The 55,102-nt window shown below is 60.7% G+C and carries 51 protein-coding genes, 2 tRNA genes, 1 pseudogene and 1 riboswitch (1 of these 55 cut by a window edge); of the genes and pseudogenes, 25 read left to right on the top strand and 29 right to left on the bottom strand.

The window, feature by feature from the left end; genetic code table 11:
• Positions 1-442 carry the final stretch of a LysR family transcriptional regulator gene (locus Q0478_RS10240; protein WP_298678931.1) on the top strand. The gene continues 464 nt to the left of window position 1, outside the view, so only the last 442 of its 906 coding nucleotides appear in the window; its start codon lies beyond the left edge, outside the window; its stop codon occupies positions 440-442.
• A gap of 67 nt (positions 443-509) precedes the next feature.
• Positions 510-1,301 carry an inositol monophosphatase family protein gene (locus tag Q0478_RS10235; protein ID WP_298678929.1) on the top strand — a complete coding sequence of 264 codons (792 nt, stop codon included), beginning with the start codon at positions 510-512 and terminating at the stop codon, positions 1,299-1,301.
• A gap of 3 nt (positions 1,302-1,304) precedes the next feature.
• On the opposite strand, the gene Q0478_RS10230 is transcribed toward Q0478_RS10235, so the two are convergent.
• From Q0478_RS10230 to putA, 3 genes are all read right to left on the bottom strand, one after another.
• Positions 1,305-1,673, bottom strand: a complete 369-nt coding sequence (locus Q0478_RS10230; RefSeq protein WP_298678927.1) for a GFA family protein — start codon at positions 1,671-1,673, stop codon at positions 1,305-1,307.
• Positions 1,670-2,410 (bottom strand): rhomboid family intramembrane serine protease, encoded by a 741-nt coding sequence (locus tag Q0478_RS10225; RefSeq protein WP_298678925.1) that lies wholly within the window; start codon positions 2,408-2,410, stop codon positions 1,670-1,672. The genes Q0478_RS10230 and Q0478_RS10225 overlap by 4 nt, the downstream gene beginning before the upstream one ends.
• Positions 2,411-2,611: 201 nt before the next feature.
• The gene (gene putA / locus Q0478_RS10220) at positions 2,612-6,046 is read right to left on the bottom strand and encodes a bifunctional proline dehydrogenase/L-glutamate gamma-semialdehyde dehydrogenase PutA (RefSeq protein WP_298678923.1); all 3,435 of its coding nucleotides are present in this window, start codon (positions 6,044-6,046) and stop codon (positions 2,612-2,614) included.
• A 79-nt stretch (positions 6,047-6,125) separates the two neighbouring features.
• Here putA and Q0478_RS10215 point away from each other — a divergent pair, with 79 nt between their 5' ends.
• The gene (locus tag Q0478_RS10215; RefSeq protein WP_298678922.1) at positions 6,126-6,617 is read left to right on the top strand and encodes an Lrp/AsnC family transcriptional regulator; all 492 of its coding nucleotides are present in this window, start codon (positions 6,126-6,128) and stop codon (positions 6,615-6,617) included.
• A gap of 30 nt (positions 6,618-6,647) precedes the next feature.
• On the top strand, positions 6,648-7,211 hold the full coding sequence (locus Q0478_RS10210) for a hypothetical protein (RefSeq protein WP_298678921.1): 564 nt from the start codon (positions 6,648-6,650) through the stop codon (positions 7,209-7,211).
• Here Q0478_RS10210 and Q0478_RS10205 read toward each other — a convergent pair.
• Positions 7,208-7,567, bottom strand: a complete 360-nt coding sequence (locus tag Q0478_RS10205) for a VOC family protein (protein ID WP_298678920.1) — start codon at positions 7,565-7,567, stop codon at positions 7,208-7,210. The genes Q0478_RS10210 and Q0478_RS10205 overlap by 4 nt on opposite strands.
• Before the next feature lie 67 nt (positions 7,568-7,634).
• Between Q0478_RS10205 and Q0478_RS10200 the strand changes: the two genes are divergently transcribed.
• Both Q0478_RS10200 and Q0478_RS10195 read left to right on the top strand, forming a co-directional pair.
• A tRNA-Leu gene (locus tag Q0478_RS10200) sits at positions 7,635-7,721 on the top strand.
• 60 nt (positions 7,722-7,781) lie between these two features.
• Positions 7,782-8,015, top strand: a riboswitch (cobalamin riboswitch).
• A 99-nt stretch (positions 8,016-8,114) separates the two neighbouring features.
• Positions 8,115-8,417, top strand: coding sequence for a hypothetical protein (locus Q0478_RS10195; protein WP_298678919.1), 303 nt, complete (start codon positions 8,115-8,117; stop codon positions 8,415-8,417).
• Here the strand turns inward: Q0478_RS10195 and Q0478_RS10190 are convergent.
• The 3 genes from Q0478_RS10190 to Q0478_RS10180 form a co-directional block, all read right to left on the bottom strand.
• Entirely contained in the window at positions 8,414-8,890 is a 477-nt protein-coding gene (locus Q0478_RS10190) for a hypothetical protein (protein WP_298678918.1), read from the bottom strand. The genes Q0478_RS10195 and Q0478_RS10190 overlap by 4 nt on opposite strands.
• 118 nt (positions 8,891-9,008) lie before the next feature.
• Entirely contained in the window at positions 9,009-9,251 is a 243-nt protein-coding gene (locus tag Q0478_RS10185; RefSeq protein ID WP_298678917.1) for a MarR family transcriptional regulator, read from the bottom strand.
• Positions 9,252-10,177: 926 nt separating this feature from the next.
• Positions 10,178-10,251, bottom strand: a tRNA-Cys gene (locus Q0478_RS10180).
• 131 nt (positions 10,252-10,382) lie between these two features.
• On the opposite strand from Q0478_RS10180, the gene Q0478_RS10175 reads away from it, so the two are divergent.
• From Q0478_RS10175 to Q0478_RS10165, 3 genes are all read left to right on the top strand, one after another.
• The gene (locus Q0478_RS10175; RefSeq protein WP_298678915.1) at positions 10,383-11,036 is read left to right on the top strand and encodes a protein-L-isoaspartate O-methyltransferase; all 654 of its coding nucleotides are present in this window, start codon (positions 10,383-10,385) and stop codon (positions 11,034-11,036) included.
• Between the two features lie 44 nt (positions 11,037-11,080).
• Entirely contained in the window at positions 11,081-12,529 is a 1,449-nt protein-coding gene (locus Q0478_RS10170) for a TolC family outer membrane protein (RefSeq protein WP_298678913.1), read from the top strand.
• 71 nt (positions 12,530-12,600) lie between these two features.
• Positions 12,601-13,743 (top strand): hypothetical protein, encoded by a 1,143-nt coding sequence (locus Q0478_RS10165; RefSeq protein WP_298678911.1) that lies wholly within the window; start codon positions 12,601-12,603, stop codon positions 13,741-13,743.
• A gap of 52 nt (positions 13,744-13,795) precedes the next feature.
• Here Q0478_RS10165 and Q0478_RS10160 read toward each other — a convergent pair whose 3' ends face one another.
• Both Q0478_RS10160 and Q0478_RS10155 read right to left on the bottom strand, forming a co-directional pair.
• A complete protein-coding gene (locus Q0478_RS10160) occupies positions 13,796-15,244 on the bottom strand; it encodes a cobyric acid synthase (protein WP_298678909.1) in 1,449 nt (482 codons plus the stop codon).
• 118 nt (positions 15,245-15,362) lie between these two features.
• Complete coding sequence (locus Q0478_RS10155) at positions 15,363-15,947, bottom strand: NAD(P)H-dependent oxidoreductase (protein ID WP_298678907.1); 585 nt, start codon at positions 15,945-15,947, stop codon at positions 15,363-15,365.
• 3 nt (positions 15,948-15,950) lie between these two features.
• On the opposite strand from Q0478_RS10155, the gene Q0478_RS10150 reads away from it, so the two are divergent.
• Positions 15,951-16,640: a TetR/AcrR family transcriptional regulator gene (locus Q0478_RS10150; protein WP_298678905.1), complete on the top strand. Its 690-nt coding sequence runs from the start codon at positions 15,951-15,953 to the stop codon at positions 16,638-16,640.
• 55 nt (positions 16,641-16,695) lie between these two features.
• Here Q0478_RS10150 and Q0478_RS10145 read toward each other — a convergent pair whose 3' ends face one another.
• Entirely contained in the window at positions 16,696-17,016 is a 321-nt protein-coding gene (locus Q0478_RS10145) for a DUF6280 family protein (RefSeq protein ID WP_298678903.1), read from the bottom strand.
• A 217-nt stretch (positions 17,017-17,233) separates the two neighbouring features.
• Here Q0478_RS10145 and efp point away from each other — a divergent pair, with 217 nt between their 5' ends.
• Complete coding sequence (gene efp / locus Q0478_RS10140; RefSeq protein WP_298678902.1) at positions 17,234-17,797, top strand: elongation factor P; 564 nt, start codon at positions 17,234-17,236, stop codon at positions 17,795-17,797.
• 75 nt (positions 17,798-17,872) lie between these two features.
• On the opposite strand, the gene Q0478_RS10135 is transcribed toward efp, so the two are convergent.
• The gene (locus Q0478_RS10135) at positions 17,873-18,610 is read right to left on the bottom strand and encodes a folate-binding protein (protein ID WP_298678900.1); all 738 of its coding nucleotides are present in this window, start codon (positions 18,608-18,610) and stop codon (positions 17,873-17,875) included.
• Positions 18,611-18,677: 67 nt separating this feature from the next.
• Here Q0478_RS10135 and Q0478_RS10130 point away from each other — a divergent pair.
• A pseudogene (locus Q0478_RS10130) lies at positions 18,678-19,292 on the top strand (glycosyltransferase); the annotation flags it as partial.
• Here Q0478_RS10130 and Q0478_RS10125 read toward each other — a convergent pair.
• A complete protein-coding gene (locus Q0478_RS10125; protein ID WP_298678898.1) occupies positions 19,228-21,111 on the bottom strand; it encodes an ABC transporter ATP-binding protein in 1,884 nt (627 codons plus the stop codon). The pseudogene Q0478_RS10130 and the gene Q0478_RS10125 overlap by 65 nt on opposite strands.
• A gap of 128 nt (positions 21,112-21,239) precedes the next feature.
• Between Q0478_RS10125 and Q0478_RS10120 the strand changes: the two genes are divergently transcribed.
• The gene (locus Q0478_RS10120; RefSeq protein ID WP_298678896.1) at positions 21,240-22,430 is read left to right on the top strand and encodes an aminotransferase class V-fold PLP-dependent enzyme; all 1,191 of its coding nucleotides are present in this window, start codon (positions 21,240-21,242) and stop codon (positions 22,428-22,430) included.
• Positions 22,431-22,544: 114 nt separating this feature from the next.
• Here Q0478_RS10120 and dtd read toward each other — a convergent pair whose 3' ends face one another.
• On the bottom strand, positions 22,545-22,982 hold the full coding sequence (dtd, locus tag Q0478_RS10115; protein ID WP_298678894.1) for a D-aminoacyl-tRNA deacylase: 438 nt from the start codon (positions 22,980-22,982) through the stop codon (positions 22,545-22,547).
• 142 nt (positions 22,983-23,124) lie between these two features.
• Here dtd and Q0478_RS10110 point away from each other — a divergent pair, with 142 nt between their 5' ends.
• Together Q0478_RS10110 and Q0478_RS10105 are read left to right on the top strand one after the other, a co-directional pair.
• Positions 23,125-23,748, top strand: a complete 624-nt coding sequence (locus Q0478_RS10110; RefSeq protein ID WP_298678892.1) for a DUF1007 family protein — start codon at positions 23,125-23,127, stop codon at positions 23,746-23,748.
• Positions 23,730-24,608 (top strand): hypothetical protein, encoded by an 879-nt coding sequence (locus tag Q0478_RS10105; protein ID WP_298678891.1) that lies wholly within the window; start codon positions 23,730-23,732, stop codon positions 24,606-24,608. The genes Q0478_RS10110 and Q0478_RS10105 overlap by 19 nt, the downstream gene beginning before the upstream one ends.
• On the opposite strand, the gene Q0478_RS10100 is transcribed toward Q0478_RS10105, so the two are convergent.
• Entirely contained in the window at positions 24,597-24,788 is a 192-nt protein-coding gene (locus tag Q0478_RS10100; RefSeq protein ID WP_298678890.1) for a hypothetical protein, read from the bottom strand. The genes Q0478_RS10105 and Q0478_RS10100 overlap by 12 nt on opposite strands.
• Positions 24,789-24,904: 116 nt before the next feature.
• Positions 24,905-26,014 carry a pyridoxal phosphate-dependent aminotransferase gene (locus Q0478_RS10095; RefSeq protein ID WP_298678889.1) on the bottom strand — a complete coding sequence of 370 codons (1,110 nt, stop codon included), beginning with the start codon at positions 26,012-26,014 and terminating at the stop codon, positions 24,905-24,907.
• Between the two features lie 143 nt (positions 26,015-26,157).
• Between Q0478_RS10095 and Q0478_RS10090 the strand changes: the two genes are divergently transcribed.
• The gene (locus tag Q0478_RS10090; protein WP_298678888.1) at positions 26,158-26,946 is read left to right on the top strand and encodes a crotonase/enoyl-CoA hydratase family protein; all 789 of its coding nucleotides are present in this window, start codon (positions 26,158-26,160) and stop codon (positions 26,944-26,946) included.
• A 247-nt stretch (positions 26,947-27,193) separates the two neighbouring features.
• Positions 27,194-30,085, top strand: a complete 2,892-nt coding sequence (locus Q0478_RS10085) for a valine--tRNA ligase (protein WP_298678887.1) — start codon at positions 27,194-27,196, stop codon at positions 30,083-30,085.
• Between the two features lie 127 nt (positions 30,086-30,212).
• Here the strand turns inward: Q0478_RS10085 and Q0478_RS10080 are convergent, their stop codons facing one another.
• Positions 30,213-30,644, bottom strand: coding sequence for an Lrp/AsnC family transcriptional regulator (locus tag Q0478_RS10080; RefSeq protein WP_298678886.1), 432 nt, complete (start codon positions 30,642-30,644; stop codon positions 30,213-30,215).
• Positions 30,645-30,748: 104 nt separating this feature from the next.
• On the opposite strand from Q0478_RS10080, the gene Q0478_RS10075 reads away from it, so the two are divergent.
• Both Q0478_RS10075 and Q0478_RS10070 read left to right on the top strand, forming a co-directional pair.
• A complete protein-coding gene (locus tag Q0478_RS10075; protein WP_298678884.1) occupies positions 30,749-31,876 on the top strand; it encodes a type III PLP-dependent enzyme in 1,128 nt (375 codons plus the stop codon).
• A gap of 221 nt (positions 31,877-32,097) precedes the next feature.
• Positions 32,098-33,180: a DUF2235 domain-containing protein gene (locus Q0478_RS10070; RefSeq protein ID WP_298678882.1), complete on the top strand. Its 1,083-nt coding sequence runs from the start codon at positions 32,098-32,100 to the stop codon at positions 33,178-33,180.
• Between the two features lie 8 nt (positions 33,181-33,188).
• On the opposite strand, the gene Q0478_RS10065 is transcribed toward Q0478_RS10070, so the two are convergent.
• The 10 genes from Q0478_RS10065 to Q0478_RS10020 all read right to left on the bottom strand — a co-directional run bounded on the left by Q0478_RS10065 (position 33,189) and on the right by Q0478_RS10020 (position 42,899).
• Positions 33,189-33,824, bottom strand: a complete 636-nt coding sequence (locus Q0478_RS10065) for a ferredoxin (RefSeq protein ID WP_298678880.1) — start codon at positions 33,822-33,824, stop codon at positions 33,189-33,191.
• Entirely contained in the window at positions 33,800-34,594 is a 795-nt protein-coding gene (locus Q0478_RS10060; RefSeq protein WP_298678878.1) for a sterol desaturase family protein, read from the bottom strand. The genes Q0478_RS10065 and Q0478_RS10060 overlap by 25 nt, the downstream gene beginning before the upstream one ends.
• A gap of 47 nt (positions 34,595-34,641) precedes the next feature.
• Positions 34,642-35,502, bottom strand: coding sequence for an acetylglutamate kinase (gene argB / locus Q0478_RS10055; RefSeq protein WP_298678876.1), 861 nt, complete (start codon positions 35,500-35,502; stop codon positions 34,642-34,644).
• A gap of 82 nt (positions 35,503-35,584) precedes the next feature.
• Entirely contained in the window at positions 35,585-36,238 is a 654-nt protein-coding gene (yihA, locus tag Q0478_RS10050; protein ID WP_298678874.1) for a ribosome biogenesis GTP-binding protein YihA/YsxC, read from the bottom strand.
• The gene (locus tag Q0478_RS10045) at positions 36,238-36,984 is read right to left on the bottom strand and encodes an MOSC N-terminal beta barrel domain-containing protein (RefSeq protein ID WP_298678872.1); all 747 of its coding nucleotides are present in this window, start codon (positions 36,982-36,984) and stop codon (positions 36,238-36,240) included. The genes yihA and Q0478_RS10045 overlap by 1 nt, the downstream gene beginning before the upstream one ends.
• Positions 36,981-38,768, bottom strand: coding sequence for a membrane protein insertase YidC (yidC, locus tag Q0478_RS10040; protein WP_298678870.1), 1,788 nt, complete (start codon positions 38,766-38,768; stop codon positions 36,981-36,983). The genes Q0478_RS10045 and yidC overlap by 4 nt, the downstream gene beginning before the upstream one ends.
• A gap of 264 nt (positions 38,769-39,032) precedes the next feature.
• A complete protein-coding gene (locus Q0478_RS10035; RefSeq protein ID WP_298678868.1) occupies positions 39,033-40,580 on the bottom strand; it encodes a bifunctional diguanylate cyclase/phosphodiesterase in 1,548 nt (515 codons plus the stop codon).
• A gap of 58 nt (positions 40,581-40,638) precedes the next feature.
• Positions 40,639-41,508 (bottom strand): tRNA 2-thiocytidine(32) synthetase TtcA, encoded by an 870-nt coding sequence (gene ttcA / locus Q0478_RS10030; protein ID WP_298678867.1) that lies wholly within the window; start codon positions 41,506-41,508, stop codon positions 40,639-40,641.
• Positions 41,509-41,544: 36 nt separating this feature from the next.
• A complete protein-coding gene (locus tag Q0478_RS10025; protein WP_298678865.1) occupies positions 41,545-41,754 on the bottom strand; it encodes a hypothetical protein in 210 nt (69 codons plus the stop codon).
• Positions 41,751-42,899: an aromatic ring-hydroxylating dioxygenase subunit alpha gene (locus Q0478_RS10020; RefSeq protein WP_298678863.1), complete on the bottom strand. Its 1,149-nt coding sequence runs from the start codon at positions 42,897-42,899 to the stop codon at positions 41,751-41,753. Before Q0478_RS10020 ends, Q0478_RS10025 begins: the two co-directional genes overlap by 4 nt.
• Positions 42,900-43,038: 139 nt before the next feature.
• Here Q0478_RS10020 and Q0478_RS10015 point away from each other — a divergent pair, with 139 nt between their 5' ends.
• The 3 genes from Q0478_RS10015 to comE all read left to right on the top strand — a co-directional run bounded on the left by Q0478_RS10015 (position 43,039) and on the right by comE (position 44,730).
• Positions 43,039-43,569 (top strand): DUF3833 domain-containing protein, encoded by a 531-nt coding sequence (locus Q0478_RS10015; RefSeq protein ID WP_298678862.1) that lies wholly within the window; start codon positions 43,039-43,041, stop codon positions 43,567-43,569.
• A 103-nt stretch (positions 43,570-43,672) separates the two neighbouring features.
• Positions 43,673-44,179, top strand: a complete 507-nt coding sequence (locus Q0478_RS10010; RefSeq protein WP_298678860.1) for a sulfopyruvate decarboxylase subunit alpha — start codon at positions 43,673-43,675, stop codon at positions 44,177-44,179.
• Entirely contained in the window at positions 44,176-44,730 is a 555-nt protein-coding gene (gene comE, locus Q0478_RS10005; protein WP_298678858.1) for a sulfopyruvate decarboxylase subunit beta, read from the top strand. Before Q0478_RS10010 ends, comE begins: the two co-directional genes overlap by 4 nt.
• A gap of 5 nt (positions 44,731-44,735) precedes the next feature.
• On the opposite strand, the gene Q0478_RS10000 is transcribed toward comE, so the two are convergent.
• Together Q0478_RS10000 and Q0478_RS09995 are read right to left on the bottom strand one after the other, a co-directional pair.
• Positions 44,736-45,092, bottom strand: a complete 357-nt coding sequence (locus Q0478_RS10000) for a DUF5368 domain-containing protein (RefSeq protein ID WP_298678856.1) — start codon at positions 45,090-45,092, stop codon at positions 44,736-44,738.
• A 10-nt stretch (positions 45,093-45,102) separates the two neighbouring features.
• Complete coding sequence (locus tag Q0478_RS09995) at positions 45,103-46,419, bottom strand: FAD/NAD(P)-binding oxidoreductase (protein ID WP_298678854.1); 1,317 nt, start codon at positions 46,417-46,419, stop codon at positions 45,103-45,105.
• 167 nt (positions 46,420-46,586) lie between these two features.
• Between Q0478_RS09995 and Q0478_RS09990 the strand changes: the two genes are divergently transcribed.
• Positions 46,587-47,915, top strand: a complete 1,329-nt coding sequence (locus Q0478_RS09990; protein WP_298678852.1) for an MmgE/PrpD family protein — start codon at positions 46,587-46,589, stop codon at positions 47,913-47,915.
• Here Q0478_RS09990 and Q0478_RS09985 read toward each other — a convergent pair.
• Positions 47,912-49,102, bottom strand: a complete 1,191-nt coding sequence (locus Q0478_RS09985) for an anaerobic sulfatase maturase (RefSeq protein WP_298678850.1) — start codon at positions 49,100-49,102, stop codon at positions 47,912-47,914. The genes Q0478_RS09990 and Q0478_RS09985 overlap by 4 nt on opposite strands.
• A gap of 186 nt (positions 49,103-49,288) precedes the next feature.
• Here Q0478_RS09985 and Q0478_RS09980 point away from each other — a divergent pair, with 186 nt between their 5' ends.
• Both Q0478_RS09980 and Q0478_RS09975 read left to right on the top strand, forming a co-directional pair.
• Positions 49,289-50,617 (top strand): sulfatase-like hydrolase/transferase, encoded by a 1,329-nt coding sequence (locus Q0478_RS09980; protein WP_298678848.1) that lies wholly within the window; start codon positions 49,289-49,291, stop codon positions 50,615-50,617.
• Positions 50,618-50,892: 275 nt separating this feature from the next.
• On the top strand, positions 50,893-55,102 hold a 4,210-nt coding region (locus Q0478_RS09975), incomplete at its 3' end, for a calcium-binding protein (RefSeq protein ID WP_298678846.1).

The following is a 55,102-nucleotide window of genomic DNA, read 5'->3' as shown; positions in this document are numbered from 1 at the left end:
GGGCATTCGCTTTGTCCCGTTGTTTGATTACGCCCCTGTCTTTGTGGCCCCGGCCAAACACAGCCTGGCCGCAAAGCCCTATGTGGAGGCCGAAGATTTTCGCAACGAAACCCTGATCACCTATCCCGTCGAGCGCGCGCGGCTTGATATTTTCTCCGAACTGCTCGGGCCGGCCAAGGTCGAGCCACGGGCGGTGCGCCAGGTCGAGCTCACGGCGGTGATCCTCATGCTGGTCGCGGCGGGGCGGGGCGTTTCGGTGCTGCCGGATTGGGTTCTGCGCGAGGTGCGCGGCTCGGGCGATTATATCACGCGCCCGCTCACCGCCCAGGGGGTGACAAAACGGCTCTATGCGGCGGTGCGCAGCGAAGATGCGCAGATGCCCTTCATGGCCCATTTTCTTAAGCTCGCCCGCGAGATCCCGATCCGCCTGCAAAGAGGCTGAATGGGTTGCGCGCCGCGCACGCAAGGCGTATAGCCGCGCTTTGATACCCCCTCAAGGAGCCTGAGCCATGCAAGGCAGCGCGAATCTGAACGTGATGATCAAAGCCGCCCGGAAAGCGGGCCGCAGCCTAATCAAGGATTTCCGCGAGGTTGAGGCGCTGCAAGTGTCCAAGAAGGGCGCAGGCGATTTTGTCACCAAGGCCGACTTGCGCGCCGAGGCCATCCTCAAGGAAGAGTTGATGGGCGCGCGCCCCAGCTATGGCTGGGTGGCCGAGGAGGGCGGTGCAGAAGCCGGGCAGGACCCGACCCGCCGCTGGATCGTGGATCCGCTGGACGGCACCACCAACTTCTTGCACGGGATGCCCCATTGGGCCGTGTCCATCGCGCTGGAGCATAAGGGCGAGGTGATCTCGGCGGTGATCTATGATCCGGTGAAAGACGAGATGTTTTATTCCGAAAAAGGCTCCGGTGCATGGCAGGATCACGCCCGCCGCCTGCGTGTGTCCGGCCGGCGCAGCATGAACGAATGCGTCTTTGCCACCGGCCTGCCGTTTTCGGGCCATGGGGATCTGCCAGCCACGCTCAAAGACCTCGCACGCGTCTTGCCCGGCTGTGCTGGCGTGCGCCGCTGGGGCGCGGCAGCGCTTGATTTGGCCTATGTCGCCGCCGGCCGGTTTGACGGTTTTTGGGAGCGCGGGTTGAGCGAGTGGGACTTGGCCGCCGGTATGCTCATCGTGCGCGAGGCCGGGGGCTTTGCCGAGGCGATTGACCCTGAGGCCAGCATTCTTGAGAGCGGCGAGATCATCTGCGCCAACGAAGCCATGTTCGAGCCGCTCTGCAAGCTCATCCGCAACAGCTGAGCGTCAGCGGTCCGCAGGGTGGTTGACCCCGTCAGCCCAGCGGATCGGCTCGTGCTCGGCAGGGTTTACCCCCTCAAGCCCGCCCATGTTCACCCCGTATTCATTCGGGTTTGAGCGGCGCTGGTGGTGGGTGTAGATGCCACAGGTTTTGCAAAAATAATGTTTCGCTGTCATCGTGCCCCATTGGTAGAGCGCGAGGTTGTCCGCGCCTTTGACAATCGTGATGCCGTCCAGCGGCGCGCTGACGGCCACAGCCCCGCGGCGGCGGCAGAAAGAACAATCACAGCGCCGCGCGGTGGCAAGCCCATCGCTGAGGCGCACCTCCAGCGCAACAGCGCCACAATGGCAGGTGAGTGTGTGCGTCTGGCTCATTTGCGTCTCCGGATGGTTGGAATGCGGGACGGGGCATAGCGCGTTTCCGGGTGGGGCGGATGAAACCCGGTCCTGCGCCAGAACGCAGACCCGCCCAAGCGTAAAAACACCGGCCAAGTCATCACCAGCCCGGCAACAAACCCGCCCGCATGGGCCCAATAGGCCACCCCGCCAGTGTTCGGATCGGCCGAGAGCCCGCCAAAGAACTGCAAGGCAAACCAAACCAGCAACAGGATCCAGGCAGGCATGGTAAAGACCCTGAAAAACACCACAATGATGATCAGAACATCCACCCGCGCCTTGGGAAACAAAAGCAAATAGCCCCCCATGACCCCGGCAATCGCCCCCGAGGCACCCACCGTGGGCACAGCCGAGCCGGGCGCGAAGGCCACATGCACAAGCCCCGCCAGCACCCCCGCCATGAGATAAAAGCCCAGAAAGCCGATGTGCCCCATCTCGTCTTCCATATTGTCGCCAAAGATCCACAAGAACAGCATATTGCCGCCAAGATGCATCAGCCCGCCGTGCAGAAACATCGCGCTGAAGAGTCCTTCAAAGCCTTGCCCCGCGCTCACAGCGGCGGGAATGAGCGCGTGCTCAGAGTAAAACACAGCCAGGGCACGCGGGTCTGCAAACAAATGCCAATAGCTCAGAAACACGGCGATATTCACCGCGATCAGCGCATAAGTCACATAGGGCGTGCGCCCGCTCGGGTTGTGGTCACGAAATGGAAACATGCCCAAAGGCTAAAAGCAAAGCGCGCCGCCGAAAAGCGGAAACTGCCTTTACGCCTTCTTCTGGTCAAAAATACCTTGGGTCTGCCCCGCGCAACAAGTGCGCTCTGTGAGGTTCGCGTTCGCGTCGCGAACGGCTTAGATCCGGGGGAGCGAAGCGCCCCCGGCGGGTCGGATTTTCGCGCAGCGAAAATTCGAAACCTGTTAGCCTTGCCCCGCCAGCAGCGCTGCGTTGCCGCCGGAAGCGGTTGTGTCCACACAGACATGCCGCTCGCCCATCACCCGCGCCACATCGGGTGCGCCGGTGATCAGCGGCAGGATCGCCCCTCTGCGCTTGGCCAGCGCCTGCTCATAAGTGCGCGCTTCAGTGGCGTCCCCCCAGAACAACACGCCCGCAAAGCCCGTGAGGCTTTCCAGCGCTGAGGCAGGCAGATTGCCGGTGGCTTTCACCGCCCGCCCGCCCAGGGCGGTGACCATCGCCGCTTGCGCGTCAGCCGTTGGGTCACCTGGCCCGAGGCAGAGCATGGGCGCGCGCGGCTCCAGAGTGAGCTTGTTGGACTCCCCCGTCGGGCCGGGCATCACAAGGGTCTGCGCGGCTTTTGCAGCAGGCGCGGCGTTGAGTGCAGATTGCATCGCCTCCGCGCGCATCTCGCTTTGCCACGCGCCGGCGGCGCTTTGTGCGGCAGGCTGCGTAAAGCGCGGCAGATAGTTTGGCCCGCCCGCCTTTGGCCCCGTGCCCGAAAGCCCCTCGCCGCCAAACGGCTGGCTGCCCACGATGGCGCCGATCTGGTTGCGGTTCACATAGATGTTGCCCGCATGGATGCGCTCGCAGATGTGCTGCACGCGGTCGTCAATACGGGTTTGCAGCCCGAAAGTGAGGCCGTAGCCTGTGGCATTGATCGTATCGACAACCTTGTCGATCTCGGTGGATTTGAAGGTGGCAAGGTGCAGCACGGGTCCGAAGATTTCGCGGCCCATATCAGCAATGCTGTTCACCCGGATCAGCGTTGGCGCGATGAATGTGCCCGAGTTCGGGGTGCGCAGCTCGTGCATCAGGCGGCCTTCGGCACGCGCCGTTTCGATATGCGCGGCAATCCCTGCGCGCGCCTCTTCGTCGATGACGGGGCCGACATCGGTGCTCAGAAGCCAAGGCGCACCCATGGAAAGTTCGTCCATGGCACCCATGAGCATATGGGTGAGGCTTTCGGCGATGTCGTCCTGCACATAAAGGCACCGCAGCGCAGAGCAGCGCTGGCCAGCGGACTGAAAAGCGCTTTCGACAATTGCCTGCACGGCCTGTTCGGGCAGCGCGGTTGAATCCACGATCATGGCGTTCAGACCGCCTGTCTCGGCAATCAGCGGCGCGCCGGGGGCGAGGTGTGCGGCCATGGATTTGCGAATGAGCAGCGCGGTTTCGGTGCTGCCTGTGAAGGCGACGCCGCCGATGCGCGCATCAGATGTGAGCGCTGCGCCCACATCACCTGCGCCGGGCAGAAGCTGGAGCGCGCGCGCAGGCACGCCCGCCGCGTGCAGAAGCTGCACCGCGCGATAGGCGATGAGCGAGGTCTGCTCGGCGGGTTTGGCCAGCACGGCGTTGCCTGCGGCGAGGGCGGCGCTGACTTGCCCTGTGAAGATCGCCAGCGGGAAGTTCCACGGGCTGATGCAGGTGAAGGTTCCGACAGGGGCGTCTTGCGGCGCGTTGGCGGCGTAGTAGCGCAGGAAATCCACGGCCTCGCGCAGCTCGCCCACCTGATCAAGCATGATCTTGCCAGCCTCGCGGGCCAGCAGCGCGAAAAGCTCGCCGAAGTGCTTCTCATAGAGGTCTGCGGCCTTGTTGAGCACCTTGGCGCGCTCTTGCGGCGTGGCTGCCCAAGGCGCTGCGGCTTTGAGCGCTGTCTCCACATCTGCCGCCGAGGCAAAGGCCACCTTTCCGACCGTATCAGCAGGGTTGGCAGGGTTGCGCACCGTGTGGGGTTTGGTCGGCTTGGCTTTGCCCGCAAGGAGCGGCGCGGCCTCCCAGACGTGGGCCGCGAAGGGCTCGCGCGCCTTTTTAATGCGCGCGAGCGTTGGCGCGTGGGTGATGTCAAAGCCCTTGGAGTTGGCCCGCTCAGGGGCAAACAAATCGGGGGCGCGGGTGATATTGGGCTGTGCCTTGGCCAGCGCCTCAAACGGGCAGGCAGCGACCTCTTCGGCGGGCACCTCTTCATCGACGATCTGGTTCACAAACGAGCTGTTCGCGCCGTTCTCCAGCAGGCGGCGCACGAGATAGGCGAGCAGGTCGCGGTGCGCGCCCACGGGAGCATAGATGCGGCAATGGGTTGCGCGCTCCTTCAACACGATGTCATGCAGCGCCTCGCCCATGCCATGCAGGCGCTGGAACTCGTAGGCATCCTTGCTCACGCCCATCTCGGCGGCCATGTCGAGCACGGCGGCGACCGTGTGGGCATTGTGGGTGGCAAACTGCGGGTAGATGCGCGCCGTCATGCCCAGAAGCTTCTTCGCGTTGGCGATGTAGCTTACATCGGTGGCAGGCTTGGCTGTGAAGACGGGGAAGCCTTCGACGCCTTCGACCTGTGCGCGCTTCACTTCTGTGTCCCAGTAAGCGCCTTTGACGAGGCGCACCATGATGCGGCGGTCAAGCCTCTCGGCAAGTGCGTTGAGATAGTCGATGGCATCGCCCGCGCGCTGCCCGTAGGCCTGCACGACCACGCCGAAGCCGTCCCAGCCTGCCAACGCTGGCTCGGAGAGCACCTCTGCGATCACATCCATGGAAATCGCGAGGCGGTCGGCCTCTTCGGCATCGACATTGAGGCCCATGCCCGCCGATTTGGCCAGAAGCGCGAGCGAGCGCAGGCGCGGGGCCAGCTCGTCCATCACGCGGGCGCGCTGGGCTTCTTCATAGCGCGGATGCAGCGCCGAGAGCTTCACCGAGATACCCGGATTTTCGCGGATATCGCTGTGCGTGCAGGCCTGCGCTATCGCCGTGATGGCGCGGGAATAGGCGAGGTGATAGCGCTTGGCGTCGCCCTCGGTGCGCGCGGCTTCACCGAGCATGTCGTAGCTGTAGGTATAGCCTTTGGCTTCCATCTTGGCCGCGCGTTCCATCGCGCCCACAATCGTCTCGCCCAAGACAAACTGGCGGCCCATTTCCTTCATGGCGCGGCCCACGGCGGTGCGGATGACAGGCTCGCCCAGCCGTTTCACCGCGCCGCGCAAAGAGCCGATGATGCCGGGGGCTGGCTCGTTCAGCACCTTGCCGGTGAGCATGAGCGCCCATGTGGAAGCATTGACCAGCGGCGAGGTGCTTTCCCCGAGGTGGCTGGCCCAGTTTGACGGGGCGATCTTGTCTTCAATCAGCGCATCAATCGTTTCGGCATCGGGCACGCGCAAGAGCGCCTCGGCGAGGCACATGAGCGCAATGCCCTCATCGGTGGAGAGGCCATATTCAGCGAGGAAAACCTCCATCATCCCCGGATCGGAGCTCTCGCGAATGCCGCGCACGAGGGTGGCGGCGTCTGCGCTGATGCGCTTGCGGGTTTCGGCGCAGAGGCCCGCCTCAGCGATCAACCGCTCAAGCGTGGCGGCTTCATCGGCATACATATTGGCGCTGATTTTGGTCCGACGTGGGGTCTTGGGCATGGCAGGCTCCTCCATTTTGTTCTATATAGCAGGCAAATTGCGGGCGATAATCCCGATCAGGGCAAATATGAGGGCAAAAATGACTGATAAAACCTTCAATCACGGTCAGATAGAGCTGGACGGGTTTGACAGGAGGATTCTCTCCGTGCTCGCCAGCGATGGGCGCATCCCCGTGACAGAGCTGGCGCAGCGCATTGGCCTGTCCAAATCGCCCACACAGGCGCGGCTCAAGCGGCTAGAGCAGAGCGGCGTCATCACCGGCTACAAGGCGCTGTTTGATCCGATCCGCCTTGGGCTGGACCATGTCTCTTTTGTCGAGGTGCGCCTCTCGGACACGCGCGAGAAGGCGCTGGCGGCGTTTAATGCGGCGGTTGCCAAGATCCCGCAGATCGAGCAGGTGCATCTTATGGCGGCGAATTTTGATTACCTTCTCAAGGTGCGCACCCAGAATATGAACGACTACCGTATTGTCATGGCAGAACAAATCTCGACATTGCCTCATGTCTCCTCCACCTCGACCTATGTGGCGATGCAGGCGGTGAAAGAGACAACTCTCGCGGATGTTATTTGAGCCTTAAGGATTTTGTGCCATTATTGGTCCATGCGAGCTTTGCTGTTATATCTTCTGCTGGCCACGCCGCTGCGCGCGGAAAGCTGCCCTGAGGCTCCGGACCATTCGGTCGCGCTGGCCGAGCTTGTGGAGGCTGTGCGCGCCGCGCCCAACGAGATGCACGCAGCTCCGCTCAACACCCAGATGTGGGAGCTGTGGACCGATGCGCCCGACGCGGCGGCGCAGGCTATTCTGGACAGCGGGATGCGCAAGCGCGGCTCTTTTGACCTTTTGGGGGCGCGGGCCGAGTTTGACCGGCTGGTGGCCTATTGCCCCGACTATGCCGAAGGCTATAACCAGCGCGCCTTTGTCAATTTCATCCGGCAGGATTATGAACCGGCCATTGCCGATTTGACCCGCGCGCTGGCGCTGTCGCCCACACATACCGGCGCGCTGACGGGGCGCGCGCTGAGCTATTATGCGCTGGGCCGTCTGGCCGAGGCGCGGGCCGATCTGGAGGTGGCGCTGGGGCTCAACCCCTGGCTGCCCGAGCGCCATATGCTGGCCGACCCCAATATGAAAGGCACAGCCACGCCGAAGGGCGACGACCTTTAGGGCGCGCCCGCCACCACTTCCAAGAGATTTCCTGCCGGATCCAGCAGCATAAAACGGCGCGCGCCCCAACTCTCTGTCTCGGGGCCATACAGAATGTCATGGCCAAGCGCGCGCGCTTTTTCGGCGTAGGCGTCCACATCATCGACCGCGATGCGCAATTCGGGAACAGGCGTGCCCTCGCCACCGGTCGTTGCAAGCATCAGCTGCGCCGCTCTGCTGGTCTGTGGGCCGGCTTGCAATCTTCTGTGCCAGCCCATGTCCTCTGCGAGGCTGAGCCCGAACAGCGCCGCATAAAACTGCTGCAAGGTTTGAAGAGAGGGCGCATTGAGCACCGGAGTAAGGTTGAGCACGGTCATGTTCTGACTTTCTGGGCAAAGAAGCGGATTGTTTTTAGGCGCGGCGCAGTTTAGGCAAGCAGCGCTGGCCTGCGTGGTGGAATGGTAGACACAGGAGACTTAAAATCTCTAGGCCGTATAGGCCGTGCCGGTTCGAGTCCGGCCGCGGGTACCAGCAATTCCTGTCACACACAACACAAGCGCCCCTGCGGTGATTGACAGCGCCGCGCAGGGCTGCGTAACTGGCAAAGATGGTTCTGGCCGCAACGCCAGATGAAAATGGGAACACGGTGCGGCCGCCTGCGCAAAGCATATGCTGAGCACGGCACAGGGCCAAATCCGCGACTGCCCCCGCAACTGTAAGCGGCGAGCGCCCTCCGAACACACCACTGAGCCTGCCGGCTCGGGAAGGTCGGAGACGCGTGACAACCCGCAAGTCAGGAGACCTGCCATCCTATGTCAACCACCGGGCGGGGTGCCTCGGAGCGGGTGATTGCTCTGGGCCTGTGGCCGGCGCTGTCTCTCTGTCTTCGGATGCTTTGCCCGATACACTTGCGCGGAGGGCGCTATGCTATTGGAAAGAACGCTGCATATGTTGCAGACACAAACAGACAGTGAAGCACGGCGAAAGGAGCTGGCGCGGATGGGCTTTATGCAATGGCTCGGCGGGCTTGACGGGCAGGCGGGGTTTGCACCGCAGGCCCGGTGCGCCTTGGCGGCGGCAGAGCGGTTTCGTGGAACCGACCCGGCCGTGGCGCAATTTTGCCTGCTGATAGAAGAGGCGCTTCTGATGCCGCCGCGGCCCCTGAGCCTTGCGTTGCCTGTCAAGCGGCGGCGGGGCGGGGCGCGCTCGCGGCGCCGGGCCCTTTAGCGCGCGTCAGAATCAGGTTTGTTTGCGCGCTTGCGCAGACACCTGAAAAACGCCAAGAGGCAAAGCTTCACCACCACGAAGCCCAGAATATCGCCCACGAAGATCGCGCTTTCAAACCGGAAGGCCTCGCCTGTTCTCAACAAGCTGAGAAACACCGCGTTAAAACCGGCCGCCAGCGCCCCGACGAGCAACAGATCGTGCCACAAAACAGATTGGCCCGGCTTGTAGAAGGCCCCAAGGCGCATTCGCTGTGCCACGAGGAAGGCCGCCATCACAGCAAGGGTGCTGAGGGCCGTGGCCTGCGCGGCCATTTCAAAGTCTTTGGAGTAGAATACGGCGCTGATCAGGCTGGCGGGCAGCAGGTAAAGCGCGCCCCACCACCCGTAGAGCCAGATTGTCAGCACCCGCACGCCATGGGGCAGGTAGACCAAAGACGCAAAAGACAACCCCTGAAGGTTGAAGCTGTTTTGCAAGGGAGAAATGCTAAGATGCACCGCTGAATAACTTAAAAAATAAAACAGGCTCGTTAAACTTAACCCGATAACATGATCTGATAAACGCAGTTGACTGGTATGACTATTCAAATAAGTTTTAATCCTGTTTTTGCAGGATATATCCTGCGCGCTTTTCAGGGCCGGCTTTGGCAATATACCCCAGCTCTACCAACATGTTCATGGCACGGAAAAATGTGCTGCGCGAAATGCCTTTGGTGAGCGCGTGGTCTTGAATGGTGCCCAGGGATATTTCTGTTTCACATTCCGAAGCCTGCGCAACGGCGCATAGGACGCGCCGCTCTGTCTCGCCGAGGTCGCACAAACCCAGGTCTTGCTCCATCCCCAAAAGGACTTGTCTCAGCGCGGCGAATCTTTTAAGCGATTCGTTCAAGGGTGACCTCACATGTTCTATATGTATTATTTATTATTTTTTTGCGCAGAAAACCTGAGCAATCTTAATGTCAAATAAGCATACGCGACCTGCCCTTTTCAGACAAGAAATAGGCGAAAAAAGCAACTAAAGATGGTAGTTGCGCCGCTTCCTGCGCACAGAGCGCTTTGGCGGCAGGGCTGAGCGCGAAGGATTTCACAGGTTCGTGATTGACACTAGGTCCGGATGTGATACTTAGCAGTCAGGCGCACTGAAGCGCGCCTGTGTAGCTTAACCAGTTGTTTTTTTGGTTGTTTAACGAGTGCGAAGGCAATGGTTCCATTGCCTTCTTTCGTGTCTTTTACGCCCAGTTTCACAGCAATTTCTATCATTGCTGCCCTCCAAATTGCGCGATTTTCTCTCCCTCACGAAAGATGCAATTTTCCGGCAAGTTTACGGGTGTAACACGGCGGGCGGGCTCGGCCCCTCCGCCACACTCTCCCCCGCCCCAAACTCCGGAAGTGACATCTATTATATATTCTCAGAAGTTGACTTGTTGGTGCGGCTGAAGGGTTTTGCAATTTGAGGGAAATAGCATTCAGCGTATTGCAGTTTTACTCAACGGGTTCTGTTTAAGCCCTGCAAATCAAAACTGAATAAAGGTGCTATTTTAATCCGCTCCAAATTGATTGCTGTTATGGCGCATATATCGGGTCGGCTTGCCTTTGGCAGCCAGGGCCCCCAACAGGGCCCCCAACAGGCACCACAATTACCAAACAACCGGACCCTGACGGTTCGCGCTGGCGCGTGCAGCGCTTTCCCTCCAGCGGCGCATTTTTAGCGCCGAGAAAGTTGATAACGCCGAGGGCGTTGAGAAACCAGTGAAGCAAAATAATTGGAGGCGAGTACCGGAATCGAACCGGTGTACACGGATTTGCAATCCGCTGCGTCACCACTCCGCCAACTCGCCGTCCGTGGTGTGGTGCTGCGGTTTAGACCGTTCGGGAGGGCCGTGCAAGGGGCCTCTTGCGGCTTTGGATTGATAGGGGCGCGGTTCTGTGTCAGAACCGGCGCAGAGATTCTGAACGGACGGGTTCACTTATGACAGATTTCACTGGCCGCCGCCGCATGATGGTAGACAATCAGGTGCGTCCCTCGGACGTGACCAAATATCCGATTATCGAGGCTTTGCTGAGCGTAGAGCGGGAAAACTTCGTGCCACAAGGGCTGCGCGAGGCGGCCTATCTGGGCGAAAACCTTGCCTTGACGGGGGATCGTGTTTTGCTGGAGCCGCGCACCCTGGCCAAGATGTTGGATGCGGTTGACATCACGGGCGACGAGCTGGTGCTCGATCTGGGCTGCGGCATGGGCTATTCTGCCGCCGTGATTGCCCAGATGGCGCAGGCTGTGATTGCGGTTGAGGAAGATCCGGCGCTGGCTGCGGAGGCCGAGAGCCTTCTGGCAGAGGCCGGGGCCGTGAATGCGGTGGTTGAGCAAGGCCCGGTGGCCGCCGGCGCGCCCCAGCATGGCCCTTATGATGTGATCACCGTGCAGGGCGCGATCGAGACTGTGCCTGCGGCCATTCTGGACCAGCTCAAGGAGGGGGGCCGGATGGTGGCGATCTTTGCGGAGGGCCAGCTTGGAACGGTTTGCCTGGGCCACAAAATAAAAGGACAGATGAACTGGCGTTTTGCGTTTAATGCGGGTGCGCCCGTGCTGGCAGGCTTTGAGCGGGCGACAGAATTTAGCCTCTGAGCGCGGGCAGCTGACCCGTGAAAAATCAACAGGAGTAGGCCTCGATGCGGTTTCAAACAATGTGCAGCTCAGTGGGCAAAACCGCTTGGCAGTCCGCCCTGAAGCGACTGGGCCGGCGCGCTCTGGTGGGGGCGGCGCTGGCGCTCTTGGCCTTGCCGGTGGCCGAGGCGCGGGCCGGGTCGCTGTCAGAGACGATGGCGCAGGCCTATGTGCACAGTGGCTTGCTGGATAAGAACCGCGCCCTGCTGCGGGCCGCTGATGAGGATGTTGCCGTGGCGCTTTCGGCGTTGCGCCCGATTGTTGGCTGGTCGAGCTCGGTTGGCTATGCCTACAGCGACTCTGCGGGGGTGACCCTCTCTGAAAACGTGACAGGGGCTTTGGGGCTGGCGGCCGAGCTTACGCTCTATGATGGCGGCGCGCGCGGGCTTCAGCTGGATGTGGCCAGAGAAACGGTGCTGGCGACTCGTGAGGGGCTCGTTTCTGTTGAGCAGCAGGTGCTGTTGTCGGCGGTCGATGCCTTCTTTGAGGTGCGCCGGGCAAATGAATTTATGCGGCTGCGCCAAAACAACATGCGGGTGATCGGCGAGGCGCTGCGCGCCGCGCGTGACCGCTTTGAAGTGGGCGAAGTCACCCGCACCGATGTGTCCATTGCCGAGGCGCGGCTCGCCGCTGCGCGCGCCCAGCTGGCCGCCGCCGAAGGGGATAAGGCCCGCGCCCTTGAGAGCTATCTGGCTGTCACGGGCCGCAAGCCAACGGGCCTGACAGCGCCCAAAGCGCTCAAGACTCCGGCCAAGACCCTTGATGCCGCCAAAGCGCTGGCGATGGTCACCCATCCGGATATGAAACGTGTCCAGCATCAGGTCAGTGCCAGCGAGCTGGGGGTGCAGATTGCCCAATCGGCCAAATCCATGCGGCTCAAAATCACCAGTGGTCTGAGTGTAAACGAGACGTTTGGCAGCTCAACCAGCGGGCACAGTGCCAGCCTCGGGTTGGAAGCCAGCCAGACCCTTTATCAGGGCGGCCGCCTGAGCGCGCTTGAGCGCCAGGCCCGCGCCCAACGCGATGCACAGCGCGCCGAGCTGCACAGCGCTGGGCTTCAGATTGCGCAGAATGTGGGCAACGCCTGGGCCCAGCTTGCCGTGGCCCGCGCCAGCTCGCGGGCGGGTGCCGAGCAGGTCCGCGCTGCCGAAATCGCCTTTCGCGGGGTGCGCGAGGAAGCCACGCTGGGCGCACGCACCACCCTTGATGTGCTGGATGCGGAACAGGAGCTTCTGGACGCGCGCGCCAGCCTAGTTTCGGCTCGTATTGACGAGGTTCGGGCTGGCTATTTCCTGCGCGCCACAATGGGGCTTCTGACAGCCGAGCGCCTTGATCTGGATGTGCCGCGCTATGATCCGGCTGCTTATTACGAGCTCGTGAAAACCGCGCCGCTGAAATCCTCCAAACAGGGCCGTCAGCTGGACCGTGTGCTCAAGACACTTGGAAAACAGTAAAATCCTTCATATCGGTTGTGAGAATCCCGGCTGGGGGTTAAACTGGGGTGAGGCAAGAGTGGTATATTTGAATGTCAGACCCGGTAACAAACGTGGAAATTGAAGACGTTTTGTCGTCGATCCGCCGGCTTGTGTCTGAGAGTGGCGGGGCTGCCCACCAGCGCGCAGCCGCACATCCACCAAGCCCCACGCCCGGTGAGCTGGCTCATTCGGCCGACAGCGCAGATGCGGGCGCAAGGGCTGAGGTGCCGCAAACAGGATTTTCGCAAGACGCAGAGCCACAAGCGGATCAGGACTCTGGCGCAGACATTCCCGTGAGCGACAAACTGGTGCTCACACCGGCGCAACGGGTGAGCGCGCCAAACCCTGACAGCGCACCAGAGCAGGACACAGCACCAGAGCAGCCAAGCGCAGCTGAGCCTGCCATGCCAGAAAACACGGTTCCAGAAAACATGCCCCCAGAGGATGCGGCGCCAGAAGATACGGCGCCAGAGGATACGGCGCCAGAAGATACTGCGCCCGAAGCTGCCGCGCCCGAAATGGCTGGGTCAGACGCAGCCGAGCAGCAAGAAGAGGCGCGGCAAGAGGATGCGCCAGACGCCGCCGAGAGCGCCTCAGACACGGGCGCAGAGCCGGTCTCTGATGCGGCGACTGAGCAGAGCTTGAAAGCGCGTTTGGAAACGCTGGAAAGCGCGGTTTCCAATCAGGTTGAAAACTGGGAAGACGTCAGCGAAAACGCACTGCCCTGGGAAGACCTTGAGACCCCTGACAGCGCGGTCTTTGGCCTTGCGGGCTATCTTGAAGACGACACGCCCCCCCAAGCCAACCCTGCACCGGACACAGCAGAGCAGAGCGCCCAAGAAGATCCTGCCCAGGATGACCCAGCCCAGGATGAACCTGCCCAGGATGAACCTGCCCCGGAAGACCCTGCCCCGGAAGACCCTGCCCCGAAAGACCCTGCCCTGGCAGATCCTGCACAAACCGGTCCTCACGCGCCCGACAGGGACGCTGCACCTGGCCAGAACGGCGGCACAGGATTTGATTTTCTGGAGGGCGATGAAACCCTGCTGGATGAAGACATGCTGCGCGAAATGGTGGCCGAAATTGTCCGCCAGGAGCTGCAAGGCGCTTTGGGCGAGCGGATCACCCGCAATGTGCGCAAGCTTGTGCGCCGCGAAATTCACCGTGCGCTGATCGCTCAAGACCTTGAGTGAGGCGCAGGGCCGCTGGCCAGCCGCGATGTTTCAGAACGCGTAAAGCGCCAGATCAGCGTGTGGCTGAGAGGGCGAGCAGCTGGTCTATGTCCAGATGCGTTTCCAGATGGGCGGCGAGGGCGTCAAGCGTTGCGTCGACATCGGCATCATAGCTGAGGCAGGCTGTGGCGTCATAAGATTTGAGAAAGGCGGCGCGGTAGCTGTCGTTGCTGAAAAGCCCGTGCAGATAGCAGCCGCGAATGCGCCCGTTGGGGCTGCTGGCCCCATGGGCTGTCCCGGCAACACGCAGCCAGCCGCGCGCGCAATCCGGGCCTGTTGTCTCACCGAGGTGGATTTCATAGCCCTGCACCGGTGCGCCGCTGGCCAAATCTGTGGCCTGCGTCAGCTGAACCCGCTTTTCGGGCTTCATGGTGGTCTGCACCTGTAAATGCCCAAGGCCCGGGGCGGATGTGGCGCAGCCTTCCAGCTCTTCGGGGTCGCTTATGGCGGTGCCCAACATTTGAAAACCGCCGCAGATCCCCAAGACATGGCCACCCCGGCGGATATGGGCCGCAAGGTCGATATCCCAGCCCTGCGCGCGCAAAAAAGCGAGGTCCGCGATGGTCGATTTGCTCCCCGGCAAGATCACCAAAGTGGCATCAGCCGGGAGAGGCTGGCCGGGCGGGACCATCTCAAGGCTCACATCCGGCTCGCTGGCCAGCGGGTCAAAATCGTCAAAATTGGCAATCCGCGAGAGCAGCGGCACGGCGATCTTGAGCTTGCCACCCAGGCTGCGGCCCAGCTCCGGCGCGTCTTCGGCGGGCAGGCGGCAGGCGTTGAAGAACCACGGCACAACGCCCAGCGAGGGCCAGCCCGTAAAGCGCTCAATGGCGCGCAACCCATCGTCAAAAAGAGACACATCGCCCCGGAACTTATTGACAATAAATCCACGGATATGCGCCGCATCTTCGGCGGGGAGCACGGCTTGTGTCCCCACAATCTGCGCAATCACACCGCCCTTGTTGATGTCCCCCGTCAGGATCACCGGCACATGGGCTGCCTCGGCAAAGCCCATATTGGCAATGTCGCCGGCGCGCAGATTGATCTCGGCGGGGCTGCCGGCCCCCTCGACAACGACCAGATCATACTGCGCCTTGAGCCGTTCAAAGCTCTCCAGAACAGGGCCGATCAGGCTTTGTTTGCGCTTGCCAAAGTCGCGCGCCATCTGCGTGCCCACGCGTTTGCCCTGCACGATCACCTGTGCGCCGGTCTCGCTTTCCGGCTTGAGCAGAACGGGGTTCATATCGGTGTGCGCCGGCAGGCGGCAAGCCAACGCCTGAAGCGCCTGTGCGCGGCCGATCTCGCCGCCATCGGCGGTGACGGCGGCATTGTTGGACATGTTCTGCGGCTTGAAAGGGGCCACGCGGATACCACGATTGGCCGCCGCCCGGCACAGCCCCGCCACAAGCAGAGACTTGCCCACATCCGAGCCTGTCCCCTGTATCATCACCGCATTGGCCATAGCTATGCACCTCCCCAGATGGCCTTTTGGCCGTTAAGGGGTGTTTACAGGCTTTAGACCCCACGGCAATGGGTTTCGGCCGCTGCCAGCCCCGTCAACCGGAGCTGGCAAAAGGGCGTCAGGCCGCTTTTATCGCGCTGCGCGCATTGTTGAGTGCCGCAGTTTCATCCGCCATCAACAAGCCTGCATTGATCACTTGCACATCGGTGATCCCGACAAAGTCGAGCACATGCACGAGAAAACCAGTGCCAAAATCTTTCGTGCCACCCACTTCTGTTCCGCCAGAAGTGACAACAATATAGGCCTTTTTGTTTTCGAGAAGTCCGACAGGCCCGTCTTCTGTGTAGCGGAAGGTCACATTGGCTCTTGCGATCTGATCTATCCACGCTTTGAGCGTCGCAGGAACTGAAAAGTTATACATCGGGGTTGCGATCACGAGAATATCCGCAGCTTGAAGGCTTTGAACAAAGCTGTCAGAGGCTTGCAACGTTGCGTTCTGGGCCGCGCTGCGGTCTGCGGCTGCTGTGAAGTTGGCCTCCGTCCAGGCTTCAGTCACAAAGGGAAGTCCTTCCGCAATATCGCAGTTTTCAATACTGGCATTCGGGTGTTTTTTGCTCAAGTGCTCCAGCAATTCGGAGCCGAGTTTGCGTGAATAGGATGACGTGCTGCGCGCGCTTGCGCTGACATAGAGAATACGGGTCATTGGATGTCCTTGCTTTTATATACCAATCGGTATACAATATCGCCAAGCATCGTCAAGGGATTATTACCGATGAGTACAAAAAAGCTCGGCCGCCCAAGAAAATTCGAAGAACATCATGTGCTCGAGGCTGTTGTTCAAGTGTTTTGGGAAAAAGGCTTTGAAGGGGCCAGCATGAGCGACTTTACAGCGATGACCGGACTCAACAAGCCGTCCCTTTATGCAGCTTTCGGAGACAAGAACGCTCTCTATCTGAGGGCGCTCACACATTATGCCGAGACAAAAGGCAGCGCGGGAATGCGAGCATTTCTCGCCGCAGATACTATTGGGCAGGCGGTTGAGGCCTTTTTGCAGCAGGCCCTGATCCTCCAGACCAGCGGTTGCGCCACTGCCAAAGGATGCCTTTTGGGCAACTGTGCTGTTGCCTCCGTGGGGTCAGTGCCCGAGAGCGCGGAGCTGCTGCGCAAGATTGATGACCAAACGGTTTCGGCGCTCACAGCCCGCTTTGAGACAGCAATTCAGATAGGCGAGCTTGCAGAAGGCTTTCCATCCGCACAAAGAGCGCGTTTGCTGGCTGATCTATTGTCCGCCCAAGCCAGTGCTGCGCGCTTGGGCAGCTCCTATGAGGCGCTTTCAGAGGCGATAGGCTGGAAGTGCGCCCTTGTTCTGAGCGACAGCGGTAAAACAGTTTTGTAATACAAAACGGCCCCCCATGTGCGGAGGGCCGGTTTTGTAAAACGTAAAGGGTGCTTCAGGCGGCTTCGGCCTGTGAGGCGGCGTTGCGGCGTTCGCTTTCCTCGCGCGAGAGCGCAACCGAGGTGCGCACGCCTTTGGAGACAAAATCCATCAAGCCCGAAACGACACGCTCGTTGGGGTCAATTCCGGCGCAGGACAACACTTCGCGGCCATCGCGCGAGCGCGCCCAGCGGGCGATCTGCTCGGGGCCGTTGCCATATTTCTTGTCATCGGCGATCGCATCGTCGAGGGCAGCCAGTACGACAGCTGCGAAAAGTTTGCGTGCACGGTTGCCTTGCTCATTATTGAAGGCCGTGCCGTCAACGAAATCTCTCATGATTCGTCCTTTATTTTTGCTCTTGTCTTTTTCGGCGTGAAGCTGGTTATGACGGGTTTCATCCGATTCGGATAGGGCAATATTGCATAGCTCCATTGCAATTTTTGCATATCTTTCTGCAAATGCAGCACGACATTTGGGTTTCTTGCCAAGGGCTCTGCCCCAAGATATAGGTGCAGCCTCAGTCCGATCAACCTTTTGCCACGGTTTTGCCATAATGCCTAAAATCAACGGAAATGAAATTCGCCCCGGGAATGTTCTGGAGCACAATGGCGGCCTTTGGGCCGCTGTGAAGGTCGACCATGTGAAGCCCGGAAAGGGCGGCGCTTTTGCGCAGGTCGAGATGAAGAACCTTCGTAACGGATCAAAGCTTAACGAACGGTTTAGAAGCGCCGATAAAGTTGAGCGTGTCCGCCTTGAGCAGAAAGACATGCAATTTCTTTACGAAGATGCAGGCCAGCTGATCTTCATGGATACGGAGACCTATGATCAGGTGCAGCTGGATGCCGAAATCCTTGGCGAGCGCCGGCCCTTCTTGCAAGACGGGATGACCATCCTCGTTGAGTTTCACGAGAGCGAGGCGCTCAATGCGACCCTGCCACAGAAAGTGACCTGTGTGATTGCCGAGACAGAGCCGGTGGTGAAGGGCCAGACTGCGGCCAACAGCTTCAAACCGGCGATTTTGCAAAACGGTGTGAAAGTTATGGTGCCGCCTTTCGTGGGCCAGGACGAGGCGATCATCGTCAACACCGAAACCATGGAATACTCAGAGCGCGCCTAAGCCGCCCTGACAGCTACAGAACGCCACAGAAAGCCCCCGTAAAGCCCCTGCCAAGCGCGGGGGCTTTTTTTCGTTTCAAAGCCTCTCAAAGCGCAAAGCCTGCCCGCCGGCTTCAATCCCCTTTTCGGCGCGCTCATAGCGCAGATAGGCCAGCGCGGTGTTGCCCGCCACGCTCAGCACCGTGCCCGCAGGCTTGCCGTCTGACAGGATCTCATCGCCCGGGCTGAGCGGGCCATCGGCCTGCACCCGCGCCAACCCCTTGCGCAGCTCTGTCTTGTGCTTCATCCGCGCGGTCACTTCCTGCCCCACATAACAGCCTTTCTTGAAGTCCACGCCATGAAGCCGCTCAAAGCCGACCTCAAGAATAAACGTATCCGGCCCCAGCTCCGCGCCCGTCTCAGGCACGCCCAGAGACACGCGCAGCGCGGTCCAGTCGGTCTCGTCCTCGCCCTGCGGCTCTGTGCGGTAGGCGCGCCAGCCCAGCCCCGCATGGCGCGGGTCGGCAAAGCCGTCATCAGGGTGCGCGCCAAGCCCGCGGTGCATGTGTAGCCCCGCTGCCTCAATCGCCACCTTGGAGCGCAGCTTATACATGGTGAGCCTCTGGCTCAGCATGGCGGCAAGCTGCGCGTCCACATCGAGCAAAATAGCGCCCTCGGCGGGGACAAGGAAGAAATCGGCAATGTATTTGCCCTGCGGCGTCAGCATCGCAGTATAGACAAGCCCGTCTTTCAGCCGCGTGACATCATTGGTCACCAGCCCTTGCAAAAAGTGCTCGCGGTCGTCTCCCGTGATCTTCAGTATCTCGCGGCGCATGCCCGCTCTCCCCATTCGTGCTTCGTCGTAATATAGGGACAGGGCAGGCGAACAAAAGGGGTCATTCATGCGCGCGCCGATCTCGGTGATCATTCCAACGCTCAACGCGGCCGCTGGCCTGCCTGCTTGCCTTGGCGCATTGGGCGAAGGGCTTGAGGCGGGGCTGATACGCGAGCTCATTCTCACAGACGGCGGCTCTGAAGATGCCACCGCCCAGATCGCTGAGGCGGCGGGGGCCATCTGGCTCACCGGCACGGCGGGGCGCGGCAGCCAGATCGCGCGCGGCGTTGCGCAGGCGCGGGGGGCGTGGGTGCTTGTGCTGCACGCCGACACGGTGCTTGAAACAGGCTGGAGCCATGCCGTGCTGGCCCATATCCAAGGCGCGCCTGATAAAGCCGGATACGGCCAGCTCGCCTTTGCGGCCCAAGGCTTTGCGCCACGCTTTGTGGCGGGCTGGGCCAACCTGCGCAGCCGTCTTTTCGGGCTGCCTTATGGCGATCAGTCGTTGCTGGTTTCCTCAGAGCTGCTCGCGGCCAAAGGCGGCTACCCGCCCTTGCCGCTGATGGAAGATGTGGCGCTGGCCCGCGCGCTCAAGGGCTGCCTTGTGCCGCTTGGTTTTAGCGCCCTGACAGACGCGCAAAAATACGAGAGATCAGGCTGGATGCGCCGCGGTGCGCAGAATTTGCTCCTGCTGCTGCGCTACCTTTTTGGCGCAGACCCAGCCGCTCTAGCGCAGCTTTATCGGCGGTCTGACCGCTCGTCTTAAACTGCAACGCATGCAGCCGCGCATAGACACCGTCGCCCGCCAGCAAAGCCTCATGCGTGCCTTCATCCACAACGCGGCCCGCGTCCATCACCACGATCTTGTCGGCGTCGCGCACGGTTGAAAGCCTATGCGCAATCACCAGCGTGGTGCGCCCCTTGGAGAGCCGTTCAAGCGCGGCCTGCACCACCGCTTCGGATTTGGCATCCAGCGCGCTTGTCGCCTCATCGAGCAGCAAAATCGGCGTGTCGCGCAGAAGTGCGCGCGCAATCGCCACGCGCTGACGCTGCCCGCCGGAAAGGTTGGAGCCGCGCGGGCCGACAGGTGTGTCAAGCCCGTCTGAAAGCTGCGGGAGGAAATCAGCCACATGCGCGGCCTCGACCACCTCTTTCAGCCGCGCCGCGCTCACATCGGTTCGGCCCAGCAGGATGTTCTCGCGCAGGGTCTCGTCAAACAGCGCCGCATCCTGGGACACGACAGAAAACAGCCCGCGCAGGTCTTCAAGGCGCATGTCCCGCGTTTCCACGCCGCCGATGGTGACCGCGCCGCTGTCAGGGTCCACCAGCCGCGTGAGCAGGTTGAACACGGTCGACTTTCCCGCCCCCGAAGCCCCCACAAGCGCGGTTGTCTTGCCCGCGCGCGCGGTAAAGCTCGCGCCATCAAGCACAGTCGTGTCGCCATAGGCGAGCCGCACATCTTTCAGCACAATTTCCGGCGTGCCCTTGGGGGCCGGCTTGGGCTTGGCGGGGGAGGTGAGGCTGGGGTGCGTTTCCAGAAGCGCGCGCAGCCGTTCGATCCCGCTCGCCGCAATCTGCCACTGCCCGCTCACAGCTCCCAAACGGCGCAACGGCTCAAAGGCAAAGCCGATCGCGGTGAAGAAAGACATGAATTGCCCCACCGTCTTTTCGCCAGCGATGATTTCGGAGCCGCCGTAAACCAGCACCCCGACAAAGCCGAGGCCCGACATGAGGTCAATCAGCCCCGGCACAACCGCGCTGCCCGCATGGGCGCGCACTTCGGATTTGACCAACGTGTCGGTGAGCGCGCCATAACGCGCGCTCTGGTAGCCTTCCAGCCGGTTGAGCTTCACCGGGACAATGCCATGAAACACCTCGTCAAGCCGCGTGGCCAGCCTTGCGCCAAGGTCGCGCGCCTCACGCGCGCGCGCGCGCACAAACCGCTGCACCAGCCGCGTGGGGGCCAGCACCAGCGGCGCGCCGACAAGGGCCACGAGCGTCCATTTCCAATCCACCGAAATGGCCACGCTCATCAAAACCGCAAGGGTGATAAAATCGCGCCCGGCGCCCATGATCAGCGCCCGCCAGCCATCATTGATGGCAATCACATCGGCCTGCACCCGCTGGATCAGAAAGCCCGGCGGGTGGGTCTGATGAAAGCTGCCATCCTGGCGCATGATATGGGCCAGCAAATCGGTGCGCAGCGCGGCGGCCATCTTCTGCATGATATAGGCCAGCGTGATTTTCTGGCCCACCGAGGCCACGGCACGCCCCGCAAAAATGCTGAAAATCGCCAGCGCCACCCATGTGATCGCGCTCTCGTTGCCCGCAATGAACACTGTGTCAAACATCGGCCGCATGATGTAGCTCAGCGCCCCCAACATGGAGCCTTCAATGATCATGAACAGCAGCGCCAAGAGCAGATAAGGCGTGAAGCGCTTGAGATAATGGCGCCAGAGCCAGCCAAACAGCCTGTCGCTATGGTCGGGAGTATCGCGCATTTTGGGCCGATCTTTGTTGCCGTTCCCCTGCGTTTAGAGAAGCCTGGCCAAGCTGGCAAGGTTTGGCAGCATTGACGCCGCGCCGCGCGCGGCTAAAGTCTGCGGCAAACAGCCAAAGGAGTGAGGCCATGTCAGGCGCAGGTGGACGAGAATATCTGGCCATACCCGGCCCCTCGGTCATGCCCGAAGCGGTTCTGCGCGCCATGCACCGCAGCGCTCCCAACATCTATGCAGGCGAGTTGCCCGATATGATGCCCGCGCTGATTGCCGGGCTCAAAGGCGTGGCGCGCACCCATCAGTTCGCCACAATCTATATCGGCAACGGCCACGCCGCATGGGAGGCCGCGTTGAGCAATATTGTCAGCCCGGGCGATACAGTGCTCGGCGTGATGAACGGCCACTTCGGGCGCGGCTGGGCGCATGTGGCCTCGGGCCTCGGCGTTGATGTGTTGCCGCTTGACTGCGGCCTGAAAGCGCCCGTGACGGGCGAGGCGCTGGAAGCCGCGCTCAGGGCCGACCGCGCAGGCAAGATCAAGGCGGTGCTCTGCACCCATGTTGATACCTCGACCTCGGTGAAAAACGATATCGCCCTTGTGCGCCAAGCGATTGACGCCGCAGGCCATGACGCGCTTTTGGCGGTCGATTGCATCGCCTCGCTCGGGTGCGATGTCTTTGAAATGGACGGCTGGGGCGTAGATGTCATGGTCGCCGCCTCCCAAAAGGGCCTCATGGTTCCGCCCGGGCTGGGCTTTGTGTTTTTTAGCGAAAAAGCCGCGCGCGCGCGGGCGCGCATGGCGCGCGTCAGCCTCTATTGGGATTGGACACCGCGCGCCACCCCCGAGGCCTTCTGGCAGTATTTCGCCGGCACCGCCCCCACCCATCACCTCTACGGGCTGCAAGCCGCCCTTGGGATGCTCCACAGCGAAGGCATGGAGGCCGTCTGGGCGCGCCACGAGAAGCTCGCCCGCGCCATCTGGGCGGCGTGTGAGACATGGGGGCAGGGCGGCCCGCTTACGCTCAATGTGCCAGAGGTGGCGCACCGCTCGACAGCCGTTACCGCGCTGCACATCGGCAAAAATGTGGGCAAACGCCTGCGCATGTGGACAGAGGGCGAGGCGGGTGTGACCCTCGGCATCGGCCTTGGCATGAGCACCGAAGACGACCCTTTGGGCGATGGTTTCTTTCGCATCGGCCATATGGGGCATGTCAACGCCCAGATGGTCATGGGGACGCTCGGCAGCATGGAGGCCGGCTTTGCCGCGCTGAACGTGCCGCGCGGCGCAGGCGCTCTGGATGCGGCGGCGCAGAGGCTGGCTTAGAAACAGCGGCGTCATATCTGCGGGAGATGTGCCCGTCAGCTCAGCGGTCTGCGGCCTTGATCCCGTTCGGGGGCACTTTGGTCTCTAAGCCGCCACGCGCGGCATTGCCGCCCCCTAGCTCTCCACCCAGAGCGTGACAGGCCCGTCATTCACCAGCGCGACCTGCATATCAGCCCCAAAGCGCCCGGTTTGCACAGGCACGCCAAGCGCGGCCAGCGCCTGGGCGAACTGCTCATAGAGCTGCTGGCCCAGCTCGGGCGCGGCGGCAGCGGAGAAGCCGGGGCGGTTGCCGCGGCTTGTGTCAGCCGCCAGGGTGAACTGGCTCACCACCAAGGCCTCGCCCGCACTCTCAAGGACAGAGCGGTTCATCTTGCCCGCCGCATCCTTGAAAATGCGCAGCTTGGAAACCTTGAGCGCCAGCTTTTGCGCCGTGGCCTCACTGTCGCCCTGCATGGCGCAGACCAAGATCAGCAGCCCGGCGCCGCAGCGCCCGATCTCTGCGCCCTCTACGGTGACACGGGCCTCGCTCACTCTTTGCAACAGCGCGCGCATGGTGTTCTCCTTTTTTGTGCCAAAAACCAGCAAAGTCACCCGCAGGTCAAGCCACTTGCCAGCCTCACCCGCGCGGGCGGTTTATTGCCAGCCAGCGCATCAGAGCATTGCGGCAGGGCGCCCAGCCATTTATGGCAGGGTCATGCGTGCTCTTGTGGCTCTTCTTCTGTGTCTGGCAGCGCCGCTTGCGGCGCATCCGCATATATTTGTCCAAACCGGCCTGCGCCTTGTGGAGCATGCCCCCGGCCAGATTGCGGGTGTCGAGGTCACATGGCGCTATGACGCGCTCTATTCCTTGCTTGTGCTGGAAGACATGGGGCTGGACGCTGATCTCGATGGGGTTTTGAGCCCGCGTGAGCAGCAGGCCCTGAGCGGATTTGACTTGAACTGGATCGACGGGTTTGAAGGCGATCTGTATCTGCATACGGCGGCGGGGCCACTGTCTCTGAGCGCGCCGCAGAACCGGGGGGCTGCGCTGGTGGAGGGCCAGATCGTCTCGCGCCACTACCGCGCCCTCGCGGGGGCGGTTTCCGCACTTACCCTCAAGGCCTTTGACCCGACCTATTACACTGCCTATGAGCTCGATCTGGGCATTGATCTTCCGGTAGGCTGTGTGGCGCAGGTGGCCAAGGCCGATGTCTCTGCTGCCAGCCAGATGGTGATGGAGTTGATGGGCGATGCCGGTGATGACCCCGAGGCCGATTTTCCCGAGGTGGGCGAGGCTTTTGCAGATGAGATCGTGGTGACATGCGCCTCTGGCTCCTGATTTTGGCCCTGCTTGCGCTTGCAGGTGGCGCGGTCTGGCTTTGGGGGCTGGGCGGTGCGGTGCAACTCTCGGCATGGGCCGCAGAGGGCCAGCGCGCGGTGCAAAACGCCATGGCGGGGCTGCTGCGCGACCTCAAAACCGGCGCGCCGGGGGCTTTCTGGGGCCTCATGGGGCTGTGCTTTGCCTATGGCTTCTTTCACGCGGCGGGGCCGGGGCACGGCAAGCTTGTCCTCGGCGGCTATGGGGCCGCCCGTCGGGTTGCGGCGCTGCGGCTTGCGGTGTTGGCCGTGCTGGCCAGCCTTGCCCAAGCGCTCTCTGCGGTGGGGCTGGTCTATGGGGGAGTCTTTTTGTTCGACCTGTCCCGCCAGAGCATGACAGGTCTGGCCGACGACTGGCTCGCGCCGGCCTCCTATATCGCGATTGCGCTGGTGGGTGTCTGGCTGGCCAGCCGTGGCGCGCGTCGGCTCTGGCAGGCCTGGCAGCACCGGAGCCACGGCCCGGACGAACCCTGTGGCTGTGGCCACGCCCACGGCCCAAGCGCTGCGGAGGCCGCAAGGGTGCAAAACCTGCGCGACGCGCTGCTGGTGATCGGCGCGGTGGCCATCCGGCCCTGCACCGGTGCGCTGTTTCTGTTGATCTTGAGCTGGCGGCTTGAGATCGACCTGACGGGAATCGCCGGAGCCTTTGTCATGGGGCTGGGCACGGCCAGCGTGACAGTGTTGGTGGCGCTGCTCTCGGTGATGATGCGCGAAACCGCTTTTGGCGCCCTTGCCAGCGCTGGGCAGACCCGCCGCCTTGCCGCCCTGCTCGAGCTGGGGGCGGGCACGCTGATTGCGCTTGTGGCGCTGTCACTGGTCTGAAGAAGGCCTGCCCGCCGCCCAGCGCTCGATCAGCACATGAAGCGCAAACCCCGTCAACAAAAGCGCCTCAAAGCCAAGTGCTGCCAGCACGAAGCCAAGCAGCCCCAACAGGTTGAGAAAGCACAGAACCCATAAAAGCGTTCTGGTGCCTTGGCTGTGAAAAGCTGTGTGATCTTGCATGAACACTCCTGTCTTGAGCGCAGCCTAGCGCGGCTGTGTCAAGATCGGGTTAAAGCCTGCAAACCGTGTGTGCGGCGCTGTGTGGGCGCAGCTTTGGAGCATTTGAGCGGCAATCGTCAGAGTGCGCGCGCGTCCGACAAGGCTCCAGGAAGGGCCGCGCGCAGGGCGGACAGATTGGCCTCTGTGCCACAGCTGACGCGGATACAGCGGTTTTGCGGGGCGACAAAGGGCATCCGCACAAAAATGCCGCGCGCCACCAGCCCGTCGAGCACGGCTTTGGCAAAAACGCCGTCCTTGCCGCAATCAAGGGCGACAAAATTGGCCGCCGAGGGCAGGGTGGTGAGGCCGTTTTCAGCGGCGATGGCGGCGATGGTGGCGCGCGCCGCCTGCACCTTGGCAACCGTTTCGGCGAGATAGGCCTGATCTTGCAAGGCTGCCAGCGCACCGATCTGGCTGGTGCGGTTCATGCCAAAATGATTGCGGATCTTGTTGAACGCGTTGATCAGCTCAGGCGCGCCGAGCGCATAGCCCACCCGCGCGCCCGCCAACCCGTAGGCCTTTGAGAAAGTGCGCATTCTGATCACTCGCGGGTCGTTGATATCGACAGGCGCCGCCGTGCCCTCGGGGGCAAATTCGATATAGGCCTCATCGAGCACCAAAAGACAGCCCTCCGGCAGCGCCTCCAGCGCTTTGAGCACCTCTGCCCCCTTGTGCCATGTGGCCATCGGGTTGTCAGGGTTGGCAAAATAGACAAGCTTGGCATCAACTTCACGCGCCTTGGCGATGAGCGCTGCCAGGTCTTCGTGATCGTCGCGGTAGGGCAATTTGTGCAGCACCCCGCCAAAGCCGGCGACATGGTAGTTGAACGTGGGGTAAGCGCCATCAGAGGTGACAACCGCATCACCCGGCGCAACCAGCAGGCGCACAAGATAGCCCAGAAGCCCGTCGATCCCCTCGCCGACCATGACAGTCTCGGGCGCGCAGCCGTGATGCGCCGCCAAAGCCTGGCGCAGGTCGTGATTCTCCGACTCGCCATACATCCAGATGTCACCAAGGCTCGCCGCCATCGCCGCCACCGCACGGGGCGAGGGGCCAAAGGCGTTTTCATTCGCGCCGATGCGGGCGGTGAAGGCCACACCCGTGGCGCGGCTGTGGGCCTCGGGGCCAACAAAAGGAACGGTTGCGGGCAAGCTCTGGGCGAGCTGTGTGAAGCGAGGCTGTGTCATGGTGCATGGTTAATCCAAACCGGGGCCGCACGGCAAGAGCGCTTGTCTGTCCGCCTCTGTTGGGGCGGGGCCTTTGCCGCTGCGTTAAGCTTTGCGCGCGCGCCGGCTGCGGTTAGGCTCGGGCCAAACAGGAGGAAAAGCCCATGGCCCGCGTTCGCACCGAAATCAAGGATCACATCGCCCATGTCGCGCTCACCCGCGCCGAGAAGATGAACGGCATCGATATCGAAATGGCCGAAGCCCTTGTGGCCGCAGGGCAGGCGCTTGTGGCTGATGAGAGCATCCGCGCCGTTGTGATGTCTGGCGAGGGGCGGGCCTTTTGCGCTGGGCTGGATGTGCAGAGCTTTGCCGTTTTGGCGGCGGGCGACCCTGAGGCACGGGTCATGCCGCGCGAGTATGGCAACACCAACCTCTTTCAAGAGTTGGTCATGGTTTGGCGGCGCGTGCCTGTGCCGGTGATCGCTGCGCTGCATGGGGTGGTCTATGGCGCGGGCTTCCAGCTGGCGCTTGGGGCCGATATCCGCATTTGCCACCCCGAAACCCAGCTGGCGGTGATGGAAATGAAATGGGGCCTTGTGCCCGATATGGGCGGGATGGTTCTCATGCCCCGGCTCACCCGCTCCGATGTGATCCGCCGGATGACTTATACGGCCGAGCCCGTAGCGGCGCAGCAGGCGCTTGATTGGGGCCTCGTGAGCGAGCTGTCCGACACCCCGCTTGAGGCGGCTCAGGCGCTGGCTGGGGTGATTGCGGGCAAAAGCCCCTCCGCCATCCGCACGGCGAAACGGCTGATTGAGCTGGCCGAAAGCGGCGCTGGGGAAGATGCGGTGCTTCTGGCTGAAAGCCGCGAGCAGACCGATCTCATCGGCAAGCCGCATCAGATGGAAGTCATCGCCGCCAATATGCAAAAACGCGCGCCGAAATTTGGCTGACGTAGGGTGCGCATTCACTGCGCACCGTCGCTCCAGCGCACGCTGCGTTAACCGGATTATGTGAACAGAAATTAACCTTTGGGCGGTGCACGCAGGGTGCACGGGGTGTGCACGCTTGTCACCCCCCTGTTTTGGCGGGCCCTGAGAGGCGTTAACCATGGCGCGCGCTCCGCTTTGGGCCTTGGACTTTTGCGCCGCATTCGCTAGACCACAGCGCAAGCGAAAGCCGCAAGAAAGGCAAACGATCATGGCGATGGAAAAGACATTTAACGCAAGCGAAGCCGAGCCGCGCCTCACCGCGATGTGGGAGGCACAAAACGCCTTTGCCGCCGGGGCCAACCGCAGCCGCGACGAGAGCTTCACCATCATGATCCCGCCCCCTAATGTGACGGGCGCTCTGCATGTGGGCCACGCCTTCAACAACACTCTGCAAGACATCCTGATCCGCTGGCACAGAATGCGCGGCTTTGACACGCTCTGGCAGCCGGGCCAGGACCATGCGGGCATCGCCACGCAGATGCAGGTCGAGAAGATGCTCGCCGCCACACAGCAGCCCTCGCGGGCCGAGCTGGGGCGGCAGAAGTTCCTCGAAAAAGTCTGGGAATGGAAGGGGCAATACGGCGGCACAATCGTGGAGCAGCTCAAGCGGCTTGGCTGCTCATGTGATTGGAATCGCAACGCTTTTACCATGGCCGGGGCTGAGGGTGATCCGCGCGTGGGCCATGAGAACTCGCCCAATTTCCATGATGCGGTCATCAAGGTTTTTGTCGAGATGTATGAGCAGGGGCTGATCTATCGCGGCAAGCGTCTGGTCAACTGGGACCCGCATTTTGAGACCGCGATTTCCGATCTTGAGGTCGAGAATATCGAGGTTGCGGGCCACATGTGGCACTTCAAATACCCGCTCGCAGGCGGGGCGACCTACACCTATGTCGAGAAAGACGAAGACGGCAATGTGACCCTCTCAGAAGAGCGCGATTACATCTCCATCGCCACCACGCGGCCCGAGACCATGCTGGGCGACGGGGCCGTGGCTGTGCACCCCGATGATGCCCGCTACGCGCCCATCGTGGGCGCGCTCTGCGAGATCCCCGTGGGGCCGAAAGAGCACCGCCGCCTGATCCCGATCATCACCGACGAATATCCTGACATGAGCTTTGGCTCGGGCGCGGTAAAGATCACCGGCGCGCATGATTTCAACGACTACGAAGTCGCCAAACGGGCGGGCATTCCGCTCTATCGCCTGATGGACACCAAAGGCGCCATGCGTGCCGATGGCGCACCTTATGACGCGGCAGCGACTGTGGCGCTGGAAGTCTCCAAGGGACTGAAAACGCTGACAGTTTCCGAAGCAGACGCGCTCAACCTCGTGCCCGAGGAGCTGCGCGGGCTGGACCGCTTTGAAGCGCGCAAAGCCGTGGTTGAACAGATCACATCCGAAGGCCTCGCCGTGATGGTGAGCGAAGAGTTCAACGACGAGGACGGCGAGACCCAAACCCGCCTTGTGCCCTATGTTGAAAACAAGCCGATCATGCAGCCCTTTGGCGACCGCTCCAAAGTGGTGATCGAGCCGATGCTGACCGACCAATGGTTTGTCGACGCCGAAAAAGTCGTCGACCCCGCGCTCGAGGCCGTGCGCTCTGGCGAGATCAAGATCATGCCGGAGAGCGGCGAGAAAACCTACTATCATTGGCTGGAAAACATCGAGCCCTGGTGCATCTCCCGTCAACTCTGGTGGGGGCATCAGATCCCGGTTTGGTATGATGCTGAGGGCCATTATTATTGCGCCGCAACGGAGGCGGAAGCCATTGAAAAAGCGGGCGGAAAGCCCCTTGAGCGTGACCCTGACGTGCTTGACACATGGTTTTCCTCTGGCCTCTGGCCCATCGGCACACTGGGCTGGCCCGAAGACACCGACGAGATGCGCCGCTACTTCCCCACAGATGTTCTGGTCACGGGCTTTGACATTCTCTTCTTCTGGGTCGCGCGGATGATCATGATGCAAAAAGCCGTTGTGAAGGAAATCCCCTTCCACACGGTCTACCTGCACCAGCTCGTGCGCGACGAGAAGGGCAAGAAAATGTCCAAAACCACGGGCAACGTGATTGACCCGCTTGAAATCGTTGATGAATTTGGCGCAGACGCGCTGCGCTTTACCAACGCGCAGATGGCGGCGCTGGGCGGGGTGCTGAAGCTCTCCAAGCAGAAGATCACGGGCTATCGCAACTTTACAACCAAGCTCTGGAACGCCGCGCGCTTTGCCGAAATGCACGAGGCCACCGGCTCTGACGGGGCCGTGCCGCAGGCCGAGGCGACCGTGAACAAATGGATTATCGGCGAGACCGCCAAAGTGCGCGAAACCGTCGATGCGGCGCTGGAAGCCTACCGCTTCAACGACGCGGCCAACGCGCTCTATGCCTTTGTCTGGGGCAAGGTGTGTGACTGGTATGTGGAGTTCTCCAAGCCCCTCCTGATGGATGCAGACGCGGCGACAAAAGCCGAAACACAGGCTGTGATGGCCTGGGTCATCGACCAATGCGTGATCCTTCTGCACCCGATCATGCCGTTTATCACCGAAGAGCTCTGGGGCACTTTGGGGAGCCGTGAGAAGATCCTCGCACACACCGACTGGCCGACATACGGCGGCGAGCTTGTCGATGCGGCGGCAGATGCCGAGATGAACTGGGTCATTGGTTTGATTGAAGAAATCCGCTCTGTGCGCGCGCAAATGCATGTGCCGGCGGGGCTGAAAGTGCCGGTTGTTGTGCGTGACATGAGCGCGGAGGCCAAGGCCGCTTTTGAGGGCAATGAAGCCTTGATCAAGAAGCTCGCGCGGATGGATGCGCTGCATGGTGTGACCACCTTCCCCAAAGGCACAGCGGCACTCAGCGTGACGGGGGCCGCCTTTGGCTTGCCCTTGGCGGATGTGATTGATGTGGGCGAAGAGAAGGCGCGGCTTGAAAAGACCCTCGGCAAACTCGCCAAGGAGATTGGCGGGATGCGGGGGCGTTTGAGCAACCCCAAGTTTGTCGCGAGCGCGCCTGATGAAGTGGTTGAAGAAACCCGCGCGAACCTTGCTGAGCGGGAGGAAGAGGAGGGGCTCATGAAGGCCGCTCTGAAGCGGCTTGAGGAGATATAGGCTTCGAATTTTGCTGCGCAAAATCCGATCCGCTGGGGGACGCTGTCCCCCAGACCGCACGCCAAGCTGGGGGACGCTGTCCCCCAGACCCCCTGGGATATTTTTGGCAATAAGAAAGCGGAAAGCGCTAGCTTCGGTCTATCTTTGTGCTCAGGTGGATCAGGCTTTCTGAGCTGCGCACCCCTTTTGCGGCGCCGATGTCGTCCAGCGTTTGATCAAGTGTTTCTGTTGTTGGCGCGCTGAGACGGGCGATGAGATCCCAGCGGCCGGATGTTGTATTGACCTGTTCGACATTTGAGAGTGTGCGCAAACGTGCGAGAACGGCCGGGCCGGAGCGCGGTTCAATCGAGATGAGCACAGTTGCCTGCAAGGCCGGTCGGGCGCTTTGGCTGCGGCGCAGCGTGTAGCCTGTGATGGCCCCGTTGTTTTCAAGCCGCTCGATACGGGCCTGCACGGTTGTGCGTGCCACGCCAAGGGTTTGCGCCATGCTTGTCACCGAACGGCGTGCATTTTCCGTGAGCAACCTGAGCAGCTTTATGTCAATTTCGTCATTTTGCATGTTTCAAAGTCAAATCGCAGTTCTATTTTGGGCATATTGCGCGAACTGCCGGAAGAAATCGACCAGAATTTGCGCCAGACTGAAAAGAAAAGCGAGGTTTGGTGATGTTGGATGTGACTTCTTTTGCGTGCCCGGAGGCGCATATTGCCAGTGTTGAGCCGGATGAGGCCGTCATGTATTTTGCAACCGATGCCTTGGCCGCGCAGGCGCGCCGGTTTGTTGACGGCTTTGCGGGCGAGGTGAGCTATGCGGTGAAGGCCAACCCAGCGAGAGAGGTGCTTGAGGGGGTATTGGGCGCAGGGATCCGTGCGTTTGATGTGGCCAGTCCGGACGAGATGCACAAGGTCCGCCGGGTGTCTCGGGAGGCGGCGTTACATTACAACAATCCGGTGCGCTCTGTCCGAGAAATCGCCGTTGGGAAGGAGATGGGCGTGGGTTCCTGGTCGGTGGATGCGCTGTCTGAGCTTGCGAAGCTTGGACCTGCTGTGCGCGACGCGGAGGAAGTTTCGGTGCGTTTCAAGCTGCCTGTGAAGGGGGCACATTATGATTTTGGGGCCAAGTTTGGGGCCACACCGCAGGCGGCTGTCGCGCTTTTGCAAGCGGTGCAGGCGGCCGGATATCGGCCTGCTCTGACGTTTCATCCCGGAACGCAATGCCATGCGCCGGAAGCTTGGGAGAGCTACATTGCCGCTGCGGCCGACATTGCGCGCGCGGCGGGTGTTTGCGTTGAGCGCTTGAATGTAGGGGGCGGATTTGCGGCCCAGCGCAGCGCACAAGCGCCTGATCTGGAGGAGGTGTTTGACCGGATTTTCCGCTGCACGCAGGCCGTGTTTGCCAGCCCGCCCAAGCTTGTGTGCGAACCCGGGCGGGCCTTGGTTGCGGAGAGTTATACGTTGGCCACACGGGTGAAGGCACTTCGCGCGGAGGGCGAGGTTTTTTTGAATGATGGGCTGTATGGTGGCTTGGCTGAGTGGCGCGATATGTCCGCATCCACGCGGGTGCGGGTCTTGGGGCATAAGGGGGCGCCACGAGGCGCACCCAGCAAGGCGTTCAAAGTGTTCGGGCCAACCTGTGACAGCCTTGACTGTCTGCCCGACCCTGTGTGCTTGCCTGCTGATCTAAAAGAAGGTGACTATGTGCTTTTTGCGGGTATGGGCGCGTATTCAATGGCGATAGCCACCGGGTTCAATGGCTATGGAATTGGCTCGGTTGTCAGGGTTCAGCGCGTTTGAGGCGCTCGCGGCTGTGCCCAGTGGCGCTAATAAAGGCTGACAATTTTGAGAAAATTGCGAGCAAGCCGTCGCGCTGTGCTCATGCTTTGCTAACGGATCCTTGCTTAGGATTGTTCTGCGGGTTTGCCCTATCAGTGCCCAAATTATGAGCTAGAGTGGGCAGTGTTACTTGACATGTGAGAGGTGTGTGCAAGAGCTGAGCATCAGAGGCAGGGCTGGATATGTCACTACATGGGATTGGAAAACGCCTTTTTGGCCTGATCTGGCCAGCGGAACGGCAGCGCCGCGTGGCGCATGGGCGCCTGCGAGGCCCTGTGGACCATGTGATTGTGCTGGATGGGACCATGTCCTCTCTCAAGCCTGGGCATGAGACCAACGCGGGGTTGACCTATCGGTTGTTAAGCGAAGTTGGGGCGCCCGTTTCGGTTTATTATGAAGCCGGGGTGCAGTGGCAGGATTGGCGGAGCACCCACCATGTTTTATTGGGGCGCGGGGTTAACCGTCAGATCAAACGTGCTTTCGGATATTTGGCTTCGCGGTATCGTCCGGGAGACAGAATTTTCTTCTTTGGATATTCGCGCGGTGCTTATGCGGTGCGCTCGCTGGCGGGCATATTGGATGCTGTGGGCCTGTTGCGCGCGCAAATGGCGACGGAGCGAAATGTTGAGCAAGCCTACCGCCTGTATCAGCAAGGTGCGGGCTCTGAGACGCTTGCCGCCTTTCGCAAAGCCTACTGCCATGCGCAGGTTGATGTGGAAATGGTGGGTGTCTGGGACACGGTGAAGGCGCTTGGAGCGCCGTTTTTGCCTCGTATTTTCAAAGACACCCACGGGTTTCACAACCACCAGCTCGGGGCCGCTGTGCGCCACGGCTATCAAGCTTTGGCGCTGCATGAAACCCGCGTGGTGTTTGAGCCTGTTTTGTGGGAGTGCCCCAAGGATTGGCAAGGACGGGTTGAGCAGGTCTGGTTTCCGGGAACTCATGGGGATGTTGGAGGTCAGGTTGCGGGGGACACGCCGGCGCGCCTCTTGTCCAATATTCCTTTGGTGTGGATGCTGGAGAAAGCAGAGCGCTGTGGCCTGCCTTTGCCAGAGAACTGGCGGCTGCGTTATGCGCAAGATCCGCTCGCGAAATCTGTTGGAACCTGGGCGGGCTGGGGCAAGCTCTTTTGGGTGCGCGCGCGCCGTAGGGTGGGATATGGCGCTTGTGAAAGCCTGCATGAAAGTGTGGAGGCCCGGGCCCTTGCGGCCGGGGTTGCGCCAAGCTCTCCCAAGATTTCTGCCCGCGCGCGCGTGGCGCGCTGACCCAAACGTTACAAAAAGGCTTTCATGTGAAATGCGGATTGCTCTGGCAAACGGCCAAAGCCTTCTGACACCGGACAGGCGCGCCGCACCCGACAGCCTTGTTCAAGGCAGTCCTGCCCTTGTGGTGTGGCCAGATGGGCCTGGCAGGCGGCAACATCATAAGGCAGGCTGGCAGTGAGCGCTTTCACGGGGCAGGCTGTGAGGCAGGGTTGGCTTGTGCAGCTATTGCAGGGGTTTTCTGCGGGTCGCTTCGCAAGTGGGTGGCACCCCGCAAAGCGCACGGCACCACGAAAAGAGATCATGAGCCCCGCGTGGACATGAACGAGCATCCCGACCGGGGCTTGCCAGGCCTCGCCACTTTCTTGCGCCCAGCGTTGAAACGCAGGGTAGGGCGGCCCATCGGAGGGAAACACGGCCCGGCCCCCCCAGGCGGTGGCCAAGGTTTGAATGATCCGTTTGGACCAGCGGTCCAGCGGATCAGGGGCACCATCCCGATATTCTGGGGAGGTTGTGAACCGGGGCCAGAATTCGGGCTCATGTGGCCCGAGCAGAACAACCGTATCGCTGCCGTCATGGAGCGTGCCAACAACGGTGAGCGCTTTGGATTCTGGCGTCGGATCTAGCGTTTCGCGAAGGGCAGCCATAGGCTCCATCCGAGTTTTGTTGGCCGCTCATCTTGCCATTCCAGGCCGATTTTCATCTGTTCATGGCCCGCTGCGGGCTGGGCGATATATGTGCCAAACAGCCTGTCCCAGATTGCGAGGGAAAACCCGTAATTGCTGTCATGCTCGGCCCGCAGCACCGAATGGTGCACACGGTGCATATCGGGCGTGACCAAAAACAGCCGCAAACGCCGGTCAAGCCAGAGCGGGAGGGCCAGGTTGGAATGGTTGAACAGCGCTGTGCCGTTGAGCAGGATTTCAAACACCACAATTGCCAGTGCAGCGGGGCCGAGCAGATAGACAAGCCCAATCTTCAGCCCCATGGACAAGGCTATTTCAACGGGATGAAAGCGAATCGCGGTCGTAACATCTAATTCGGTATCCGCATGGTGAACGCGGTGCAGCCGCCAGAGCAAAGGCACCTTGTGAGTGATCAAATGTTGCAGCCAGATTGCAAAATCAAAGAAAAGCACCGCCAGAAGGATTTCAATCCAGCTTGGCCAGGTCAGGACATTGAAGAGCCCCCAGCCGTTTTGGCCCGCGTCCAAGGCCGCGCCAACGGCCAACAGCGGCAGGGCGAAAGCAAGCAGGCGTAAAGCCACTGTGTTGAGCAAGGAGATGGCCCAATTCGTGAGCCAGCGCTTGCGCCGTGGCAAGGCTCTTACCCGCCGTGGCAGCAGCGCCTCACCCAGCGCAAGTGCACTGAACAACCCCAAAAAGATCGCAAGACGTATGAGGGCTTCATGCTCCATTCTCGGAATATGATGTCACCGGAGCGCCAGCGCAAGTCAAGGCTGCGTCAGCCGCGGATCAGCGTCCCCGCCCCTTGTGAGGTATAAAGCTCCAGCAGGCAGGCATTGGGCGCGCGCCCGTCCAGAATAACCACACCGCGCACCCCCCCGGAAATGGCCGTGAGCGCTGTTTCGGTCTTCGGGATCATGCCGCCAGCGATGGTGCCATTGGCCACCATATCGCGAATAGATTGCGAGGTGAGCTCGCTCAAGACTTCGCCAGAGGCGTCCTTCACACCCTCCACATCGGTGAGCAGCAACAGGCGGTCAGCCTTCAGCGCGGCGGCTACGGCCCCGGCGGCGGTGTCGCCATTGACATTGAAGGTCTCTCCGTTTTGGCCCGCGCCGATCGGAGCAATCACCGGGATCACACCTTTTTCAAACAGATCATGCAGGATGCTCGGATCCATTTGCGAAGGGGTGCCAACAAAACCCAAGTCAGGGTTGGTTTGTTCGCAGAGCATGAGATTTGCGTCTTTGCCGGATAGGCCCACCGCCTTGCCCCCCTGGCGGTTGATGGCTTGCACAATCCGCTTGCCGACGAGTCCTGACAAGACCATCTCGACCACCTCGACGGTGGCTTCATCGGTGACGCGCTTGCCATTGACAAACTGGCTCTCAATGCCGAGTGCGGCGAGCTTTTCGTTTATCATTGGCCCGCCACCATGAACGATCACAGGGTTTACGCCCACCATCTGCATGAGCACAATATCGCGGGCAAATTCGTCCATCGCGGCATCATCCCCCATGGCATGACCCCCGAATTTGACCACCACAATGGCTCCGGTGTAGCGCTGCAAATTGGGCAGGGCCTGGTTGAGGGTGCGGGCCGTGGCGGTCCAATCGCTGTTTTTGGTTTGTGTTGTCATGACAGGCGCCTTGTTGAAGTTGCGCGATTTGAACTGATTAGACACTGCCGTGCAAGCCGTGGTTTGGCGAACGGCTGTCTGGCTAGACCAGCGTGGCGATCACGGCACGCAGGGTTTCTATCCCGTCGCCCTTTTCACTGGATGTCAGAATAATCTCTGGGAAGGCGGCTGGGTGTTTGGCCAATGCCTTGCGGGTGGCTTCGATGGCGCGTGCGCGGTCGGCATCCTTGACCTTGTCTGATTTGGTCAGAACGCATTGGAATGTGACGGCGGCACTGTCCAGCAGGCTCATGATTTCCTCATCCACGGGCTTTACGCCATGGCGGGCGTCCACCAAGACAAAGGCGCGGCGCAGGCTTTGCCGCCCGGAGAGATATTGCTTTAGGAGCCGTTGCCACTTTTCAACCACAGCCAGCGGCGCATTGGCAAAGCCGTAGCCGGGCAAGTCAACCAGATAGTGGCTTTCTGCGATGTTGAAAAAGTTTATTTCCTGTGTGCGCCCCGGGGTGTTTGAAGCGCGAGCCAGCCCTTTTCTGTTGGTTAAGGCATTGATCAGGCTCGATTTCCCGACATTGGAACGCCCCGCAAAACAGACTTCCAACCGGTCGGCTTCGGGCAAGCCGGACATGGCGACAACGCCTTTGACAAATTCGGCCGTGCCACCAGCAAACAGCTTGCGGCCCTTTTCGCGGGTGAGATCGTCCGGCGTTTCGGCGAGAGGGAAGGGAAGTTGCATTACAGCACCTTTGCTTGATCGTTTAGGCCAACGCGGCCCGACTGCACAACCTCAGCATATACACCAAAATCCTGATGACCCCAGCCTTCATTGAGCAAAGCCAGCGTATCGGTGTCGCGTTGCCCAGACTTGGGGGAGGCCATGGTGTGTTTGCAACGCAGGATCCGCTCTTTGACTTCCAGTATGGCGGTGCCAATTTGAAGGTGCTTGCCAATCCAGTCGAACTCTTCCCAAGGCGCAAAGCCCTCAAGCCAGATGTTGCCGCGCCAGCGCTCGGTTTCCAGCTTGCGGCCCAGACGCCCCTCAACAGATTTGTGCGATGCCATATTCATCACGGAAACCGACGGAAAAGCTGTGTCGGTAAAACCCCGTGTCGCCCCGCGAACCACCCGTGCAGAGCGCGCTCGGTTGTCCGGGATCAGCGGGCCGGCCCAGGCGATAAGCTTCTCACCCTCGCGGTCCGGATCAAAATCCAGATCGTCCAGCGCGGGATGCGTGAGGCTCAGGCGGCCTGTGGCTTCGTTTAGCTGCGCCGTGATGGCCGCAAGGCGCGGCGCTTTCGTCCCGATCGAGAAGTTTTGGCACGGGGCCCAGGCTGTGCCATCTGCGTCTGACAGCTCGTGGGCCACCGCCCAGTGGCGGTCCCAAGGCAGGGTCTGATGCGCAGTAAGCGCCACGGCACCCAGCATCTCGCGCCCGTGACTTTTCACGGGGTAGCGCCAAAGCTGGGTGACCTGCGGGCTCATTCGGCGTCTTTGCTCGCCCGCTTGAAGCTTGACCGGATGTTGCCAAACACATCAGGCTTGTAGCCGTGGCTGCGCATGATCAGGTATTGTTGGGTGAACGTGATTGTGTTGTTTGCAATCCAGTAAATCACCAACCCAGAGGCAAAGCTGCCCAGCATGAACATGAACACCCATGGCATCCAGGCAAATATCTGTTGCTGGATCGGATCGCTGGGCGCCGGATTGAGCTTTTGCTGAAGCCACATGGTGATCCCGAGGAGCAAGGGAAGAATGCCGATAAAGACCAGCGCCATGATCGAGCCAGGCTCGGGGGCAGCCCATGGGAAAATGCCGAAGAGGTTGAAAATCGAAGATGTATCCGGCGCCGAGAGATCCTTGATCCAACCGATCCAGGGGGCGTGGCGCAATTCCAGCGTGACAAAGATTACCTTGTAAAGAGAGAAGAAAATCGGGATCTGCATCAGAATTGGAAGGCAGCCCGCAGCAGGGTTGACCTTCTCTTTCTTGTAAAGCGCCATCATCTCCTGCTGAACTTTCTGACGGTCATCGCCAGCTTGTTCCTTGATCTTCTCCATTTGCGGTTGCAGCTCTTTCATCTTTGCCATGGAGGCATAAGACTTGTAGGCAAGCGGGAAAAGCACGAGCTTGATGATGAAAGTCAGGCCAATGATCGCCCAGCCCATATTGCCAATCATGGCATGAAGGTAGTGCAGCAGCCAGAACATCGGCTTGGTAATGAAGAAGAACCATCCCCAATCGATGCTGTCGAGAAACTTTGGAATGCCGCCATCATCCTGGTAGGTGCGAATGGTTTCCCATTCTTTTGCCCCCGCAAACAGGCGGGAAGACACGCGCAGGCTCTGCCCTGTGGCGAGCGTCTCCGTTTTGTGTTTGGCTGTGGTCTGATAAATATCGCGTTGCGTGTCTTTGAAGGCGCTTATTTTTGCGCCCGGTTGGTCAACAATCAGAGTTGTCATCCAGTAATGGTCTGTGAAACCCGTCCAGCCTTTGTCGCCGACCAAGTGTTCTTCGTGGCTGCGTGCCGATTCGAAATCGGAGTAGTCCGTCTCGGTCAGCTCTCCGGCCACATGGCGGATTGCGCCTTCGTGCAAGATGAAGAAATTCTTGAGATCAGCGGGCTCGCCATGGCGCGCAATGGTGCCGTAGGGCGCGAGGCTGACAGCTCCGGCTCCGGTGTTGCTGACCGATTGGGTGATCGTGAACAGATAATCTTCATCCAGAGCGATTTCGCGCTGAAACTGGAGCCCAGCCCCATTGTCCCAACCGAGGGTGATTGGCGTTGACGGGGTTAACCTATCGCCGCGCACCAAGGACCAGACCGTATTGGGCCCGGGCACAAGCTCTGCGGTGAGGCCCGCGCCGGGCGCCCAGCCATAGAGCGCATAATAGGCATTGTCCGAGCTTGTGGGCTTGAGCAAAGGCACGATGTCACTGTCTTGAGCCAGGTTCTCGCGATAATTCTTGAGCTTAAGCTCGTCAAAGCGCCCCCCCAAAAGGGAAATCGTGCCCTCAAGGCGCTCGCTCTGCACTTTGATACGGGGGGCATCAACGCCGGGTTTGGCCGCCGCCGCGGCGGGCGCTTGGGTGTCTTGTGCGGCAAGAGGGGTGCTGGCAATGGTTTCGGATGTGGTCTGACTGCTTGGCGCATTCGCGGCAAGCTGCTCGGCTGTGGGTTCGGGGGGCGGGAAGAAATAGCTCCATCCCAAGATAACAAGCATACTAAGCGCAACCGCGAGAATGAGGTTCTTGTTCTGATCGTCCATGGAGACCCGGGCCCTTTACCTTTGAGAGTGAGGCAGGTTCAACAGAGTGCGGGCACGAAGGTCAAGCAGTTATTGCGTCAATGGGGCAAAAGGCACCGGGATCGGCGCACCTCTGCGCCTTGTTGCCGCGCGCTAGGTTTCTTGCGCGCTCGGTCGGATTGTCTGGGTCAAATCGTCTGGGGCGGGTTGGCGTGTCTCAGCAGAGCGCGCGCCGGGCACGGGCGTGTTGAGCCCCGCAACACGACGGCGCGCCTTGGGGGCCACTCAACTCAAGCCCCCTTTGATTTGAGGCAAAGCGCCCAGAGAGGCCGTATGGGTTTGCAGCCATTTGAGCGTTTCCTCAAAGGGCATCGGGCGGGCAATGGCATAGCCCTGCACATGTGAACACCCCAGTTGGCCCAGCATGGCGTGCTCGCCGGCGGTTTCTACGCCTTCTGCCAGGGTTTCCAGCCCGAGCCGCTCTGCCATGGTCTGGATGGCCGAGACCATGCGCTGTTGCTCTTGGTCCTTGTCAACTCGGGTGATGAAAGAACGGTCAATCTTGATCCGTTCGATGGCAAAACGCCTGATCGAGGTGATTGAGGCATGGCCTGTTCCAAAGTCATCCAGATCAATGCGACAGCCCATTTTGGCAAGCGCTGCAAGGTTGCGCGCGGCGGCATCTTCGGGCGACCCGGCCACAATCGTTTCAAGAACTTCAATCGTCAGCCTTTCCGGTGGCAAATCAAACCGGTCAAGATCCCAGCGCAGCTTTTCAGCCAGCTTGGGATTGCGCAGTTCTTCCGCTGAAAAATTAACCGAGACACAGGGCACAAAAAATCCGGTCTGATCCCAGGCTTTGAGAGCTGAGAGCGCGCCATACAAAACCACCTCCCCCAACCGTTCAAGCTGACCGGTATCTTGTAACACGGGCAGAAACTCGGCTGGTGTGACCGTGCCGCGCTTGGGGTGATGCCAGCGGGCGAGTGCCTCAAAGCCTGTCACGCGCCCCGTATCTGTGGAGATCTGAGGCTGAAACCAAGGGGTGATCTCGCCATTGTCCAACGCATGAAACGCGTCTCTGGCCATGGCTTCACGTTTCACGGTGGTCTCTCCCATTTCGCGGCTATAGGCGCGGATCGAGGAGGGCGCATTGCGGCAGGCTTCGTTCAAGGCCGTTTCGGTGGCCTTCAAAATGGAGCAAGCCGTCGGCTCGGGGCTGCGCAAGCTGAGACAGAAACCCACCCCACAGCTCACAAAAAGCGCCTGCATATCGACAGATACCGGCTCTTCCGCCGCAGATTGCAGCCGGGCGGCGAGCTGAAGGGCGCTTTCAAGCTCAAAATGTGGAACCGGAGCAATCAATACCGCATAACGCGCCCCGCCCAGCCAGAAAACCTTATCGTCTTCACGCAAGATGGCACGGAACCGCTCGCCCAGCCGCTCCAGCAGTGTGTCACCGGCTTTTTGGCCATATCGCTGCACAAGCGCTTCAAATTCTTCGAGCTGAATATAGAGCAGGGCCGATTTTCGGCTGCTTTCCGAGCAGACTGTGAGGGTTTCGCTCAAGTCTTGCTCCAAGCGCTCCAGAGTGGGCAGGCCGGTCACCGCGTCAACCTCGCGGGTGCGCAGCGCCCGGGCCTCGCGCAGGGTGCCTGCCAGCAGGTAAAGCAAAGGCAAGCCCAGCGCGACCATCACCAAGGCGAGCTCGCCCGCAGCCCAGAAGGCGCTGAGCGCGAGCGCAGGCACAAAGGCGAGCATATGCGGCCCAAGCAGCCAGTTGCGCAGCAACCTTAACTTGTCACCCTTTGACTTTGCCGTCGTCCAAACCATTACACTCGGTCCTCAAATCACCTTGATCTGAGGCTAGCGCAAGAGTCTCAACAGCCCCTTAACGGAACAGGGCAGGCAGGTCGTTTTGCGGATATTTTTCCTGTGGGTTGCGAGAAAGATTTTTGAAATCAAAGAGTTCAGGGTCAAGAAGGTGGCTGGGCCGCGCGTTCATCAGGGCACGAAACATCACCTGTCTGCGGCCCGGGCTGTTCTTTTCCCAGCCGTCCAAAATCTGTTTGACCTGCTGGCGCTGCAAGCCGTCTTGAGAGCCACAAAGGTCGCACGGGATGATCGGGTAGTTGAGGTCACGGGCAAATTTCTCACAGTCAGCCTCGGCCACATGTGCGAGCGGGCGATACAAAAACAGATCGCCCTCCTCGTTGAGCAGCTTGGGTGGCATGGTCGCCAGGCGGCCGCCATGAAAGAGATTCATGAAAAATGTCTCTAAAATGTCGTCGCGGTGGTGGCCCAGCACAACGGCGGTGCAGCCCTCTTCGCGCGCAATGCGGTAGAGGTTGCCGCGCCTCAGCCGCGAGCAGAGCGCACAAAAGGTGCGCCCTTCGGGCACTTTGTCCATCACGATCGAATAGGTATCCTGATACTCGATCCGGTGCGGCACGCCGCGCTCTTCCAGGAATTTTGGCAAGACCGTTGCGGGAAAGCCCGGTTGCCCCTGATCAAGGTTGCAGGCCAGCAGCTCCACGGGCAAAAGCCCGCGCCATTTCAGCTCGTAAAGCACCGCCAGAAGTGTGTAGCTGTCCTTGCCGCCCGACAGGCAGACAAGCCATTTGCCGCCCGGTTCGATCATGCCATACTGCTCGATCGCCTCGCGCGTCTGTTGCACGATGCGTTTGCGCAGCTTCTTGAACTCGGTGCTTTTGGGAGCGCCGTGAAAGAGCGGGTGGATGTCGTCTGGCTTGTCTAACATGGCTGTGCCAATAGCCGCTTGCGCGGGCCGGAGCAACTAAATCCGTCCCATCTCGTGCAGGCGGGCGCGCAAATGATCGGCCCGCGCATCCCCCGCCTCCAGCGCAAAGACAAAGGCATGGGTGAGAAAGAATGATCTCTCCACAAGGTCGTTCGAGTGATCCGCCGCCAGCGTGTAAAGCGTAATCAGGGCCTCACGGTCGTCGCGCTCATGTGCAGCCAGAAGCCGCTCGTGCAGCCCGCTCATTCAGCGGCGAGCTGCTGGCGGTGTTTGGTGATCTGCTGGGCCACCCAATCATGAAAGCAATGCGTCGGCCCGTCCATCGCTGGCGAGAAGCGCCCGCCGTCAAAGCCGCGCCCGTAGCGGCCCTTCTGCATCCCCTCAACCACGAAGATATCTTCGACAAAGACAGTCTTCCATTGGGTTGCATTCTTGGCGCGCAGGGCTTCGTCTACCTTGGGTTGGGCATAAAACAGGTGCACATGCTCCAGCGTTTCGTTCACAGCCTTCGGCTCAAGGATAATCGCGAAAGCATGGTCGCGTTGCACGCCCAAAAGCACATTGGGGTAGACAGTGATATATTCTCCGCCGGTGTCCCATTTGTCAGACAGGTTGGGAAAGTCGGGGAAGGTCTGGCCGTCTTGCCCCGTCAGCTGGCGGTAAACCAGCGTGCCCTGGCCCGAATAGCGGCCATATTCTTCAATGTTGTAGTGGTCTTCCAGCCGCGAATAGCTGTTCAACCCCGGGTGCACCCAGGGCAGGTGGTAGCTTTCGCAATAGTTCTCAACCGCCAGCTTCCAGTTGGTCTTTACGGGCAGCTCGAATTTGCTGTCTTCCCCGCCGTGATACAGGGGCACGTTGAACTCTTTCCAGCGCTCCAGAAGCTCCGCATGCACCACCTCGAAAGGCTCTGCCGTGCCCGAGGCATTCACATAAACAACCCCCATCCAGATGTAGCTGGGCACTTCATACAGCCCCAGCTCGCTCTTTGGCATGTCCTTGTGGGTGTTCATGCCCGGCCCGCCCACATGTGGCGTGGCAACAAGGTCACCCTTGGTGGAGTAGCACCACGAATGATAGGGGCAGCGGATCGCGCCCTCGATTTTCTTGGGCTCGGAGACGAGAATCATACCGCGGTGGCGGCAGGTGTTCTGAAACACGCGCACCTGCCCATCTTTGTCGCGGATCAAGAGCAAGGGCATCCCAAGAAATTCGATGGGCTTTGCATCGCCGTTTTCGGGCACATCGGCCTCAACACCCACGCCCGACCAATTGTTATACAAAACGGCATCACGCTCCTCCAGGAAGACCCGCTCATCCACATAATGCTCATTGGGCAAGCCATTGGCCGTGGCCACGGGGCGCATCACACCTGAAATATTCGTCGTCATTTTCCGCTCTCCTGCAAACTTCGGGGCAGTGAACCCGGTTTTGACACATAAAACTTTTCTCACCGCGACATGGCTTTTCTCACCGCGACGGCCGGCTTGCGTTTTTCATCTCTTTTGGTGCAGGGGCCGTATGCCGGGTATGAAACAACTTCTTCTCGCCTTTGCGCTCGTCTTTCTGGCTGCCTGCTCGGGCAAGCCCTCGTTCAACGATGCTGCCCTGTCGGAGCGCAAGCTTGATCTGGAGCGCTTTTTTGACGGTCGTTTTGTGGCCCACGGCCAGTTTCAGGACAGGTTTGGCAAGCTGCGTCAACGCTTCGTTGTCGACATGACAGGAGACTGGGACGGTGAGACGCTCACCCTGACAGAAGATTTCACCTATGCCAGCGGCGCAACCGGGCAGCGCATCTGGCGGCTCACCAAAACAGGCGATGATACATGGCGCGGCACGGCTGACGGCGTGATAGGCGAAGCCACGGGGCGCGAGGAGGGCGACAGGTTCAACTGGCGCTACACCATTGATCTGCCCCAGCCCGATAAGGGCGGCACACTGCGTGTGGCGTTTGACGATTGGATGTGGCTGCTGTCAGAGGACCGCCTGCTCAACATCGCCTATGTCGAGCGCTTCGGTCTGCGCCTCGGCACGGTGACCATCATGTTCGAAAAGCTGTAAGCCCGCCTTCAGGCAAACTGAAAACAGGCCCACCGGGCGCGAAGCCCCCTTGAGCCAGACCCAAAGCCAGCCAATAGTGCACCAAGAGCTCGGGAGGCTGTGCATGAATATCGACAAGAAAATCACCGATGATCTGGTGGCCAACGACATATCCTTTGTCACAACCGTGCCCTGCAAACAGCTCGCAGGGGTGATCGAGGAGATTGATGGGCGCGACGAGATTTTCCACATCCCCTCAAACAAGGAAGACGAGGGCATGGGGCTTTGCGCCGGCGCTTGGATGGGCGGCAAGCGCCCGGCCATCATCATGCAAAACACCGCGATTGGCGTGACGATCAACACTTTGGCCACGCTGATCCAGTATTACCGTATGCCGCTGCCCATGCTGATCAGCTACCGTGGCGAGCTGCGCGAGCCTGTGGCCTGCCAAGTCGAAATGGCGGTTCACACCAAAGCGCTGCTCGCACAGATGAACATCCCGACCTACCATTTTCACAAGCAATCCGATGTCGCAGAGCTCGATATGATCCTGAAATACACTTTCATGTGCAACAAACCCGTGGCGATCCTGACGGATGCCAACTTCTGGGGAGGCTATGGCGACCAATGATCCGTTCCGAAATCCTGCAAGACATCGCCCCGATCCTGCGTGACCAGCTCGTCGTGTGTAACATCGGCATCCCCAGCCAGGAGCTGCATGCGATTGATGACCAGCCGACCAACTTTTACATGCTCGGCACCATGGGGCTGGCCTCCAGCATCGGCCTTGGCCTTGCGCTGGCGCAGCCCAAACCGGTGATCGTGATCGACGGCGACGGCTCGATCCTCACAAATATGGGCACGCTGCCCACCATCGCCAACAATGTCGCCAACAATTACATCCTGATGATCATTGACAACGGCTCCTACGGCTCGACGGGCGACCAGCCCACTTACACGGGCAAGAAAACCTCTCTGGCCAAAGTTGCCGAGGCCTGCGGCTGCGAGCGGGTGATCGAGTGCCGCGATGTCGACACGGGCCGCGTGCTGCAAGAGGCGCTCGACAGTGGCGAGATGACCGTGATGGTCGTGAAGTGCGACAGCGGCAACGCGAAGATGCCGGTGATCACCATGGACCCCGTCATCATTCGCGACCGCTTCATGAAGGCGGTGTCCAGTTAATCGGCTCAGGTCTTGCTCTCGGGCGGCCAGAAGAGTGACTGGACAGTGTATATACAGATTGCCATACCCACAGCCCCACCGGCTGCCACACCGAGCAAAACGATCATATCAATCGGCCCGCCGATATCGGCAAAGCCCGAGCGGGTCATGCCCTGGACGAACAAAACCGCCGCAATCGCGCCGATGGGCATGGAGAGCTGCGCCCAGAGAAACTTGCGCCAGCTCACGGCTCTATCGCGGATGAGAACATAGATATACGCCACCGTGACAAGGGCTGCGGCCAGAACCATGGCCCAGAAAAGCCCGCGCCCGAAAATTTCCTCAAAGACCGCGAAAAGCGTTGTAAGTGTCAGTTCTTGCATGGTTTTCTCCTCACGCTTTGCCGCGCAACATGGCGTTATAGGTGGCTTTCAGAGCAACCTCTTTCATCAGCCAGCTGATCCAGAGCTCCTCCAGCGGTGCGATGATGCCGGGGAAGCTCGGGGTCAGATTGTTGTTGTAGTCAAACTCAATGAGCATGGCACGGCCCACCTGCGTGATCAGCGGGCAGGAGGTATAGCCGTTATAGGCCGCATCGGTGGTATCTCCGGCAATCTGGGCCACCAGATGTTCCTCCACCACAGGCACCTGCCACTTCACACTTGCCGCCGTTTTGCCCTTGGGCACACCCGCCACATCGCCAAGGGCAAAAACTTCGGGGTAGCGGTTGTGGCGCAGCGTGGCCTTGTCCACCTCGACCCAGCCTTGATCTTCCCATTTGTCGGCCCAGCTCAAGCCGGACTGGCGCACAACATCTGGCGCGCGTTGGGGGGGAATGACGTGAATATAGTCATAGGCGCGCTCCACCGCCCCCTCGGGCGTGTTGAAGGTCGCGCGTTTGGCGCCCGCATCAAGGCTTGTCAGCACATGCGCATAATCGGCGCCAATGCCCCTGTCGCCAAAGAGCATCCGCACTTTTTCAGCCACAATCGGAACGCCGAAAAGGCTCTTGTTGTTGGCCATATAGCGCACATCCATCTTGCCGCGGGTGCCTGCCTTGCGGGCCAGATCGTCAATCAGGAAAGTATGCTTGAGCGGCGCGCCTGCGCATTTCATCTCGGTGGCAGGGCGGGTAAAAAGCCCCACGCCGCCCCCATCGATAAACTGGGACGCCGCTGCCCAGGTGCGCGCGGCATACTCAGGCCCCGCATAGAGCGCGCCGATGCCGTTTTTGCCCACCATATCAAGGCTGAAGCCTTCGATCGCGTCATGGTCAAGGGTGAGGCCCGTGGCCACGATCAGGTAGTCATAGCTGAGCACTTCGCCACCTTGCAGCGCCACCTTGCGGCTTTCCGGGTCGATATTCGCGGCCCAATCCTGCTTGAGCGTGACGCCTTTGGGCAACCAGTCTGTGGTTTGGCTGACCGAATAACTTGCCGGTTTCAAACCCGCAGCAATCAGGGAAAATCCGGGCTGATACCAGTGTTCCTTTCGGCCATCCACAAGGGTGATCGCCGCGCCGTCAAGCCGCTCTGTCAGCCTGTTGGCCAAAGCAGCGCCGGCCGCGCCTGCGCCGAGGATCAAGATCTTGGCGCTGGTCCTGACCCGCGCGCGGGCTGGCGTTGCTGTGCCAGCCACGCCAAGCGCTCCGGCTCCCAGAGCAAGCCCCAAAAAGCCCCGTCGCGTGGGCGTGTAGTTCGAATCGTGCATGAAAAATCCTCCCGTTCACATGCTCCTTATAGAATGTGTCTCGCGCGGCTGTTTTGATGCAGGTCAACAAATTGCGAAAGCGACCTATGGTGTCGCCCTTGGCAGGCCGACGGCTGTTTATTGGGTTTGTAATTGAGATACCAAGACCAGCAGATGAGAGCGCAGGCATGACGTTTGAGACCATCGCAGAGTTCACCCTTGGCGAAACGGCCATACCCGACAGCGCCTTGGATATGGCCGCGCTCTTGCTCATGGACACTTTGGGCGTGGCGGCCGGGGCGGCCCGCCTGTCTGCCGGTGAAATCGCGCGGAGCCATGCGGTGCGCTTTCAGAGTGCGGCTGAGCCCGCAGATGTGGCCACACTTCTTTTTGACGGGCGTCAGGCGTCACTGACCGGGGCCTGCTTTGCACTGGCCACCCAAATCGACAATCTTGATGCCCATGACGGCTACAACCCCACCAAAGGCCATATCGGCTGTGCCGTTGTGCCGGCGCTTTGTGCTTTTGCGCAAGCCGAGCCAGACCTGTCGGCGCGAGATGCCTTGGTGGCGCTGGTCATTTCCTATGAGGTGGCAGCGCGGGCCGCCGTGGCGTTGCACACAAGCGTGAGCGATTATCACACATCTGGGGCATGGAACGCGCTGGGCGTGGCCGCTTTGGGCTGTCGTCTGCGCAGGCAGGGGCCAGAGGTGTTGCGCCATGCGCTTGGGATTGCCGAATATCACGGTCCGCGCAGTCAGATGATGCGCGAAATTGCCAATCCGACGATGCTGCACGATGGCTCGGGGATGGGCGCTATGGTTGGCTCAATGGCGGTATTGCTGGCGCAGGAGGGCTTCACCGGCGCGCCGGCCATAACTGTTGAGGCGGCGGCCCCTCATTGGGAAGATCTGGGACAGGACTGGACGATTGAGCGCAATTACATAAAGCCTTATCCGGTTTGCCGCTGGGCCCATGCCGCCCTTGATGCACTGGCTGAGCTGCGCGCGCGCCATCAATTTCAGGCTGCCGATGTTGCCCGTGTCGATGTGCAGAGCTTTGCGCAGGCGGCGGCGCTTTTTGCGGGCTTGCCCAGCACCACCTCGCAGGCGCAATACTCTTTGCCATTTGCACTTGCGGTGCTGCTTGTGCACGGCGAGATAGGCCCAGAGCATATCACCGCTGAGGGCCTTGCAGACCCGGATGTCGCCGCCGCTCTGAGCAAGATCACAGTCACGCAGGCGCAGCGTCATTCAGAACGCTTCCCGGCGGGGCGCTGGGCCGATGTGACCGTGCACCTGCAAGACGGCCGTGTGCTACAGTCCGGTGATACCCACGCGCGTGGCGGTCCGGAGGCGCCAATGCCGCTTGCCGAAATAGAAGCCAAGTTTCACAGAATGGCGGCCCCGCTTGCGCCCCGACGGCGTGCGGCCTTGTGGGATATGCAAAAACGGTTGCGCGCGCCTGATGCGCGGTTCTGCGAACTCCTGACGCTGTTGTATCCGCCGGTTTGCTAGGGTCTGGCGGCTTTGGGCACCGCGCCGGTGGCCGGAATGCCGTTGTTAATCTGCCAAGCCATCTTCTGAAGCCGCGCGCCGGCATGTTTGAAAAACATCATATAGCTCTCGCAAAAATAGTTATGGCCGGCCTCGCCATCTTTCGCTGTGGCAAAGCGCTGCTTTGGGCATCCACCATTGCAAGCAAAGCGAAAGGCGCAGGCGTTGCACTGTGCGGTGAGGGTTGTCTTTTTGGCTTGGCCGAAGGCTTGCTGACCGGGGCTCCAGAGCATTTCGCGCAGAGGCGTTTCTGCGATCGAGCCAAGCTTGTATTCAGGGTAGACATAGTGGTCACAGGCATAAAGGCTTCCGTCATGCTCAAGCGCCAAAGCGTTGCCGCAGGTCTCGGCAAAGACACAGAGCCCGGCTGGCCGCCCGGCCCATAAGCCGAGCTGGACGTCAAAGAACTGCACGAAAATTTGCCCCACATCGGTCTTGTACCAGAGATCGAAAACATCGTTGAGAAATTTGCCATAAGCGCGTGGTGCAACGCTCCAATCTGTGACGCCATGGGGCGAACTGGTTTCGATCTGAGGCGCGGCTGCAAGCCCGTTCTGGCCCTTGCGTTCGACAATCGGGATGAATTGTATGTGCTCCAGCCCAAGGCCCTTCAAAAAGCGGTAAATGGCTTTGCCTTTCGTTCCGTTGGCGCGGTGGACGGTTGTGAGCGCGTTATGTGCAACGCCATGGCGTTGCAATACATCCAGACCACGCATGACTGCGTCAAAGGTCGGGCGCCCGGCCCGGTCCACGCGGTATCGGTCGTGGACAGCTTTGGGGCCGTCGATGCTCAGTCCGGTCAAAAACCCATGTTCCGCCAGAAAGAGGCCCCAAGAGTCATCCAGCAACATGCCATTGGTTTGAAGCGCATTGTAGATAGGCAGGCCTTGTGGGGCGTATTTTTGCTGCAAGCTCACGATTTTGCAAAAATAGTCGAGGCCCAGAAGCGTAGGCTCACCGCCCTGCCAAGCGAAGCTGACTTCGGGCATTGCCGCCATCTGTGCGGCCTCAATGGTCTCGCGAATGTAGCGCTCCAGCACCTCGTCGCTCATCCGGAATTTCTTCTCGTCGGGATAGAGTTTTTCTTTTTCGAGGTAATAACAATATTTGCAGTCGATATTGCAGCGTGGCCCGATGGGCTTTGTCATTATGCTAAAAGGGAGGGCAACCATTACATGCTCCGGGCTTGGGCCTGCTCTTTGTGGCGCAACTGGCGCAGATTGACAATCCGTGAGGATCTTTGCTGGACCTGTTCCCCAAAGCGGCCTATCACATCAGCGCGCGCCGGTGTGGCTGGCCCGGCGCTGGTGATATGTATTGTTGAAAGGCCTGTTATGCCCTCGGACGCCCCCCTGAAGAATGTTGTCCTGATCACATTTGACGACGCCGTGGCCTTCTGGAAATACAAAACCGCCTTCGGAGAGGCCTTGCAAACACCCAACCTTGACCGGATCTGCGCCCAGTCGACGGCTTTTCAGGCGGCGTATTGTCAGGCGCCTGTGTGCAGCCCGTCGCGGGCCAGTTTCATGTCAGGGCTCACGCCGCATCAATCCGGGATCACGGGGCCGTATAAAAACTACTTTGAAAAGCTTTCTCCCCAACAGATGTGGCCCCATGAGCTGCGCAAACGCGGATTTTATTGCTCTTCGGGTGGTAAAGTCATGCAAGGATATGGCGCCTTGGAAGAGGATGTTCATGCACAGCTATTTTCTGACGCGCCAAAGAAATTTCGGGGGGATTGGCAAATTCCCGATCACATCAGCATGGAGTTTGGCGGCTTGCGCGGCGGCAAGGCGGCGCGCGACGAAAAGGATGATCCGCGCTTTTATGACCATCAGTCAGCCAATTCGCTGATCCGGTTTTTCAAAAACCTCTCGCCGAAGGCAGAGCCGTTTTATCGCGAAGTGGGGTTTTATGGCCCGCATGGCCCCTGGATCACGCCGCGGCGCTTCAAAGAGATGTATGCGGAGCAGAATTTTCGCCAGCCCAAAGCGTGGCAGGCGGGGTTTGACGAAAGCCCCTTCATGGAAGAACAGAACACACAGAACCTTGACAGCAGCAAACGCAAGCAATGGCGCAAAAGCGTGCGCAACTATTTTTCCGCGCTCACCCACACCGATCACCACTTGGGACGGGTCTGGGATGCAATCAAGGCGTCCCCCCAGGCAGAGGAGACCCTTGTGGTTATCCTGTCAGATCACGGGTTGCATCTGGGGGAGCGCAACCGCTTTCGCAAACATACCCTCTGGGAGCAGGTCGCCAATGTTCCGCTGATCCTGCATGATCCGCGAACGCCCGTGCCGCAGGTGGTCTCCGACCCTGTTGCCTTGCTAGATGTCGGGCCGACGGTGATGGATTTTCTGGGCTTGCCGCCGCTTGAGGGCCGGATTGGCCGCTCGCTCAGGCCGCAGATGCACTGGGCGCGTGCGCCTGACCGTGCTGTGCCGACCTTTTATAAAGATAGCGCAAGCGTGCGCAAAGGCCGGTATCGCTTTATCCGCTATGCCGACGGGTCGACCCAGTTTTTCGATCTGGCAACAGATTGGTGGCAAACCCGCGATTTGGGGCAGGAGCACCCGGCATATGCCCAAATGCAAGCCGCCCACGCGGCCTGTTGCAAGGAATACGGGCTGGATGTGAGCCAGGCTGCCCCGCCGCTTTGAAGCGCGCCCTGTCACCGCGTCAGACAGGGCTGACCCGGCATTTTGCTCCGCCCAAATCATACCGTTCAAAGACGAAAATTGTTCATATTTTGAAAGTTTCCTTTTTGGGTCATTTGCATGAAGTATAGCAAAATCAACGGCTTAAAGCGTTTCTGGTGCGGCGCCAAACCCTCCAAGCCGTTAAGATTGGTCACAAAATGAACAAAGTCTGACTGCAAATAATTCATGTTTTCCCTGTCTAAAGCAGAGAACAGATTTTTGCGGATGGGCTAATTATGACTCAAGTTTCACTCTGGACCTTCAACGAAACAGCGCCCACTGCGGGAGATCCTCTGGTGGATTCCGCAAACGCAGACGGTGCGCAAAACGGTGTTTACGCCGGTGATGCAACGGCGGTGGGGGGTGCTGGCCAGTTTGATGGCGTGGGCGACTATGCCGAGATCGCCGCCAGCAGCGCGTTCCAACTGGCCACAGGCACGCTTGTCACAGAGTTCACACCCGACAGCTTGCACGAAGGCACCCTTTTTGCCCGTGACAGCGCGGGCAATGATGACGGCGGCCATTTTGACCTGCGCATCCTTGCCGATGGCTCTATTGCCGTGCGTGCCCAAACCGACACAACAGATTACAACTACACAACAGCGGCAGGCTTTTATGCCGCGGGCGATGACATCCGCGTCACATTCTCGTGGAATGATGACGGCTCAGGCGGTGAGTATAAGGTCGAAAACCTCACCCAAGCCACCAGCTACTCAACCCCGACAGATGGCGCAATCACCTGGGATATGGGGGCGTCCTTCAACGAGCCAATCACCATTGGGGCCGGGCAAACAGCCTCAGGCGACAATGTGGCCGACAATCTTGACAGCTTCTTTGAAGGCTCTGTCGCTTATGTCTCTATCTTTGATGAAGTGGTTGACCCGGCTGGCCCGACACTGCCCATCACCGGGACAAGCGGAAACGACACCCTATACGGCACCGAAGTTGGCGAAGTGCTCGAAGGGCTGGACGGCCACGATGTGCTTCATGGCGGCTTGGGCGATGACACCCTGTCCGGCGGCGATGGCAACGATGATCTGCGCGGGGATGCCGGCAATGACACCATCACCGGCGGTGCAGGCAACGACCATCTTTCGGGCGGCGCGGGCGCGGACACGCTCGACGGCGGCGCGGGCGAAGATCGGGCAAACTATTATCATGACACAGCAGGCGTTGCCATAGATCTGGCCGCAGGCACGGCCTCTGGTGGCGAAGCGGAAGGCGATGTGCTCACCAATATCGAAAATTTGCACGGTGGCCTTGGCGATGACACCCTGACAGGGGACGCGGGCGCAAATTGGCTGATTGGCTATGAGGGCGATGACATCGTGGAGGGCGGCGCTGGCAACGATACACTCTTTGGCGGCGCGGGGGATGACACCCTTGAGGGTGGCGCAGGGCATGACCTGATCTATGCCCGTACGGGTGCGGATGCTGTTGATGGCGGCACGGGCACGGACTGGGTCCGCTACAATGGCGGTGCTGATCAGGACATGACGATTGATCTCTCCACCGGCACAGGCGCAGGCGGCGACGCCGAGGGCGACACCTACGCAAATATTGAAAACGTCTGGGGCGATGGCGGCGACGACACGATCATTGGCGACGCAGCCAACAACGATCTGCGCGGCGATGATGGCGATGACTCCCTCGTGGGCGGCGCAGGGGATGACCGCCTCATGGGTGGAGCCGGTGCCGATACGCTGGAGGGCGGTGATGGGTTGGACACTGCCGATTACTATAGCGCGCTCACAGGCGTGACGGCCAATCTGGTCACAGGCACAGGCACAGGCACGGGCAGCGGCGGCGAAGCCGAAGGCGATGTGTATTCCAATATTGAAAACATCCGCGGCAGCCAGGGCGACGACAGCCTGACAGGCGATGCGGGCAACAATTCTCTGGATGGTCAGGGCGGCGACGACACGCTGGATGGCGGCGACGGCATGGATACACTCTTTGGCGGCGCGGGGGATGACACCCTGTTCGGCGGCGACGGCCATGACCAGATCTATGCCCGTGCGGGCGCGGATGCTGTTGATGGCGGCGCGGGCGTTGACTGGGTCCGCTACAATGGCGGCGCCGACCAGGACATGACGATTGATCTCTCCACCGGCATAGGCGCGGGCGGTGACGCCGAGGGCGACACCTATGCAAATATCGAAAATGTCTGGGCCGATGGCGGCGACGACACGATCATCGGCTCAGCCGAGGCCAACACGCTATATGGCGATGCGGGTGACGATGTGATCGACGGCGGCGCGGGCAATGACGTTTTGCACGGCCAGGCCGGCAACGACACGCTGACAGGCGGCGCGGGAAATGACCGCTTTGACCTTGGCGATGGCGGCGGCAACGATGTTATCACCGATTTTGAACTGCCCGTGGACAACGGCGACGGCACCTATACGGCGGTCGACACCCTGGGCCTCGGAGAATTGACATCAGACGGCGGCACAACCCCTGTCACCACCGATGATGTGACGATCACCGACACAAACGGCGACGGCACGGGCGATGCGATCCTGAGCTTCCCCGGCGGCGAGAGCTTCACCTTGGCCGGCATCACGCCCGACCAGATCAACACCGGCCCGATCCTGCAAGCCATGGGCATCCCGGCGGGCAGCAACGATTATATCGTCAGCGGCACAGCCGGCAACGATACCATGACCGGCGCTTATACCGATGCTGACGGCGATGTGATCGACGGCAATGACGCGCTTGACGGCTCAAACGACGATGTGATCGACGGCGGCGCGGGCAACGACCGGATCAATGCGGGCCTGGGCGATGATTCCGTTCAAGGCGGCAGTGGCGAAGACTGGATTCAGGGCGGCGTGGGCGCCGATACGCTGGACGGCGGCGACGACACGGACTGGCTGAACTACTATGACGACACGGCTGGCGTCACGGTTGATCTTGCGACCAACACCGCCTCGGGCGGCCATGCCGACGGCGATGTGATCAGCAACTTCGAGAATATGTCCACAGGCTCGGGCGATGACAGCCTGACAGGCGATGCGGGCGACAACCTGATCGTGTCCGGCGCGGGCGACGACACAATCGCTGGCGGCGCGGGCGATGACGAACTGCGCGGCGCAGCGGGCGCTGACGCGCTTGACGGTGGCGATGGCAGCGACACGGTCAGCTATCAGAACCTCGGCTTCCTGGGCCCAAACACCACGGGTGTGGACGTTGATCTGACGCGCGGCACCGGGTTTGGCGGCCACGCCGAAGGCGACACCTATACCAATATCGAAAACGTCACAGGCAGCGACGGCGATGATACGATCACCGGCGATGCAGGCGCGAATACCCTATCTGGCGATGCTGGTAATGACATCATCGACGGCGGTGAGGGCGATGACTCGCTCGACGGTGGTGACGGCGCCGATACGCTTGACGGTGGCGCGGGCGATGACCTGCTCACCGGCGGCGCGGGGGATGACCTGCTCACCGGCGGCACGGGGAATGACCTGCTCACCGGCGGCGAAGGCAACGACCATCTTGCGGGCGGCGACGGCATCGACACCGCCGATTACCGGGACAGCACCGATGCGGTGAATGTCAACCTCAGCACCGGGACGGGCAGTGGCGGCGACGCCCAAGGCGATGTGCTGAGCGGTATCGAGCGGGTTCATGGCGGTGACGGCGATGACACGCTGATCGGCGATACCGAAGACAATCTGCTCTTCGGCTATGATGGCGATGATTCCATCGACGGAGGTGACGGAGATGACGTGATGCGCGGTGGCGCAGGGGCTGATACGCTCGAGGGCGGCGACGGCACCGACACCGCCGATTATCGGGACAGCACCGATGCGGTGAATGTCAACCTCAGCACCGGGACGGTCAGTGGCGGCGACGCCCAGGGCGACGTGTTGAGCAATATTGAGCGGGCCTATGGCGGTGACGGCGATGACACGCTGATCGGCGATGCCGGAGACAACCTGTTTTACGGCTATGACGGCGATGATTCCATCGACGGAGGTGACGGTAATGACTTTATCCGCGGTGGTGCCGGGGCCGATACGCTGGATGGCGGCGCGGGCATCGACACCGCCGACTATCGGGACAGCACCGATGCGGTGAATGTCAACCTCAGCACCGGGACGGGCAGTGGCGGTGACGCCCAGGGCGATGTGCTCAGCAATATCGAGCGGACCTATGGCAGTGACAGCGATGACACGCTGATCGGCGATGCCGAAGACAACCTGTTTTACGGCTATGACGGCGATGATTCCATCGACGGAGGCGGCGGCGATGACCTGATGCGCGGGGACGCAGGGGCCGATACGCTGGATGGCGGCACCGGCAGCGACACGCTGACAGGCGGCGTGGGGGATGATACCTTCGTGTTCGCCGATGGCGCGGGCAGCGACACGATCACCGATTTCCAGATGCCCACCGACAACGGCGATGGCACCTATACGGTGACCGATACGCTCG

It is taken from the genome of uncultured Lentibacter sp. (genome assembly GCF_937123735.1).
Lineage (GTDB): Bacteria > Pseudomonadota > Alphaproteobacteria > Rhodobacterales > Rhodobacteraceae > Lentibacter.
The sequence above is the reverse complement of the archived record's forward strand: the minus strand, read 5'-3'. Positions and strand labels throughout refer to the sequence as shown.

What these genes read in the sequence shown, in the direction of transcription:
- Q0478_RS10235 (WP_298678929.1), top strand. Translation starts at nt 510, where the DNA reads ATGCAAGGCAGCGCGAATCTGAACGTGATGATCAAAGCCGCCCGGAAA.
- Q0478_RS10230 (WP_298678927.1), bottom strand. Translation starts at nt 1,673, where the DNA reads ATGAGCCAGACGCACACACTCACCTGCCATTGTGGCGCTGTTGCGCTG.
- Q0478_RS10225 (WP_298678925.1), bottom strand. Translation starts at nt 2,410, where the DNA reads ATGTTTCCATTTCGTGACCACAACCCGAGCGGGCGCACGCCCTATGTG.
- putA (WP_298678923.1), bottom strand. Translation starts at nt 6,046, where the DNA reads ATGCCCAAGACCCCACGTCGGACCAAAATCAGCGCCAATATGTATGCC.
- Q0478_RS10215 (WP_298678922.1), top strand. Translation starts at nt 6,126, where the DNA reads ATGACTGATAAAACCTTCAATCACGGTCAGATAGAGCTGGACGGGTTT.
- Q0478_RS10210 (WP_298678921.1), top strand. Translation starts at nt 6,648, where the DNA reads ATGCGAGCTTTGCTGTTATATCTTCTGCTGGCCACGCCGCTGCGCGCG.
- Q0478_RS10205 (WP_298678920.1), bottom strand. Translation starts at nt 7,567, where the DNA reads ATGACCGTGCTCAACCTTACTCCGGTGCTCAATGCGCCCTCTCTTCAA.
- Q0478_RS10195 (WP_298678919.1), top strand. Translation starts at nt 8,115, where the DNA reads ATGCTATTGGAAAGAACGCTGCATATGTTGCAGACACAAACAGACAGT.
- Q0478_RS10185 (WP_298678917.1), bottom strand. Translation starts at nt 9,251, where the DNA reads ATGGAGCAAGACCTGGGTTTGTGCGACCTCGGCGAGACAGAGCGGCGC.
- Q0478_RS10175 (WP_298678915.1), top strand. Translation starts at nt 10,383, where the DNA reads ATGACAGATTTCACTGGCCGCCGCCGCATGATGGTAGACAATCAGGTG.
- Q0478_RS10170 (WP_298678913.1), top strand. Translation starts at nt 11,081, where the DNA reads ATGCGGTTTCAAACAATGTGCAGCTCAGTGGGCAAAACCGCTTGGCAG.
- Q0478_RS10165 (WP_298678911.1), top strand. Translation starts at nt 12,601, where the DNA reads ATGTCAGACCCGGTAACAAACGTGGAAATTGAAGACGTTTTGTCGTCG.
- Q0478_RS10160 (WP_298678909.1), bottom strand. Translation starts at nt 15,244, where the DNA reads ATGGCCAATGCGGTGATGATACAGGGGACAGGCTCGGATGTGGGCAAG.
- Q0478_RS10155 (WP_298678907.1), bottom strand. Translation starts at nt 15,947, where the DNA reads ATGACCCGTATTCTCTATGTCAGCGCAAGCGCGCGCAGCACGTCATCC.
- Q0478_RS10150 (WP_298678905.1), top strand. Translation starts at nt 15,951, where the DNA reads ATGTCCTTGCTTTTATATACCAATCGGTATACAATATCGCCAAGCATC.
- Q0478_RS10145 (WP_298678903.1), bottom strand. Translation starts at nt 17,016, where the DNA reads ATGAGAGATTTCGTTGACGGCACGGCCTTCAATAATGAGCAAGGCAAC.
- efp (WP_298678902.1), top strand. Translation starts at nt 17,234, where the DNA reads ATGCCTAAAATCAACGGAAATGAAATTCGCCCCGGGAATGTTCTGGAG.
- Q0478_RS10135 (WP_298678900.1), bottom strand. Translation starts at nt 18,610, where the DNA reads ATGCGCCGCGAGATACTGAAGATCACGGGAGACGACCGCGAGCACTTT.
- Q0478_RS10125 (WP_298678898.1), bottom strand. Translation starts at nt 21,111, where the DNA reads ATGCGCGATACTCCCGACCATAGCGACAGGCTGTTTGGCTGGCTCTGG.
- Q0478_RS10120 (WP_298678896.1), top strand. Translation starts at nt 21,240, where the DNA reads ATGTCAGGCGCAGGTGGACGAGAATATCTGGCCATACCCGGCCCCTCG.
- dtd (WP_298678894.1), bottom strand. Translation starts at nt 22,982, where the DNA reads ATGCGCGCGCTGTTGCAAAGAGTGAGCGAGGCCCGTGTCACCGTAGAG.
- Q0478_RS10110 (WP_298678892.1), top strand. Translation starts at nt 23,125, where the DNA reads ATGCGTGCTCTTGTGGCTCTTCTTCTGTGTCTGGCAGCGCCGCTTGCG.
- Q0478_RS10105 (WP_298678891.1), top strand. Translation starts at nt 23,730, where the DNA reads ATGCGCCTCTGGCTCCTGATTTTGGCCCTGCTTGCGCTTGCAGGTGGC.
- Q0478_RS10100 (WP_298678890.1), bottom strand. Translation starts at nt 24,788, where the DNA reads ATGCAAGATCACACAGCTTTTCACAGCCAAGGCACCAGAACGCTTTTA.
- Q0478_RS10095 (WP_298678889.1), bottom strand. Translation starts at nt 26,014, where the DNA reads ATGACACAGCCTCGCTTCACACAGCTCGCCCAGAGCTTGCCCGCAACC.
- Q0478_RS10090 (WP_298678888.1), top strand. Translation starts at nt 26,158, where the DNA reads ATGGCCCGCGTTCGCACCGAAATCAAGGATCACATCGCCCATGTCGCG.
- Q0478_RS10085 (WP_298678887.1), top strand. Translation starts at nt 27,194, where the DNA reads ATGGCGATGGAAAAGACATTTAACGCAAGCGAAGCCGAGCCGCGCCTC.
- Q0478_RS10080 (WP_298678886.1), bottom strand. Translation starts at nt 30,644, where the DNA reads ATGCAAAATGACGAAATTGACATAAAGCTGCTCAGGTTGCTCACGGAA.
- Q0478_RS10075 (WP_298678884.1), top strand. Translation starts at nt 30,749, where the DNA reads ATGTTGGATGTGACTTCTTTTGCGTGCCCGGAGGCGCATATTGCCAGT.
- Q0478_RS10070 (WP_298678882.1), top strand. Translation starts at nt 32,098, where the DNA reads ATGTCACTACATGGGATTGGAAAACGCCTTTTTGGCCTGATCTGGCCA.
- Q0478_RS10065 (WP_298678880.1), bottom strand. Translation starts at nt 33,824, where the DNA reads ATGGCTGCCCTTCGCGAAACGCTAGATCCGACGCCAGAATCCAAAGCG.
- Q0478_RS10060 (WP_298678878.1), bottom strand. Translation starts at nt 34,594, where the DNA reads ATGGAGCATGAAGCCCTCATACGTCTTGCGATCTTTTTGGGGTTGTTC.
- argB (WP_298678876.1), bottom strand. Translation starts at nt 35,502, where the DNA reads ATGACAACACAAACCAAAAACAGCGATTGGACCGCCACGGCCCGCACC.
- yihA (WP_298678874.1), bottom strand. Translation starts at nt 36,238, where the DNA reads ATGCAACTTCCCTTCCCTCTCGCCGAAACGCCGGACGATCTCACCCGC.
- Q0478_RS10045 (WP_298678872.1), bottom strand. Translation starts at nt 36,984, where the DNA reads ATGAGCCCGCAGGTCACCCAGCTTTGGCGCTACCCCGTGAAAAGTCAC.
- yidC (WP_298678870.1), bottom strand. Translation starts at nt 38,768, where the DNA reads ATGGACGATCAGAACAAGAACCTCATTCTCGCGGTTGCGCTTAGTATG.
- Q0478_RS10035 (WP_298678868.1), bottom strand. Translation starts at nt 40,580, where the DNA reads ATGGTTTGGACGACGGCAAAGTCAAAGGGTGACAAGTTAAGGTTGCTG.
- ttcA (WP_298678867.1), bottom strand. Translation starts at nt 41,508, where the DNA reads ATGTTAGACAAGCCAGACGACATCCACCCGCTCTTTCACGGCGCTCCC.
- Q0478_RS10025 (WP_298678865.1), bottom strand. Translation starts at nt 41,754, where the DNA reads ATGAGCGGGCTGCACGAGCGGCTTCTGGCTGCACATGAGCGCGACGAC.
- Q0478_RS10020 (WP_298678863.1), bottom strand. Translation starts at nt 42,899, where the DNA reads ATGACGACGAATATTTCAGGTGTGATGCGCCCCGTGGCCACGGCCAAT.
- Q0478_RS10015 (WP_298678862.1), top strand. Translation starts at nt 43,039, where the DNA reads ATGAAACAACTTCTTCTCGCCTTTGCGCTCGTCTTTCTGGCTGCCTGC.
- Q0478_RS10010 (WP_298678860.1), top strand. Translation starts at nt 43,673, where the DNA reads ATGAATATCGACAAGAAAATCACCGATGATCTGGTGGCCAACGACATA.
- comE (WP_298678858.1), top strand. Translation starts at nt 44,176, where the DNA reads ATGATCCGTTCCGAAATCCTGCAAGACATCGCCCCGATCCTGCGTGAC.
- Q0478_RS10000 (WP_298678856.1), bottom strand. Translation starts at nt 45,092, where the DNA reads ATGCAAGAACTGACACTTACAACGCTTTTCGCGGTCTTTGAGGAAATT.
- Q0478_RS09995 (WP_298678854.1), bottom strand. Translation starts at nt 46,419, where the DNA reads ATGCACGATTCGAACTACACGCCCACGCGACGGGGCTTTTTGGGGCTT.
- Q0478_RS09990 (WP_298678852.1), top strand. Translation starts at nt 46,587, where the DNA reads ATGACGTTTGAGACCATCGCAGAGTTCACCCTTGGCGAAACGGCCATA.
- Q0478_RS09985 (WP_298678850.1), bottom strand. Translation starts at nt 49,102, where the DNA reads ATGACAAAGCCCATCGGGCCACGCTGCAATATCGACTGCAAATATTGT.
- Q0478_RS09980 (WP_298678848.1), top strand. Translation starts at nt 49,289, where the DNA reads ATGCCCTCGGACGCCCCCCTGAAGAATGTTGTCCTGATCACATTTGAC.